Origin of the sequence: Corticimicrobacter populi (assembly GCF_003123725.1) — a bacterium.
Lineage (GTDB): Bacteria > Pseudomonadota > Gammaproteobacteria > Burkholderiales > Burkholderiaceae_B > Corticimicrobacter > Corticimicrobacter populi.
Genome location: NZ_QETA01000008.1, coordinates 1 through 57236, shown reverse-complemented (window position 1 = coordinate 57236; position 57236 = coordinate 1). Strand labels below are relative to the sequence as shown.

At 58.8% G+C, this 57236-nt stretch carries 55 protein-coding genes and 1 pseudogene (1 of these 56 running past the window's edge); 37 read left to right on the top strand and 19 right to left on the bottom strand.

What is annotated here, in order from left to right; genetic code table 11:
- The 3 genes from fliS to DD235_RS15460 all read right to left on the bottom strand — a co-directional run.
- Positions 1 to 375, bottom strand: partial view of a flagellar export chaperone FliS gene (gene fliS, locus DD235_RS15470; protein ID WP_109063023.1) — the 5' portion only. It extends 63 nt beyond the left edge of the window; 375 of the gene's 438 nt are visible here — the first part of the coding sequence; it begins with the start codon at positions 373 to 375; the stop codon falls past the left edge of the window.
- Between the two features lie 6 nt (positions 376 to 381).
- The gene (gene fliD / locus DD235_RS15465) at positions 382 to 1851 is read right to left on the bottom strand and encodes a flagellar filament capping protein FliD (RefSeq protein WP_109063022.1); all 1470 of its coding nucleotides are present in this window, start codon (positions 1849 to 1851) and stop codon (positions 382 to 384) included.
- 79 nt (positions 1852 to 1930) lie between these two features.
- A complete protein-coding gene (locus DD235_RS15460; RefSeq protein ID WP_109063021.1) occupies positions 1931 to 2344 on the bottom strand; it encodes a flagellar protein FlaG in 414 nt (137 codons plus the stop codon).
- A gap of 399 nt (positions 2345 to 2743) precedes the next feature.
- Here DD235_RS15460 and flhD point away from each other — a divergent pair, with 399 nt between their 5' ends.
- From flhD to flhF, 16 genes and pseudogenes are all read left to right on the top strand, one after another.
- The gene (gene flhD, locus DD235_RS15455) at positions 2744 to 3070 is read left to right on the top strand and encodes a flagellar transcriptional regulator FlhD (RefSeq protein WP_109063020.1); all 327 of its coding nucleotides are present in this window, start codon (positions 2744 to 2746) and stop codon (positions 3068 to 3070) included.
- Positions 3071 to 3118: 48 nt separating this feature from the next.
- Positions 3119 to 3754 (top strand): flagellar transcriptional regulator FlhC, encoded by a 636-nt coding sequence (gene flhC, locus DD235_RS15450; RefSeq protein ID WP_109063019.1) that lies wholly within the window; start codon positions 3119 to 3121, stop codon positions 3752 to 3754.
- Between the two features lie 76 nt (positions 3755 to 3830).
- A complete protein-coding gene (motA, locus tag DD235_RS15445) occupies positions 3831 to 4703 on the top strand; it encodes a flagellar motor stator protein MotA (RefSeq protein WP_109063018.1) in 873 nt (290 codons plus the stop codon).
- 16 nt (positions 4704 to 4719) lie between these two features.
- Positions 4720 to 5580, top strand: a pseudogene (gene motB / locus DD235_RS15440) (flagellar motor protein MotB); the annotation flags it as partial.
- Positions 5581 to 5818: 238 nt separating this feature from the next.
- Entirely contained in the window at positions 5819 to 6220 is a 402-nt protein-coding gene (locus DD235_RS15435) for a response regulator (RefSeq protein WP_109063107.1), read from the top strand.
- 2 nt (positions 6221 to 6222) lie between these two features.
- Positions 6223 to 8244: a chemotaxis protein CheA gene (gene cheA / locus DD235_RS15430; RefSeq protein ID WP_109063016.1), complete on the top strand. Its 2022-nt coding sequence runs from the start codon at positions 6223 to 6225 to the stop codon at positions 8242 to 8244.
- Between the two features lie 53 nt (positions 8245 to 8297).
- Entirely contained in the window at positions 8298 to 8792 is a 495-nt protein-coding gene (cheW, locus tag DD235_RS15425; RefSeq protein WP_420810478.1) for a chemotaxis protein CheW, read from the top strand.
- 30 nt (positions 8793 to 8822) lie between these two features.
- Positions 8823 to 10562, top strand: a complete 1740-nt coding sequence (locus DD235_RS17195) for a methyl-accepting chemotaxis protein (RefSeq protein ID WP_275667554.1) — start codon at positions 8823 to 8825, stop codon at positions 10560 to 10562.
- Positions 10563 to 10565: 3 nt separating this feature from the next.
- A complete protein-coding gene (locus DD235_RS15415; RefSeq protein ID WP_109063014.1) occupies positions 10566 to 11420 on the top strand; it encodes a CheR family methyltransferase in 855 nt (284 codons plus the stop codon).
- Positions 11417 to 12166, top strand: coding sequence for a chemoreceptor glutamine deamidase CheD (cheD, locus tag DD235_RS15410; RefSeq protein ID WP_109063013.1), 750 nt, complete (start codon positions 11417 to 11419; stop codon positions 12164 to 12166). The genes DD235_RS15415 and cheD overlap by 4 nt, the downstream gene beginning before the upstream one ends.
- Positions 12167 to 12219: 53 nt before the next feature.
- Entirely contained in the window at positions 12220 to 13230 is a 1011-nt protein-coding gene (locus DD235_RS15405; protein ID WP_239990189.1) for a protein-glutamate methylesterase/protein-glutamine glutaminase, read from the top strand.
- A gap of 36 nt (positions 13231 to 13266) precedes the next feature.
- Positions 13267 to 13653 carry a chemotaxis response regulator CheY gene (gene cheY, locus DD235_RS15400; RefSeq protein WP_109063011.1) on the top strand — a complete coding sequence of 129 codons (387 nt, stop codon included), beginning with the start codon at positions 13267 to 13269 and terminating at the stop codon, positions 13651 to 13653.
- 21 nt (positions 13654 to 13674) lie between these two features.
- Positions 13675 to 14319 carry a protein phosphatase CheZ gene (cheZ, locus tag DD235_RS15395; RefSeq protein ID WP_109063010.1) on the top strand — a complete coding sequence of 215 codons (645 nt, stop codon included), beginning with the start codon at positions 13675 to 13677 and terminating at the stop codon, positions 14317 to 14319.
- 11 nt (positions 14320 to 14330) lie between these two features.
- Positions 14331 to 15488, top strand: coding sequence for a flagellar biosynthesis protein FlhB (gene flhB, locus DD235_RS15390; RefSeq protein ID WP_109063009.1), 1158 nt, complete (start codon positions 14331 to 14333; stop codon positions 15486 to 15488).
- Positions 15485 to 17587, top strand: a complete 2103-nt coding sequence (gene flhA / locus DD235_RS15385; RefSeq protein ID WP_109063008.1) for a flagellar biosynthesis protein FlhA — start codon at positions 15485 to 15487, stop codon at positions 17585 to 17587. The genes flhB and flhA overlap by 4 nt, the downstream gene beginning before the upstream one ends.
- A gap of 5 nt (positions 17588 to 17592) precedes the next feature.
- Entirely contained in the window at positions 17593 to 20220 is a 2628-nt protein-coding gene (gene flhF / locus DD235_RS15380; RefSeq protein WP_109063007.1) for a flagellar biosynthesis GTPase FlhF, read from the top strand.
- Positions 20221 to 20274: 54 nt separating this feature from the next.
- Here flhF and DD235_RS15375 read toward each other — a convergent pair whose 3' ends face one another.
- The 3 genes from DD235_RS15375 to flgA form a co-directional block, all read right to left on the bottom strand.
- Positions 20275 to 20754: a flagella synthesis protein FlgN gene (locus DD235_RS15375; protein WP_109063006.1), complete on the bottom strand. Its 480-nt coding sequence runs from the start codon at positions 20752 to 20754 to the stop codon at positions 20275 to 20277.
- Positions 20755 to 20759: 5 nt separating this feature from the next.
- A complete protein-coding gene (gene flgM, locus DD235_RS15370; RefSeq protein ID WP_162300516.1) occupies positions 20760 to 21083 on the bottom strand; it encodes a flagellar biosynthesis anti-sigma factor FlgM in 324 nt (107 codons plus the stop codon).
- Positions 21084 to 21221: 138 nt separating this feature from the next.
- Positions 21222 to 21929 (bottom strand): flagellar basal body P-ring formation chaperone FlgA, encoded by a 708-nt coding sequence (gene flgA, locus DD235_RS15365; protein WP_162300515.1) that lies wholly within the window; start codon positions 21927 to 21929, stop codon positions 21222 to 21224.
- A 167-nt stretch (positions 21930 to 22096) separates the two neighbouring features.
- Here flgA and flgB point away from each other — a divergent pair, with 167 nt between their 5' ends.
- The 16 genes from flgB (at position 22097) to DD235_RS15285 (ending at position 41784) form a co-directional block, all read left to right on the top strand.
- Positions 22097 to 22516 carry a flagellar basal body rod protein FlgB gene (gene flgB / locus DD235_RS15360; protein WP_109063003.1) on the top strand — a complete coding sequence of 140 codons (420 nt, stop codon included), beginning with the start codon at positions 22097 to 22099 and terminating at the stop codon, positions 22514 to 22516.
- 18 nt (positions 22517 to 22534) lie between these two features.
- Complete coding sequence (flgC, locus tag DD235_RS15355; protein ID WP_109063002.1) at positions 22535 to 22954, top strand: flagellar basal body rod protein FlgC; 420 nt, start codon at positions 22535 to 22537, stop codon at positions 22952 to 22954.
- Positions 22955 to 22983: 29 nt separating this feature from the next.
- The gene (locus tag DD235_RS15350) at positions 22984 to 23685 is read left to right on the top strand and encodes a flagellar hook capping FlgD N-terminal domain-containing protein (RefSeq protein ID WP_109063001.1); all 702 of its coding nucleotides are present in this window, start codon (positions 22984 to 22986) and stop codon (positions 23683 to 23685) included.
- A gap of 98 nt (positions 23686 to 23783) precedes the next feature.
- The gene (gene flgE / locus DD235_RS15345) at positions 23784 to 24992 is read left to right on the top strand and encodes a flagellar hook protein FlgE (protein ID WP_109063000.1); all 1209 of its coding nucleotides are present in this window, start codon (positions 23784 to 23786) and stop codon (positions 24990 to 24992) included.
- 2 nt (positions 24993 to 24994) lie between these two features.
- Positions 24995 to 25756 carry a flagellar basal body rod protein FlgF gene (locus tag DD235_RS15340; RefSeq protein WP_109062999.1) on the top strand — a complete coding sequence of 254 codons (762 nt, stop codon included), beginning with the start codon at positions 24995 to 24997 and terminating at the stop codon, positions 25754 to 25756.
- Positions 25757 to 25802: 46 nt separating this feature from the next.
- Positions 25803 to 26588 (top strand): flagellar basal-body rod protein FlgG, encoded by a 786-nt coding sequence (gene flgG, locus DD235_RS15335; protein ID WP_109062998.1) that lies wholly within the window; start codon positions 25803 to 25805, stop codon positions 26586 to 26588.
- 18 nt (positions 26589 to 26606) lie between these two features.
- Positions 26607 to 27329 (top strand): flagellar basal body L-ring protein FlgH, encoded by a 723-nt coding sequence (locus DD235_RS15330; RefSeq protein ID WP_109062997.1) that lies wholly within the window; start codon positions 26607 to 26609, stop codon positions 27327 to 27329.
- A gap of 6 nt (positions 27330 to 27335) precedes the next feature.
- Positions 27336 to 28457 carry a flagellar basal body P-ring protein FlgI gene (locus DD235_RS15325; protein WP_109063105.1) on the top strand — a complete coding sequence of 374 codons (1122 nt, stop codon included), beginning with the start codon at positions 27336 to 27338 and terminating at the stop codon, positions 28455 to 28457.
- Between the two features lie 18 nt (positions 28458 to 28475).
- A complete protein-coding gene (gene flgJ / locus DD235_RS15320) occupies positions 28476 to 29519 on the top strand; it encodes a flagellar assembly peptidoglycan hydrolase FlgJ (RefSeq protein ID WP_109062996.1) in 1044 nt (347 codons plus the stop codon).
- 58 nt (positions 29520 to 29577) lie between these two features.
- Complete coding sequence (flgK, locus tag DD235_RS15315; RefSeq protein WP_109062995.1) at positions 29578 to 31242, top strand: flagellar hook-associated protein FlgK; 1665 nt, start codon at positions 29578 to 29580, stop codon at positions 31240 to 31242.
- Positions 31243 to 31295: 53 nt separating this feature from the next.
- Positions 31296 to 32567, top strand: a complete 1272-nt coding sequence (gene flgL, locus DD235_RS15310; RefSeq protein ID WP_109062994.1) for a flagellar hook-associated protein FlgL — start codon at positions 31296 to 31298, stop codon at positions 32565 to 32567.
- Between the two features lie 109 nt (positions 32568 to 32676).
- The gene (locus tag DD235_RS17190) at positions 32677 to 34548 is read left to right on the top strand and encodes a methyl-accepting chemotaxis protein (RefSeq protein WP_146193522.1); all 1872 of its coding nucleotides are present in this window, start codon (positions 32677 to 32679) and stop codon (positions 34546 to 34548) included.
- A 71-nt stretch (positions 34549 to 34619) separates the two neighbouring features.
- Positions 34620 to 36311 (top strand): methyl-accepting chemotaxis protein, encoded by a 1692-nt coding sequence (locus DD235_RS17185; protein ID WP_109062992.1) that lies wholly within the window; start codon positions 34620 to 34622, stop codon positions 36309 to 36311.
- A 177-nt stretch (positions 36312 to 36488) separates the two neighbouring features.
- Positions 36489 to 38084, top strand: a complete 1596-nt coding sequence (locus DD235_RS17180) for a methyl-accepting chemotaxis protein (RefSeq protein WP_109062991.1) — start codon at positions 36489 to 36491, stop codon at positions 38082 to 38084.
- Positions 38085 to 38412: 328 nt separating this feature from the next.
- Positions 38413 to 40008: a methyl-accepting chemotaxis protein gene (locus DD235_RS17175; protein WP_109062990.1), complete on the top strand. Its 1596-nt coding sequence runs from the start codon at positions 38413 to 38415 to the stop codon at positions 40006 to 40008.
- Positions 40009 to 40188: 180 nt separating this feature from the next.
- Positions 40189 to 41784, top strand: a complete 1596-nt coding sequence (locus tag DD235_RS15285; protein WP_109062989.1) for a methyl-accepting chemotaxis protein — start codon at positions 40189 to 40191, stop codon at positions 41782 to 41784.
- Positions 41785 to 41841: 57 nt separating this feature from the next.
- Here the strand turns inward: DD235_RS15285 and fliR are convergent, their stop codons facing one another.
- The 13 genes from fliR to fliF form a co-directional block, all read right to left on the bottom strand.
- Entirely contained in the window at positions 41842 to 42636 is a 795-nt protein-coding gene (fliR, locus tag DD235_RS15280; RefSeq protein WP_109062988.1) for a flagellar biosynthetic protein FliR, read from the bottom strand.
- 22 nt (positions 42637 to 42658) lie between these two features.
- The gene (fliQ, locus tag DD235_RS15275) at positions 42659 to 42928 is read right to left on the bottom strand and encodes a flagellar biosynthesis protein FliQ (RefSeq protein ID WP_109062987.1); all 270 of its coding nucleotides are present in this window, start codon (positions 42926 to 42928) and stop codon (positions 42659 to 42661) included.
- A gap of 15 nt (positions 42929 to 42943) precedes the next feature.
- Entirely contained in the window at positions 42944 to 43675 is a 732-nt protein-coding gene (gene fliP, locus DD235_RS15270) for a flagellar type III secretion system pore protein FliP (protein ID WP_193519615.1), read from the bottom strand.
- Between the two features lie 29 nt (positions 43676 to 43704).
- On the bottom strand, positions 43705 to 44052 hold the full coding sequence (fliO, locus tag DD235_RS15265; RefSeq protein WP_109062985.1) for a flagellar biosynthetic protein FliO: 348 nt from the start codon (positions 44050 to 44052) through the stop codon (positions 43705 to 43707).
- Between the two features lie 15 nt (positions 44053 to 44067).
- A complete protein-coding gene (gene fliN / locus DD235_RS15260; protein WP_109062984.1) occupies positions 44068 to 44661 on the bottom strand; it encodes a flagellar motor switch protein FliN in 594 nt (197 codons plus the stop codon).
- Complete coding sequence (gene fliM / locus DD235_RS15255) at positions 44658 to 45665, bottom strand: flagellar motor switch protein FliM (RefSeq protein WP_109062983.1); 1008 nt, start codon at positions 45663 to 45665, stop codon at positions 44658 to 44660. The genes fliN and fliM overlap by 4 nt, the downstream gene beginning before the upstream one ends.
- Before the next feature lie 5 nt (positions 45666 to 45670).
- Positions 45671 to 46231, bottom strand: coding sequence for a flagellar basal body-associated FliL family protein (locus DD235_RS15250; RefSeq protein WP_239990180.1), 561 nt, complete (start codon positions 46229 to 46231; stop codon positions 45671 to 45673).
- Positions 46232 to 46395: 164 nt separating this feature from the next.
- Complete coding sequence (locus DD235_RS15245; protein ID WP_162300514.1) at positions 46396 to 47661, bottom strand: flagellar hook-length control protein FliK; 1266 nt, start codon at positions 47659 to 47661, stop codon at positions 46396 to 46398.
- Positions 47662 to 47675: 14 nt separating this feature from the next.
- Positions 47676 to 48131, bottom strand: coding sequence for a flagellar export protein FliJ (gene fliJ / locus DD235_RS15240; protein ID WP_109062981.1), 456 nt, complete (start codon positions 48129 to 48131; stop codon positions 47676 to 47678).
- Complete coding sequence (gene fliI, locus DD235_RS15235) at positions 48106 to 49572, bottom strand: flagellar protein export ATPase FliI (protein ID WP_109062980.1); 1467 nt, start codon at positions 49570 to 49572, stop codon at positions 48106 to 48108. The genes fliJ and fliI overlap by 26 nt, the downstream gene beginning before the upstream one ends.
- Positions 49569 to 50291 carry a flagellar assembly protein FliH gene (gene fliH, locus DD235_RS15230; RefSeq protein WP_239990179.1) on the bottom strand — a complete coding sequence of 241 codons (723 nt, stop codon included), beginning with the start codon at positions 50289 to 50291 and terminating at the stop codon, positions 49569 to 49571. The genes fliI and fliH overlap by 4 nt, the downstream gene beginning before the upstream one ends.
- Positions 50292 to 50313: 22 nt before the next feature.
- Positions 50314 to 51336 carry a flagellar motor switch protein FliG gene (gene fliG, locus DD235_RS15225; RefSeq protein ID WP_109062978.1) on the bottom strand — a complete coding sequence of 341 codons (1023 nt, stop codon included), beginning with the start codon at positions 51334 to 51336 and terminating at the stop codon, positions 50314 to 50316.
- On the bottom strand, positions 51314 to 52987 hold the full coding sequence (fliF, locus tag DD235_RS15220) for a flagellar basal-body MS-ring/collar protein FliF (protein WP_109062977.1): 1674 nt from the start codon (positions 52985 to 52987) through the stop codon (positions 51314 to 51316). Before fliF ends, fliG begins: the two co-directional genes overlap by 23 nt.
- A gap of 279 nt (positions 52988 to 53266) precedes the next feature.
- On the opposite strand from fliF, the gene fliE reads away from it, so the two are divergent.
- The 5 genes from fliE to DD235_RS15195 form a co-directional block, all read left to right on the top strand.
- Positions 53267 to 53620 (top strand): flagellar hook-basal body complex protein FliE, encoded by a 354-nt coding sequence (gene fliE, locus DD235_RS15215; protein WP_109062976.1) that lies wholly within the window; start codon positions 53267 to 53269, stop codon positions 53618 to 53620.
- A gap of 222 nt (positions 53621 to 53842) precedes the next feature.
- On the top strand, positions 53843 to 54220 hold the full coding sequence (gene rpsL, locus DD235_RS15210; RefSeq protein ID WP_109062975.1) for a 30S ribosomal protein S12: 378 nt from the start codon (positions 53843 to 53845) through the stop codon (positions 54218 to 54220).
- 142 nt (positions 54221 to 54362) lie between these two features.
- Positions 54363 to 54833: a 30S ribosomal protein S7 gene (rpsG, locus tag DD235_RS15205; RefSeq protein WP_109062974.1), complete on the top strand. Its 471-nt coding sequence runs from the start codon at positions 54363 to 54365 to the stop codon at positions 54831 to 54833.
- A 77-nt stretch (positions 54834 to 54910) separates the two neighbouring features.
- Positions 54911 to 57016, top strand: coding sequence for an elongation factor G (gene fusA / locus DD235_RS15200; RefSeq protein ID WP_109062973.1), 2106 nt, complete (start codon positions 54911 to 54913; stop codon positions 57014 to 57016).
- Positions 57017 to 57082: 66 nt separating this feature from the next.
- Positions 57083 to 57236, top strand: a 154-nt coding sequence (locus DD235_RS15195; RefSeq protein WP_239990187.1) for a GTP-binding protein, incomplete at its 3' end; no start/stop codon positions are given.

Genomic DNA, 57236 nt, shown 5'->3' with positions numbered 1-57236 from the left:
GCTCAACAGGGACAGCGCCAGATCCAGTTTGGTGCCATCAGCGTGCAGGTTGGCCTCCAGCAACTGGCGGACGATGTAGTCGTAGAGGTCAGCCAGGTTGATGGCCAGTTCGCCGCCTGCCTCCATGTTCAGGCCTGTGCGCAGGCCATTCTGGACAATGTTGATTGCTTTGGAAATAGCCTGACCGCGTGCCGCGATGTTGCCGCTGGCGAGGTGTTCCTGGGCCTGCCGGATGGCATTGGTTGCGCCATCGAGCAGCAGTGTGATCAGTCGTTCGGGCGTGGCGTTGAGCACCCCGGTTTCTACACCGACCTGGGCGTAGCTGCCCAGGGAGCGCCGGGCGTGGGATCGTGCGGAATAGGTTGGGGAGCTCATGGTTTATCAGCTGTTTCGCGTACCGTTGAGGACGGTGATCTGTTGTGTCAGATAGGAGCTGGTGCTCTGCATCTGGGCCACGAGAGTGTCCAGAGCGACAAAGCGGGCTTCATAGGTGGCCATGGTTTGCTCGATGCGCTGCTGGGCAGCCTCGAACTGCTTTTCCAGGTTTTTCTGACTTTCCTTGATGCCTTCGGTCCGGTTGAAGAACAGGCCGTTTTCATCATTGCGCAGCATGTCTTCGGTGATCTTGTTGGTTTTCGCGACCACACCGTTTTCCCCCTGGAACAGGGCGGACACATCACCCGCATGATCCTTCAGGCCCTCGTTGAGCTTGGTCTCGTCGATCTCAAGCTTACCGGTCTTGTAGTTGGTGGTGATGCCCAGTTTGGACAGTGTGCGGATTTCCCCTTCGCTGAGCGTAGGGGAAAGTGTTTCGCGAAGCTTGCCCTGGATGCTGCGCACCGTGTAATCGCCGCTGAGGACACCATCCGTGGTGCGATCCTCACTGTCTGCATTGTATCTGGTGTAGGTGTCGATCTGGGTGAGCACGGCATTGTATGCGTTGACGAACGCCTTGATGGCGTCGCTTGCCGGCGTGAGGTCGTCTTCCACCTGAAGCTGGAGCTGGCGGTGTGCCGAATTGGGATCATTGGGGTCGAGTGCCGTGGTCGCGGTCAGGTCGAGCGTGATGCCCTGGATGGCATCCTTGACCGAATTCGAACCACTGGTAATGGCAATGCCATTGACGGTAAAAAGCGCATCTTTCGCTTTTTGCGCATCACTTTGCTGCAGATTGCCGAAGAGAGTTGCCACTTCGGTATTGCCTGCCACGGCGACATTGACGATCTCGGCTTCGGTGCCAGTGTCGGCGGAGGACAGTTGCAGATGGTTGGTCGTGCCGTCGTTGATGATCGTGGCACGGACACCCAGGGTCTTGTCGTCGTTGATGCCCTTGACGATTTCCTCAAGGGAGGTGCCCTTGAGTTTGGATAGGTCGAGCGTGCGCGGTTTGGCATCTGCTGCATCGCCTTTGAGCTGGAATGTGATGGTGCCACCCGTGCCCATCTGCTCGTAACGGTCGACTCCATCAAGCTGCGCGGAATGTACGCCGCGCGTGGCCAGTTGCTGGATCGTGATCTGGTATTGGCCGGCAATGGCACCATTGCCCGTGGTGGCCGTCATGTAGCCCTCGCCGCCGATGACGGTCGATGATGTGGTACCGAACACGTTGACATGCTTGTCGCGATCGAGGATGGAGTCCGGATCGCGCTGGAGTGTCTTGCCGGCAGTTTGCAGAGCAGTGACGGATTTTTTCAGTGACTCATAGGCGTTGAGCTGGCTGGTATAGCGGGAATTCTGGTTGCGCATCAGGATCAGCGGTTGCTCTTCCACCGTGCGCAGTTTGGCGATCATTTCCTGCAGTGGCAGGCCCGAGCCGGCGCCGAGGTTGGATCCGATGGAGCTAGTTGCCATGATGCTATTCCTTGTGTTTATGCGAGCACGCCATATATCGGGTCGGCCTGCCTTGCGGTTTTTTCTACTGCCAGACCGTTCAGGCCTGGGTGTCAATCGTGCGGTTTTGTGCGCTGGCAATCATCTTGGCTGCGCGGATGACCGCATCGGAGGGAATGGTCTTGAGTACTTCCCCTGTTTCCGCATCGACGATGGTGACGACCAGGCGGTTGGCATCCTTGTTCTGTTCGAAGCGAAGCTGGGTCGCCCAAGCTTGCATGCTGCGGTTGAGTTGCTCCAGCGCCTTGTCGAGGGTGTCCTGATCGTTGGCTTGGCGTCCCGGTCGGTTGTAGGGCAGGTCGAAAGGATCTGCCGTGGCCGAGCCTGTCTGTCCCTTGTCCGGGGCGTTGGTCGGTTGCACACGCACGACTGCCTCGGCCTGTTGCGGCGAGGGTGGTTGCACGGCGACGGGATTTGCTGCCTGTACAAATGTGGGAATCGGGGCAATGGCCATGGGTAACTCCGGTCGAGTTATCAGCTCCAGAGGAGCGATCCAGATCCCTATAACGGCATCACGCAGCGGAAATTTAGGGGTGGGACAAGGGTATCAAAATGTGGTTTATGGCGCAAAATGAAAGCAAAGTGTTGGGGCGTGTACCAAATTCATCTTTGCATTGTCATGATTCTGATACTATTGCATCGATAGACTTAGAAAATGGTTCTTGATACAACAATTTGTATCTTGCATCGACTGGCCATGTGGTCCCGGCCTTCCTCTGTGGAAGGTGGGGTCATGCATGAGCTGGAGGAGACGAAAAGTACCGAGGAATGGCATGTATGTTGTCATACAGGCAGTGGGAATCTAGCTTCCCAGCATGCGTGATATTGACAGATGGTGATAGAGTCGAAAAGGATGAATAAAGTGCAGTCAGGTACGTTATTAGACAATATCAAGGAAATCAATCTGTCCTATCTGATGCTGGCCCAGCGCATGTTGCGGGATGATTATCCTGCTGCACTGTTCCGGCTTGGAATGGGGCGCGAGGCGGCGGATGCATTGCTGTCATTGTCGCCGGCGCAGCTTGTGAAGCTGGGCAGCAGCAGCATGCTGCTGTGTCGTCTGCGGCTTGATAATCCCAATTTGTTGGCAACGCTCAACGATTCTGCGCCTCGTGCGGAGTTACAGCAGGTGCATGCAGCCATTTTGCTGTCGTCGCAATCTGTCGAGCAATTCGCGTAATGCGGTGTATGCCGTGATGTACCGCCGGGGCATATGGATAGGATGCTTATGACTGTTAAAAGCGTCAGGCACGAGGCCCATGAGATCGAGCTGGCTGCATCGATGATCGAGTTGGGCGCGCGCCTGCAGATGTTGCAGGCGGAAACCAGCCTGAGCCGCGATCGCCTGGCGCGGTTGTATCGGGAGATTCGACGGATGTCTCCGCCAAAGGGCATGTTGCCTTTCTCGGTGGATTGGCACATGACGTGGCTGCCCAATATTCATTCTTCGCTGTTCTACGGCATCTATCGATTCATTGTCGAGAATACGCCCAGCAAGGGCGCGCAGGCATTGGTCGATGCCTATCGGCTGTATCTCGAGCAGGCGGGCGAGGACAGTGATGTCGAAGAACCGGTGTTGAGTTTTACGCGGGCCTGGATGCTGGTGCGCTTTTTCGATAATGGCATGGTACAGATGTCGCGATGTACCAAATGCAATGGTCACTTTGTGGCGCATGCCTACGAGCCTGCACATGAGTATGTATGTGGCATTTGCCGGCCTCCGCCGCGTGCTGGCAAGACGCAGGCCCGTACTGTGGCGGCACGTGGGCAATGTGTGAAAGTGCAGGCCGAAAATGAGGAAGCCTCTGCCGACATCGAAAAGGGTCGGGCAACACGCCAAATAGCAAGGAAAAAAATGCGCTAACCATGCTTTTTGTTTGGCTGGTGGCGGGTGATCATATGCTGCTATCGATGCGCATACTCAGAGTAGGGATTCTATCGTGCTGATTATTGCTGGTTATTTTGTCGTGTTCCTGGCGGTGGGTGGGAGCTATGTCGCCATGGGCGGACATCTGGGGGCGCTGTACCAGCCGTTTGAATTTACGCTGATCGGTGGTTCGGCAATCGGTGCCTTCATCGCCGCCAACAGCCCCAAAACACTCAAGCTGACTGCTCAGAGTCTTGGTTATGCGTTGCGCAATTCTCCTTACGACAAAAAAATCTACATGGAGCTGATGGCCTTGCAGTACGTGCTGCTTAACAAGGCACGGCGCGAAGGCCTGATGTCCATCGAGTCGCACATCGAGGATCCCGAGTCCAGCAGTATTTTTTCAGAGTATCCCCTGGTCAAGAAAGACAGGCGCATCATGGAGTTTCTGATCGACTACCTGCGCATCATGACCAGCGGCAATATGAGTGCTTTCGAGATCGAGGCGCTCATGGATGAGGAAATCGAGACCTACAAGCACGAGCGTGAACTGCCATCACATGCATTGAGCGCCGTGGCTGATGGCTTGCCTGCCTTCGGGATCGTGGCTGCCGTGCTGGGTGTGATCAAGGCGCTGGCGGCCATTGATCAGCCGCCAGCCATTCTGGGCGATCTGATTTCCAAGGCCATGGTGGGTACATTTCTGGGTATTTTGTTGTCCTATGGCTTTGTGGCACCGCTGGCCAGTATCGTCGGACGGCGGGCGGATGATGCCGTCAAGGTGCTGGAGTGCATCAAGGTCACCCTGTTGGCCAACATGAACGGCTATCCGCCCCAGTTGGCCATCGAGTTTGGTCGAAAAGTGTTGTTTTCCGGTATCCGCCCCTCGTTCAACGAGCTCGAGGAGCATGTGCGGCAGACCAAGCAGCCTGCTGCTGGCCGCTAGTTGACAGGGGATACGCATGGCTCGGGATGAATCCCAGCGGATAGTCATCCGGCGCAAGAAGTCGGGGCACGGGGGCGGCCACCATGGTGGCAGCTGGAAGATCGCGTACGCCGACTTCATTACCGCCATGATGGCATTTTTTCTGGTGATGTGGCTCCTGAGCCTGATTCCCAAGGAAGATCTGAAGGGGTTGGCTGATTATTTCCGCACGCCGTTGAGTGTGGCCATCAAAGGTGGTCCGGCCGCAGCAACCCAGTCTCAGCCGATTCCCGGTGGGGGCAAGGATATTACTGAACGCGATGGCGAGCAGACGCGCTCTGATGGTGGTCAGTTCCATGGCACCAAGGAGCGGGAAATGCGTCGTCTGCAGACCTTCCGGCTGCGGCTCGAAAATGTCATTGATCACAGCCCCATGCTGCGGGCCTATCGGCCGCAGTTGTTGATCGACATGACGACCGAAGGGTTGCGTGTGCAGATCGTCGATACCAACAATCGTCCGATGTTTGCGACCGGCAGTGCACAGGTCGCACCCTACATGCGTGCCATTCTGCGCGAACTGGGACCGCTGCTCAACGAGTTGCCCAACAAGATCAGCCTGTCCGGGCATACTGATGCACTCAACTATGCACAGGGTGAGCGTTCGTACAGTAATTGGGAACTGTCTGCTGATCGCGCCAACTCTTCACGTCGCGAGCTGGTTGCGGGGGGGTTGAGTGATGACAAGGTCATGCGCATAGTGGGGCTGGGTGCCAATATGCCGTTGGTCAAGAATGATCCTTATGCGCCCGTCAATCGGCGGATCAGCCTGGTCATCCTGAACGAGAGTACCCAGAAACGCATTGAGCAGGAAAATCAGGCAGCGGCTGACGTGACCTCCACGAACCCGGGTGAGTTGCAAGAGCAACTGGACAGCATGCCTTTGCCCGAGACGCGTGAATTCGAATATCAGATGCCGGTGTCCTTGCAGCGTGAGCCCGCATCTCAAGAGTCAGAAACGCTGCCGGCATGGGCCCGGGTGCCTTCCCTTGAGGAAGCGCGGGTCGAGACAAGAACGGACGTGGCGCACCATGAAGACGACGGTGCAGGCAACGCCGAGCAACTATAGGCTGAAGTTCATGGGTATTCGAGTTCTGGTAGTGGATGATTCCGTCACCATGCGCATGGTGGTGCAAGCTGCTTTTCTCGACGTGGGATGGCAGGTCACGACGGCCAGCAATGGCAAGGAAGCGCTGGATCTTGCACAGCAGCAGCATTTTGACCTGGTGGTCAGTGATCTGAACATGCCGGTTATGCATGGACTGGAGTTCATTGGCAATATGCGACAGCACTCTGCCAACCAGGATGTCCCTGTACTGGTGCTGACGACCGAAGATGACGACGCCAGCAAGGAAACTGCCGCGGAACTGGGCGTCTATGCCTGGGTCCACAAGCCCGTGGATCCGGATACGCTGGTTGCGTTGTCCCAGGACTTGCTGGATGGACTGGCGGCTGAGAATTCAAATGGAGCATCGGAATAATCATGAGCATAGGCGTTGATCTTGGCCAGTTCTACCAGACCTTCTTCGATGAAGCCGACGAACTGCTGGCCGACATGGAGCGGCTGCTGCTTGAGCTTGATGTCGAGCAGCCCGATATGGAGCATCTGAATGCCATTTTCCGGGCTGCGCATTCGATCAAGGGTGGCGCTGCCACCTTTGGCTGTTTTGGGGTCCTGGCGGAAACCACCCACCTGCTGGAAAGCCTGCTTGATCCGATTCGCCAGGGTGAAATGAAATTGCGCCCTGAGATGATCGATATTTTCCTGGAGACCAAGGACGTGCTCAAGAGCCAGTTGGATGCCTACCGCGCCGAGACCGAGCCTGATCCCGATACCTACGAACATATTTGTGGCGTATTGCGCCAGCTGGCACAGGAGAAGAACGGCGCGCAGGCTCCTGCTGCGGCACCGGCACCCGTTGCTGCGCCTGCGGCGGCACCTGCACCTGCCACGGCAGGCAACGATGCCATGCGCATCCTGTTCAGCCGCATTTCCGAGAAGGATGCTCAATCCCTGCTGGATGAAATGGGCAATCTGGGCAAGGTGCTCAAGCATGAGAAAGGTGCCGATAGCCTGACCGTCTGGATGGAGACGACCTGCTCCAAGGACGACGTTGAGGCAGTCTGCTGCTTCATCATCAACGAAGATCAGATTGCTGTCGATCACGAGGTCATCGCCGCGCAGGCAGTCCCTGCGGTGGAAGCCATCATCCCCGAGGTTGTTCCGGCACCGGTTGTTGCACCTGTCGTAGAGGCAGCCACTGAAGCGGCCGTCGAGGCGGCACCTGCCCGTGCGGCTGCAAAGGCGGCAGCCAAGCCGGTTGCTGCTGCAGACAAGGAATCGGGTTCGATCCGCGTCGGTGTCGAGAAAGTCGACCAGATGATCAACCTGGTAGGCGAACTGGTCATCACCCAGGCCATGCTGACGCAGATCGCGTCTTCGCTTGACCCGGTACTGCATGACCGCCTGCTCAATGGCCTCGAACAACTCGAGCGCAATGCCCGTGACCTGCAGGAGTCGGTCATGTCCATGCGCATGATGCAGATGGATTATGTCTTCAGTCGGTTCCCTCGCGTGGTGCGCGATCTGTGTACCAAGACCGGCAAGAAAATTCGCCTGGAAACCCAGGGCAAGGCAACCGAACTCGACAAGAGCCTGATCGAGCGCATCATCGATCCTCTGACTCATCTGGTGCGCAACAGCATGGACCACGGCATCGAGGATCCCGAGGCGCGAGCACAGAAAGGCAAGAATCCGGAGGGTGTGATCACGATGTCCGCCCAACACGTGGGCGGCAATATCGTGATTGAGGTCAGCGATGATGGCAATGGCCTGAACAAGGAAAAGATTCTCGCCAAGGCTGCCAAGTCGGGCATGGTGTTGCCCGACAACATTACGGATGAGGAAATCTGGCAGCTCATCTTCGCGCCGGGTTTTTCGACGGCCGAACAGGTTACGTCGATTTCCGGGCGTGGTGTCGGCATGGATGTCGTGCGTCGCAATATCCAGGACATGGGTGGCCACGTCAAGCTTTACTCGGAAGCAGGCAAGGGAACGCGTACCCAGATTATCCTGCCTCTGACCCTGGCCATTCTGGATGGCATGTCGGTGCGTGTCGGTTCCGAAGTGTTCATCCTGCCGTTGAACCACGTCACCGAATCGATCCAGCCTCAACTCGACCAGATTCACTCCGTGGCCGGCAATGAGCGGGTGATACAGGTCCGGGGTGAGTACCTGCCTCTGGTCGAACTGCACCGTACCTTTTCGGTCGATGGTGCGCAGGAAGACCCCTCGCAGGCCATCGCCGTCATCATGCATGCTCAGGAGCGTCGTTTTGCGCTGCTGGTTGATCACCTCATTGGCCAGCACCAGGTGGTTGTCAAGAATCTGGAAGCCAACTACCGCAAGGTGCCTGGCATCTCGGCTGCGACGATCCTGGGCGATGGCAGTGTGGCACTGATTATCGATGTGTTCGCCATGGCCCGCAGCAGCGGTCGCGATTGATGTGCGCTGTGCGCAAATTTGAGAATTGATGGAGAAGTGTCATGACACAGCAAATGAATGCACTGGTTCGCAGCAGCGACGACGTGACTTCCGGTAATGAGTTTTTGGTGTTTACCCTGGGCCACGAAGAATACGGGATCGATATTCTCAAGGTGCAGGAAATCCGCGAATATGATGTCGACGGTGTGACCCGCATCGCCAATGTGCCCTCGTTCATCAAGGGCGTGACCAATCTGCGCGGCATTATCGTGCCGATCGTCGACCTGCGTATCAAGTTCAATCTGGGCGATGCCCAGTACAACGAGCAGACGGTGGTCATCATCCTGAACCTTGAGCGTCGCGTGGTCGGGATCGTTGTCGATGGTGTGTCTGACGTGCTGATGCTCAATGCGAGCCAGATTCGTCCCGCTCCGGAATTCGGTGCCACATTGTCGACCGAGTATCTCACCGGACTGGGTACGGTCGATGAGCGCATGCTTATCCTGGTGGATATCGAGAAACTGATGACCAGTGACGAAATGGCACTGGTGGAAAAGGTCGGTACCTGACGCATCCAAGCATGGGAAGAAGGTAGACGCGTGCGAAAACTGTTAGTCAATCTGAGCCTGCGCAGCAGCATCATTTCGGTGCTGCTGCTGTTTTGCCTGATGCTGGTGGCAGGGGCCGGGCTGGGCCTGGTGCCCCTGAGCTGGAACAATACAGAGTTCCAGCGCAATGCCGAGCAATCCGAACAGGTGTTGCGCCTGCAAGGAGCGGTGTCGCGCCTGGATGAAACCGTTGCCCTGTATCTTGACTTGAGAGCCGCACAGTCCAGTGTCGTCGAGCGGTACTACATCGCAGAGCAGGCAGCTCCCGTAACGCCGCGCATTGAATACGATGCACTGGGAAATCCCGTGGCTGTACTGCCAGCGGCAGCGGCCCGGGGGCTTGGACCTGCCAGCCGGATTCGCCTTGCCGCTGCGCAGCAGCGGCTGGCAGAGGTCAGCGAGGCGCTTGAGCAGTTCAAGACGGCAGCAGTGAGTTCCGGTGCAGATCAGGCCCAGTTGCAGGCATTGTTGTCTGCATGGAACAGTGTCGTTGGCCAGATATTTCCGCGACTCTTGTCTGCCCTTGATAAGGCTGACATGCAGGCTTATCACACCATACTTGCGGATGACCTGGAGGAGCGTGAGGTCCAATTGGGCGAGGCGTGGGCCAACTGGCGGCATACCCTTGAAAGCCTGATCGAACAATCAGCCAATGCCACCCACCAGCAGTCCGAACAGGCGGAATATCGTTTCAAATGGATTGTTGGCGGTGTTGTGGTCGGCATGATCAGTTCCGTCCTGCTGGTGCTGCTGACCTATATTTACCTGCAATGGTTGGTCTTGCGACCTCTTGAAGAGGTGGTCGGGCATATCGAAGCCGTTTCGCAGGGTGATCTGACTACGCGGGTACGTGGTGAATCGCGTAATGAAATCGGACGTCTCAATGCCGTATTGCGTCGCATGCAGACCAACCTGACTCGCATGGTGTCGCAGGTCCGCCGCGGCGTGGACGAAATCAATCTTGGCGCGCGTGAAATTTCCCACGGCAACTCGGATCTCAGCAGCCGTACCGAGCAGCAGGCAGCTTCTCTTGAAGAGACCGCAGCCAGCATGGAGCAATTGGCTGCCACCGTCAGCCAGAACGCAGATCATGCCCGCCAGGCTGATCAACTGGCCAGCAGCAGCATGGAAGTGGCACGTCGTGGTGGCAGTGCAGTCGCCGATGTTGTGAATACGATGCAGGATATTTCTGGTAGTTCGCGAAAGATCGCTGAAATTGTCAACGTGATTGATAGCATTGCCTTTCAGACCAACATTCTGGCGCTCAATGCCGCAGTGGAGGCCGCCCGTGCAGGAGAGCAGGGCAAGGGCTTTGCCGTGGTGGCAGGAGAAGTACGCTCGCTGGCACAACGCAGTGCCCAGGCTGCCAGAGAGATCAAGATCCTGATTTCAGAGTCCGTCAACAAGGTCGATGTCGGCTCCAGTCAGGTTGAACATGCCGGCATGACCATGGACGAGATCGTGGCGGCAGTTCAACGCGTAACGGACATCATGGCCGAGATATCTTCTGCCTCGCAGGAGCAGGCAACGGGTATCGATCAGGTCAATCAGGCTGTGACACAGATGGACTCGGTCACTCAGCAAAATGCAGCGTTGGTGGAACAGGCTGCTGCTGCGGCAGCCTCCCTGGAAGAGCAGGCGCGCAATGTCGCCGAGGCGGTAGCCGCATTCAAGGTGGCCTCCAACGAGGTGATCGATGTGCCCATGGATCGTCTGGTAAAGCAGGGATAGGAAATGTCAGTAGAAATGACGTCTCCACAAGCATCCGAGCGGGAGTATGTGCTCAGCGATCGTGATTTCGAGCGCGTGCGCGCCTTGATCTACGCGCGCGCGGGCATTGCGCTGGGCGCGCAGAAACGCGAGATGGCTTACAGCCGCCTGGTCAGGCGGCTGCGGAATTTTCCGGGCGTGGATTTCAAGACTTATCTGGATCTGCTCGAGAATGACGCCAACTCTCCGGAGTGGGAAGACTTCACCAATGCGCTGACAACCAACCTGACTGCGTTTTTCCGGGAGCCGCACCACTTTCCGTTGCTGGCAAAATTTGTCACGCAGCGGCAGGATCCGGTCGAAGTCTGGTCCTGTGCCGCTTCTACCGGAGAGGAACCTTATTCGATCGCCATGACACTGACCGAGGCCCTGGGGAGTCGTGCTTCGCAGGCCAGGGTGCTGGGGACCGATATCGATACCAAGGTCATTCAGCAGGCTCAGCGTGGTGTGTATGCCATGCAGCGTGTCGAGGGTATGTCACAGGAACGGCTCAAGCGGTTTTTCCTCAAAGGCAAGGGCGAGCAGGCCGGCTACGTCAAGGTCAAGCCGGAATTGGCACGCATGCTCGAATACCGGCCGCTGAATCTGCTGGACCGTGACTGGGGGATGCAGGGACGAAAATTCGATGTGATTTTCTGTCGGAATATCATGATCTATTTCGACAAGAAAACCCAGGCTGAAATTCTCAAGCGGTTCGTGCCGCTGATGAAGCCGGGGGGCTTGCTGTTTGCCGGACATTCGGAGAACTTCACCTACATCACGAACGATTTCGTGCTGCGTGGGCAGACCATGTATGAATTGACCGGAGGGCGCCCATGAAAGCACTGGGCCCCGACGCTCGTGCCACTCGCGAATACTACGACAACGATCATCAGACGGCAGCCGTCAAGATCCTGCCCAACGAATACTACGTGGCCAAGGCAGGCCAGGGCATGATGCTGACGACAGTGCTGGGGTCGTGCGTGGCAGCCTGCATCCGTGATCCACATACCGGTGTCGGTGGCATGAACCATTTCATGCTGCCTGGGGGCGCACAGACGGGTGGCGACAGTACCATGCGCTACGGTGCCTATGCGATGGAAGTGTTGATCAACGAAATCCTCAAGGCCGGAGCGGTACGCGAGCGGCTGGAGGCCAAGGTGTTCGGTGGCGGAGCCGTGCTGCACCAGATGACCTATCTGGATATCGGCAATCGCAATTCGGATTTCGTGCTTGAATATCTCAAGGTCGAGCATATTCGTATTGCGGCGCAGGATCTGCGTGGCACGCATGCCCGGCGGGTCAACTATTTTCCTGCGACGGGGCAGGTACTGGTGCGCAAACTGGCCGGTAGCCGTGACGATGCGGATGTCATTCGTCAGGAAGACGAGCTGCAGCGCTTCATGGGGGCATCGCCACGAGCGGGCCGCGTCGAACTGCTGGGTGGCGGGCGCAAGCCTGCCGTCGGCGGTGCGGGGACCGCGGCTGCCGGTGCCGGCTCGTCAGCCATGGAGCGGTTGAGGGCGTATAACCAAAGCGGGCGGGTCGAGTTGTTGCAGCGTCCTCCCAAGAAGGAGAAATTGTGAAACCCAAGATTCGCGTATTGTGCGTGGATGATTCCGCACTGGTGCGCGGGTTGATGACCGAGATCATCAACAGCCAGCCGGATATGGAGGTCGTGGCCGTGGCCCCAGACCCCCTGGTGGCGCGTGAACTGATCAAGCAGCACAACCCTGACGTACTGACGCTGGATGTCGAAATGCCGCGCATGGACGGCCTGGACTTCCTTGAAAAACTCATGCGGCTGCGTCCCATGCCGGTCATCATGGTGTCATCCTTGACGGAACGTGGGGGCGAGATTACGATGCGGGCGCTCGAGCTGGGGGCCGTCGATTTCGTGACCAAGCCCAAGCTGGGTATTCGTGAAGGGCTGCGCGACTATACAGACCTGATTGCGGAGAAAATCCGCATTGCGGCCAGCGTGCGGCTTGCCGCCCGTCCCAAGCTGGCGGCTCCGGTCGTACCGCAACGCCTGATCAGCCCGCTCTCCAGTACCGAGAAACTGATCATCATCGGGGCCTCGACGGGTGGAACCGAAGCCATCCGGCATGTGCTGGAGCCCCTGCCGCCCGATTGCCCGGCCATCCTGATCACGCAGCACATGCCGGCAGGCTTTACGCGTTCATTCGCGCAGCGGCTTGATGGTTGCTGCGCCATGACGGTGCGCGAGGCCACGCATGGTGAGCGCGTATTGCCAGGACATGCCTATCTGGCTCCCGGTGGTGAGAGTCATATGCGGCTGGCGCGCAGCGGGGCCAACTATATTGTCGAACTGGATGCCAGCGAGCCGGTGAATCGGCATCGGCCTTCAGTGGATGTGCTTTTCAATTCGGCAGCCAAGATGGCGGGCAAGAACTCCATAGGTGTGATTCTCACCGGTATGGGCAAGGATGGTGCTGCAGGTCTGCTGGCGATGCGCCAGGCGGGTGCTCGTACGCTGGCACAGGACGAGGCCAGTTGCGTGGTGTTCGGGATGCCGCGTGAGGCTATTGCCATGGGGGCGGCTGAAGAAGTCGTGTCTTTGAATGAAATGAGTAGCCGTGTACTGGCCAGACTGGCAGGTATGGGTGATCGTGGAAATCGTGTCTAGCCGGCGTTCCGGCTAGGGTTTTGGAGCATTTGGAATATGGACAAGAATATCAGGATCCTGGTTGTGGATGATTTCCCCACGATGCGTCGCATCGTGCGCAACCTGCTCAAAGAGCTGGGGTTCGAAAACGTCGACGAAGCCGAGGATGGTGCCCAAGGGCTGGACAAGCTCAAGAATGGCAACTTCCAGTTCGTCGTGTCGGACTGGAACATGCCAAACCTGGATGGCCTCGAAATGCTCAAGACGATCCGGGCAACGCCTGAACTGTCGCATCTGCCCGTGCTGATGGTGACGGCAGAGGCCAAGAAGGAAAACATCGTGGCGGCCGCCCAGGCCGGTGCCAGCGGTTATGTCGTCAAGCCGTTTACCGCTGCCACGCTGGAAGAAAAGCTCAACAAGATTTTCGAAAAGCTGGCTGGATAAGATATGTGAAGGAGTGTCTCCATGGCACAGATTGAAAATCCGGCGGCCTCCCAGAACCTGCCCGATCAGGAACTGATCCAGCGTATCGCCGGTCTCACGCGCATGCTGCGAGACAGCATGCGCGAGCTTGGTCTCGACCGCGCCATCAAGGATGCTGCCGAGGCCATTCCCGATGCACGTGATCGCTTGCGCTATGTGGCGCACATGACCGAGCAGGCTGCGACACGGGTACTGTCGGCAACCGAGGCAGCACAGCCCGTGCAGGACGAGATTGCCAAGGGTGCCACCGAACTGGAAAAGCGTTGGGCAGCCTGGTTCGACCAGCCCCGAAATCTCGAATTGCCAGAAGCCCGTGAACTGGTCGATGATACCCGCAGCTTCCTGCGTGCGGCACCGGACAAGGTGCAGCAGACGCATTCACTGCTGCTGGAGATCATGATGGCGCAGGACTTCCAGGATCTGACGGGCCAGGTCATCATGAAGATGATGGATGTCGTCGGGGCGATCGAGAAAGAACTTCTGCAGGTTTTGCTCGACAATGTTCCTAAGGAAAAAATCGACAATTCCGACAGCCTGCTGAATGGCCCCCAGGTCAATACCAACAAGGCTGATATCGTGACCGACCAGGAGCAGGTTGATGACCTGCTGGCAAGCCTGGGCTTCTGACCTGAGCGGGTATGGCAGAAGACAGCGACCTGGAAAAGACAGAACCAGCCTCACCCAGGCGCCTGGAAAAGGCGCGTGAGGAAGGCCAGGTTGCTCGTTCGCGGGAACTGACGACGTTTCTGATGTTGCTGGGAGGCGTGTCCACGCTGTGGCTCGGTGCTGGCTGGATGTACCAGCAACTGGGCAGCATCTACCATCGCGGCTTGGCCTTTGACCAGATCGTGATCGCAGATCCGGGCCAGATGATTGTCAATGCAGTCTACATGTTCGGCCTTGGTTTGCTGGCCGTGGCACCGGTCATGGGGGTCTTGGCGGTTCTGGCCGTGCTGGGATCGGTGGCGATGGGTGGGCTGGTGATTTCCACCAAGGCGCTGGAACCCAAGTTCAGTCGGATGAATCCACTCAGTGGTCTGCAGCGACTGGTGTCGATGCAGTCACTGGTCGAACTGTTCAAGGCAGTGGGCAAGTCGCTGCTTATCGGTGGTGTCGCTGCCTGGGTCATCTGGGGCAATCGCGATGCCATGCTGGACCTGATTGGGGCACCGGTGCAGGCTGCAATTGCCAAGGCCCTGGACATGGTTGCCATCAGCTGCATCATCGTGGTGGCTACGCTGCTGCTGATCGTTGCGATCGATGCGCCCTGGCAGCTTTTCAGCCACCTGAAAAAATTGCGCATGTCCAAGCAGGATCTGAAGCAGGAGCACAAGGAAAGCGAAGGTGATCCCCAGATCAAGGCCCGGATCAAGCAGCAGCAGCGGGCGATGTCCCGCAGACGCATGATGTCCCAGGTGCCAATGGCCGATGTTGTGGTGACCAATCCGCTGCGATTTGCTGTGGCCTTGCGCTACCAGGAAGGCGTGAATGGCGCGCCGACCGTGATTGCCAAGGGCAGCGGGTTGATCGCTGCCCGCATCCGCGAGATCGCGACCGAACACAAAGTGCCTATTCTTGAGGCTCCACCGCTGGCCCGTGCGTTGCACAAACACGTGGAACTGGACCAGGAAATCCCTGCCGCACTGTACACTGCGGTGGCGGAGGTGCTGGCCTGGGTATTTCAGTTGCGTACATGGCGGCAGCACGGCAAGGGTGCCGAGCCGACAGCGCCCAGAAAACTACCCGTACCGACCAATCTCGACCCCCTGGCATCCCAACCGACTGAATCTGCATGAACTCTATATTGACATTGCTGCGAGGACAGGGGGCGGCCTATTCGAAGTTGCTGGCCGGTCCGATACTGATCGTCCTTATTCTGGGCATGATGATCCTGCCCTTGCCGCCTTTCGTGCTGGACTTGATGTTTACCTTCAACATCTCGCTGTCCATCATGATCCTGCTGGTGGCGATGTTTACTCGCAAGCCGCTGGATTTTGCTGCATTTCCTTCAGTCCTGCTGTTCGCCACTTTGTTGCGCTTGTCACTCAATGTGGCTTCGACGCGTGTTGTTCTGATGAACGGGCACGAAGGGCCTGATGCAGCGGGCAAGGTCATCGAGGCGTTCGGGCATTTCCTGGTCGGCGGCAACTTCGCCGTTGGCCTGATCGTGTTCATTATTCTGGTGATCATCAACTTTATCGTGATTACCAAGGGGGCGGGCCGGATCGCCGAGGTGGGTGCTCGCTTTACCCTGGACGCCATGCCTGGGAAGCAGATGGCGATCGATGCCGACCTCAACGCAGGTTTGATCGGCGAGGCCGAAGCACGCAAGCGACGGGAAGAGGTGGCACAGGAGGCCGAATTCTATGGTTCGATGGACGGTGCCAGCAAGTTCGTGCGCGGTGACGCTGTTGCCGGTCTGTTGATCATGGTGATCAATGTCATCGGGGGGCTGATCGTTGGCGTCGGGCAGCATGGCATGGGGTTTGGTGAGGCCGCCCATGTTTATACGCTGCTGACCATCGGCGATGGCCTGGTGGCTCAGGTTCCTGCTCTGGTGATCTCTACTGCGGCAGGTGTCGTGGTGTCGCGCGTGGCGACAGACCAGGACATTGGCCAACAGGTAATGGGGCAATTGTTCTCCAATCCCCACGTGCTGTTCCTGACGGCGGGCGTGCTTGGCCTGATGGGGTTGATTCCCAACATGCCACATGTGGCATTCCTGTCTCTGGCGGCTATTCTGGGCGCAACGGGCTGGGCTATCTACAAGCGTCAGCAGCGCGAGATGGAGGAACAGGCGCGGATGCCACTGGAGCAGGAGACAGCGGCAGCCACAACTGCGGTTGAAGCCAGTTGGGACGATGTTTCCCTGGTGGATCTGCTGAGCCTTGAAGTAGGCTACCGGTTGATTCCTCTGGTGGACCATACCCAGGGTGGCGAGCTGTTGCAGCGGATTCGCAGCCTGCGCAAGAAATATGCCCAGGATGTAGGTTTCCTGCCTCCGGTCGTACACATTCGCGACAACCTGGAATTGCGGCCAGGAGACTACCGTATCCTGCTGTCCGGTGTCGAGATCGGCAAGGGCAGTGCCGAACCGGATTTCTGGCTGGCGATCGATCCTGGTGGCATCGACCAGGCCGTGCAGGGTGTACCCACTCAGGATCCAGCTTTTGGCTTGCCTGCGCTCTGGATCGAGAACGGAGTGCGTGAAAAAGCGCAGGCGGCAGGTTATACCGTGGTGGATGCAGGCACCGTGATTGCCACCCACATCAATCATCTGATGCATCAGCACGCCGCAGAGTTGCTCGGGCGCCAGGAAGTGCAGCAGCTGCTTGACCGGATCGGTCGCGAGGCACCCAAGTTGGTCGAGGATTTCGTGCCCAAGACCGTTTCCCTGTCGACTCTGCAAAAGGTATTGCAGGGACTGTTGGCCGAAGAGGTGCCGATTCGCGACATGCGCAGCATTATCGAGACGATTGCCGAGTATGTCCCGCGCATTGTTGCCCAGGGGGGCACGCCGGATGCGACTGACCTGTTGCCCCAGGTGCGCCGCAGCTTGGGCCGAGCGTTGGTTCAGCAGTGGTTCGAGGGCAAGAATGAGTTGCGGGTGATCGGTCTGGAGCCCAGGCTCGAGCGTGTGCTCGGCCAGGCTATTTCCACCAGTGGTGCCCTTGAGCCAGGGCTGGCCGAAACCGTGTTGCGTGAGACACAGGCAGCTGTCGAACAGCAGGAGGCCAATGGCGATCCTCCCGTGTTGCTCGTGCCGACGCCGCTGCGCACTGCGCTGGCCCAGTTTCTGCGCATGCACATTCCCCATATGGCCGTCTTGGCCAATAGTGAAATACCCAGTGATCACATTATCCGTGTGACTGCTGTGATCGGAGGTCAGGCGTGAAGGCAATGCGGTTTACCGGTGCCACGGCACGGGAGGTGATGGGGCAGGTCAAGGCTGCGTTGGGTGAGCATGCCCTGATCATTTCCAGCAAGCGGGTCGGTGACCAGATTGAAGTGGTGGCAACCGGAGCCGACGAGATCGAAGTGACGCAGGTCACGCCGGCACCCTCTGCGCCAGCGCGTCCTGCGCCGACAGCACATGCAGCGCCTGCTGCGCCGTGGCAAGGGCGTCCTGCCCCTGTGGCTCCTCCTGCGCAGGAAGTTCCTGCAGCGCCGATTGTCCAGCCACAGCGCTTCGCACCCGCCATGGCTGCCTATGCTCAGGCTGCTGAACAGCCAACCCAGAATCTTGCACCAGCACAGGCCTCTGCGGAATCAGTTCGGCCTGCGTCCGTACCTGCAGAGGCCGGGCGCTCGGGGACGGCAGCGTCAGGGCAGGCCGAAGCACAGATGGCAGAGGCGCTGGCCAATTTCCAGAACCTCATGTCCAGTCGCCTGGATGGTCTGGTATGGGGTGATACCCTCAAGCGTGCGCCCACTCGGGTAGCGTTGATGCGCGATATGCTGGCGGCCGGTTTCAGCACCGTACTGACACGCGAGTTGCTGTCGGCCATGCCGGAGCACCTGACAGAAAACGTCGCCATGTTCCGGTGGCTGCGGCAGGAGCTTGCCGCCCGCCTGCAGGTTGTGGCTGACGATACCGCCGTGCTGCGACAGGGCGGCGTCTATGCGCTGGTGGGCCCCACGGGAGTCGGCAAGACCACCACAATAGCCAAGCTGGCTGCGCGCTGGGTACAAAAGGAAGGTCGCGATGCCTTGGCATTGATCACGACGGATGGCTACCGGATCGGGGCACACGAACAGCTCCAGACCTATGGCAGGATCATGGGCGTGCCGGTTTTCCCGATGCGCCACGACGGCGATCTGAAGCCATTGATGCAGCGGCTTGAGGACAAGCGGGTCGTGCTGATCGACAATGTCGGGCTGAGTCAGCGTGACCAGGGGGTTGAACGCCAGTTGGCCATGCTGGATGCAGCGGGTCGCAGCGTACAGCGGCTGGTCGTGCTCAATGCCGCCAGTCAGGGCGATACCCTCGAGGAAGTGCTGAATGCTTTTTCCGTCCGCGCTGAGAGCGGGGAAACACAAAGCACCCTGCGGGGCTGCATCATTACCAAGGTTGACGAGTCCACGCATATCGGTTCCGTACTGGACGCAGTGATCCGTCATGGGGTGCCCATCCATTACGTGTCGGGTGGCCAGCGTGTGCCCGAAGACCTGACCCTGCCTGATGCCATGGATCTCGTGGAGCGCGCGCTTGCCAAGGTGGGTCAGGAAAAATCCGGCCTCTATGCACCTGCCGAAGCAGATCTGGCGGCCCTGATGGGCAATGTCCAGGCTGCTGCGGAAAGTGGGCCGGGCGGTCCGGGTACGGAAGAACGACAGCGTGTGTTGCACTGGCTGATGGCACAGGGGCAACCTGAGCAACAGGGGCAGGAAGGGGCCGAGGCGGCCTATCAGGCGGCGCTCAACTGGATCGCCTATGACCGTGCCAGCAGGCTGGCGCGGGAAAGCTGGCGCGACCAGGTCTATCTGCCTGGTGATGGCCGGGTCAGCGTGGCGTCGCTGGCGCAGTTGTGGCTCAAGACGGCGCGCGACGCTTACACGTCGGTATGCGAAAACTATATGCTGGCGCTGCATGGTCGCGTATCCCTGGCAGCCAACGTGCCCGTGACGACACTGGCCGGCGCGCTGATGATGAGCGATACCGGGCAGGTCATGACAACACCCGCGCAGCAATTGCTGATGCCCTACGGATCCTTCAGTGCCTGCGAACCGCACGACATGCCGGTGGCCCTGGATGTCAACGATGCTTTCCGGCAGCGAGTGGCCTGGCTGCAGCAGGGCGTGGCGCACATGCCGACTGTACATGTGTTCGACCGGGTGCCGCAGACGCAGATGGAAGCTCTGGATATGCCCCATCTCAAGTGGCTCATGCTGGTAGCAGGTAGTCTCAAGTTGCAGACGGCTCAGGGTGCGGTCTCAAGTGTGCGCGAATTGGCCGATCATCTTGCATATGTGCCACTGCGTCGTCGCCCGGACGGTATGGCCGAGTTGCGGGCGGCCCCGGCCGGCCGGCTGGGCAGCGGTGATATTCTGTTGATTGGGCAGGCTCGCGTCAATTGGTTGCAAGCGGCTCTTGTCGAGGGCGAGGCGGGGCATGTGAGCGATGTCACACCTGCAGAGCTGAGGCTGGTCGTGATCCGTTCCCTGAATCCTGAGACTGGGCAGGTGATGAACCAGTGGTTCGGGTTGAGCAACATGCCGGAGATCAAAGTGTCAGCCGATATGCTGGCCGTCTGGATGATGCAGTATGAACATGCTCGCGTGTGTTTCAAGTACATGGCCCAGGCCTGGCCCTTGCTGGATGGTGTCGGTAACGAGGATGCCTGGTTGCAGCGTGCGATGCTGGCCGGTCAGCTGGGCGCGGCGACCTGGCAACTGACGCATACGACGCATGCAGCACCATTTCGCGAACTGGTGACACGCTTGACGGGATGGACGCCGGCGCAATCGGGCAAGAATACGCTGGCTGCCTTGCTCAAGACCTTTGCATTTCTGGAAATGGCGGTCTAGGTACGCCTGTCTCCAAAGGCAGCAGCAAGCCCATGCCGACTTGGCATGGGAAGTTCAGCCAGCGATCTGACCCGGCCGTCGCTGGCGTATCGCCTTGGTCTTGCCCTGTGCGTCGTACAGTTGGTTGCTGCGTTGCGTTTTGCGCATGGCGGCCAGAGAATCATCAATGTACTGTCGATGTACATTGATGATGATGCCGTTATGACGGTTCTGTTCGGCTGCCTTGCCGGCGGCTGTCATCAGTCGATCCCAGCCAGCCTTGATTTCTTCGTGCTCAAGTGCGGCAGTAGAGGGCGATTCGGGATTGTCGGCGGCAAGGCCGAGAGACTGGAGGATCTCGATGCGCTGCCTTGTGCTGTCTTCGAGGCGATCGGCGAAGATCTGTTTCTTTTCTGCGATCTGATTGAGTTCAAGCAGGGTGTCGACACCGTTCAGGAGGTCGGACTCCTGGAGCAGCACATCCACGAACTGTTCGACCAATTCGGCTTCCTGAGAAAGCGCGGTTGAGAGATCCTGGATCGTGTTTGCGGTCATGGTAGTCAGCGATGGAGTTCGCGGATGTTGTCGATCAGGTTGTCGGCAATCCGCGATGAGTCGATCTTGAACTCGCCGGCCTTGATGGCAGCGAGGACTCGGGCGACTTTGGCCTGGTCGATATCCTGGGCAGGAGACTGCTGGGCCAGGATGGCACGCGAGGCAGAGCTCAGCGTAACCGGCGCGCTGTTGCCTTGCGCTGTTGTCTGGCCGGCTTGGTGTTGCGTGGCGGAATTGGAGCGGGCGTATTCAGCCGCCGACGACTGCGCACGGTTCAGCGCCCGGTCGGCAGCCGGTGTCACTGAGGCGAGTGTAGGCAGAACTTTCACGGTTATCTCCAAGCGCTTGCGCGTCGATTGTATGGCAGATCATGGGTCTTGCCATACATAACGGAGAGATTGCGGGATTCTTTAGAGTAACAAAGGTGAAAAAATATTCTTGGATACTGACGGACCCGGTGGATCCCTTCAGAGCGGAATCTCGACAGTCCTGGCATCCAGCACCACGCCGGTCACGATTTGTCCTGACGCTGCTCGCACCTGGACACGGCTGCCAGGAGAGGCATCGGCCATCGCCTGTCCTTCGCCGGTGACGACAAATCCTGAGCCCCGGACGATGAGACGCACGGACTGGCCTCGTAATACGGAGTCAGCATGTCGCAACGAGCCCAGCCGGAGCGGCTGTCCAGCGGGAATACGCTGGCGTGCCGATGTTTCGACGGCCTGAGCCGGGTCCATGACGGCGTCATCGGGCAAGCCAAGCAATTCGCCTTCCTGTGGCGAAAGCGCATCGGCAGTTACAGCGTCACCAGGCTGCAGTGTCCGGGTGGTGACGTAGTAGGTGCCGATCAGGCTGATCTGGGTGGGCACGTACAGTGTCCAGTTCGTTGGTGCCAGGCAGCGTACCCCGATCGACATCCTGCTGCGCAGGCGCGAGCCGCCAGAGCGTGTGATGCTCAGTTCATCGCAGTCTGAGTAACGGGTCAGGTCGGGAATCTCGGGTACGACTTCGATGTGTCCGGGCAGGTTCTGGGTTTCCTGCTGGAGATGGGATGCGATGGCCTCATGGATACGTGTGGCTAATTCAGACTCAGCGGCGGCAGGGGCGGCCCGGACGGTCAAGGGTAGGCATGCGGCCAGGAAAAGGAGGGCTCCAAGCAGGCGTTGTATCAGCATGAAACGAGTGTAGAAGTGGTGGCAATGAGGCATTTTTCAAACAAACGGGGAAATTCAGGCTTGTTTGCGGGATTGCATTGCATAATGGCTACGTAAGATTCATAAGTCGTAAAAGTAGACATGCCTTGCAAAGGGTGTTGTTACAAAAGGGATTGAGCGGAGTATCCATGCCTGTACTGGATCGCATCAACGAGCATTTCGGCTTTCATCAGAAAGCCATCGGCCTGCGCGCAGAACGCCAGGAAGTATTGTCGTCCAATATTGCCAATGCCGATACGCCCGGCTACAAGGCGCGCGACTTTTCGTTCAGCGATGCGATGCAGCAGGCCATGGAAGGCAGCCGCCGTCTGCCGGATGTCAGTCTGGCGCTGACGTCCTCGCGGCATATTCCGGCCAAGGCACATAGCACGGGCGGGCCCGAAACGCTCCTGTATCGCCAGCCGCTGCAGCCCAGCCTGGATGGTAATACGGTCGACATGGATGTTGAACGTGTGCAGTTCGCAGACAACACGCTGCGCTACCAGACGGGTCTGACCGTCATGTCGGGCCGGATCAAGTCGTTGCAGTCTGCGCTGCAGTCGCAATGATGACAAAGGATTGAAAGTATGCCCCTGATGAGTATTTTCGATATCGCGGGTTCGGCCATGGCGGCCCAGTCGCAGCGCATGAATGTGTCGGCCAGCAATATGGCCAATGCCGACAGTGTTGCAGGTCCCGATGGGCAACCCTATCGGGCTCGCCAGGTCGTTTTCCAGGTTGCCCCTGCAGCAGGCCAACCTTATGGTCAGGAAGTCGGTGGCGTGGCCGTTGCCGGTGTGATTCAGGACAACACATCTCCCCTGCGGATGGAATACAACCCTGGGCACCCCATGGCCGATGCCCAGGGCTATGTGGCCATGCCCAACGTGGATGTCGTAGCGGAAACGGTCAATATGATTGCCGCATCGCGTTCCTATCAGGCCAATGTTGAAGTGCTCAATACAGCCAAGTCGCTGATGCAGCGTACCTTGACGATCGGACAGTAAGACGGCGCAAGCCGAGTAAGGATTCCCTCATGGCGACAACAGATACCAGCAATACCGTAGTCAACAACAGTGGTGCCGCGATGCGGCTGGCTGCTGCGCAGAACGAGGCTATTCTCAAGGAAACCCAGGACCGTTTTCTGACGCTGTTGGTGACTCAACTGCAGAATCAGGATCCGCTCAACCCGATGGACAATGACCAGATCACGTCGCAGATGGCACAACTGTCGACGGTCAATGGCATCAATCAGCTCAATAATACCTTGCTGTCGCTGAGCGGGCAGATCGATATCGGGCAGTCGATGCAGGCTACCAGCCTGATCGGCAAGAGTGTGCTGATTCCCGGCACGGCGGTCAAGGTTGGCAGCAATCCGAACGACCCATCTCTGCGCGAGGCGACGCAATTTGGCATCGATTTCATGGCCCCGGCGGCAAAAACCACGGTGCAGATTACGGATTCCAGTGGACAGGTGCTGCGTACCATCGAGCTTGAGAACCAGCAGATCGGTGTGGTATCGGTGGACTGGGATGGCAAGAACGATCTGGGCGAGGCTGTCCCTGATGGACAGTATGAAGTCAAGATCACGGCTGTGGATGCAGAAGGCAAGGAAGTCCTTGCCGAGGCGCTCACCGCTGGTGGCGTGCGCAGCGTGGTGTACACCGCTGATGGTTTGAAACTGGATCTTGGCATGGGCAAGCAGGTCAGCCTGTTCGATATCCGCAAGATCATGTAATGAGTCCGGTCGGGCAGTCCATCATGTCGTCGGCAGCGACATGATGGTCATGCCAGGCTGGAAGGGTCCAACAATCAAGGTAATCAAGAGGTTCAATCATGGGTTTCGGACAAGGTTTGAGCGGCCTGAACGCCGCGTCGCAGAATCTGGACGTCATTGGCAACAACATCGCCAACTCCGGCACGGTCGGTTTCAAGGCCGGCTCGGCTACCTTCGCAGACGTATATGCCAGCTCTCGTGTGGGCCTGGGTGTGCAGTTCACGGGTGTGAGCCAGCGCTTCACGACCGGCAATATCACCAGTAGCGGTGGTGAGCTCGATATGGCCATCGATGGCCCCAAGGGCTTTTTCCGTGTGGTAGATACCAGTGGTGCCGTGATGTATACCCGCAACGGTCAGTTCTTCAAGGACAAGGACCACAATATCGTCAATATCCAGGGGCATCAGCTCACGGGGTACCAGGGCGGGGCAGTCGGTACGGATCCCGTGCCGCTGGTCGTACCTGTTGAGAATATCGCTCCCCGCGCAACGACCACGCTGACGGCATCCAAGCTGACGCTGGATGCGAATGCCAGTGTTGTGCCTGCCACACCGGTATTCGATGCCGATGATGCCAGCACCTACACCAAGGCGGAACAGCGCACGGTATACGATTCGCTGGGCAACGCCCACAACATGAAGTTGTATTTTGCCAAGCGCGATGCCGCTGGTGGCAACAGCGTATGGGATGTCTATCCTTACCTGGGATCTGACCCGATGACGCCGGCATCTTTTCAGATGACCTTCAACAATGAAGGGACGCTGCTCTCGGGCGGCAATCAGACGCTGACTTTCGCGACGCCTGGCGGCACGACCTCGCCTGCAGCACCGCTGAGCATCGCCACGAACTTCAACAACGCTACCCAGTTCGGTGGCGAAGCCAGCGCCAACCTGCTGCAAGATGGTTATGCCACTGGTGAATACGCCAGCGTGTCGGTCGATCGCGATGGCACGATCGTGGCCAAGTACACCAATGACCAGAACCGCGTCATCGGTATCCTGGCGCTGGCTGACTTCAACAACCTGCAGGGGCTGCAACCGCGTGGCGGCAATGCCTGGGTCGAGACCTCGGCATCCGGTCCTGCAAACTTGGGGCAGCCGGGTACCAATGGCCTGGCCGTCATCAAGGGTAGCTCCATCGAAGAGTCGAATGTCGACATGAGCCAGGAGTTGGTCAACATGATCATCGCGCAGCGTACCTATCAGGCCAATGCGCAGACGATCAAGACGCAAGACCAGATCATGCAGACGCTGGTCACGATGCGCTGAGCATGGACCGCATTCTGTTCACGGCGGCTGGTGGTGCGGCGCGGTCCCTGGAGAGCCAGGCCGCCCTCAGCAACAACATGGCCAATATCAATACGCCAGGGTTTCGCGCCGAAATCGCGGCGTACCGTGCTGTGCCTATCGTCGGTGATGGGTTGCCGACTCGTGTGGCAACCGTCATGACCACCCCTGGTGCGGATTTTTCGCAGGGAGTGCTGCAGACCACGGGCCGGGAGCTGGATGTGGCCGTAGCCGGGCAGGGGTGGTTTGCCGTACAGACGCCCAATGGTGAAGCCTATACACGGGCAGGCAGTTTCCAGGTCGGTGTCGACGGCGTACTGCGTACGACCCAGGGTTATCCGGTGGTGTCTGCCGACGGTGGGCCGATCGATGTCCCGGAACGCGCGCGTCTGACCTTTTCCACCGATGGGACGCTGGTGGCGCTGGGTGCGGGTGACCCCCCAAACGATGTTGTGGCGCTTGGGCAGATCAAGCGTGTCAACGCTGGTCCGGGTGAGCTGGTGCGGGGTGATGATGGCTTGTTCCGTCCTCCGCCAGGGCCCAATGGACAAGCTGCCGGACCGCTACCCAATGATCCTGCCATTGGCATTGTCTCGGGTGCTCTGGAGGGCAGCAATGTCAATCCGGCCGCAGCCATGGTGGGCATGATCAACAATGCCCGCCGTTTTGAAATGCAGATGAAGGTAATCCAGCACGCCGATGGCAACGCTCAGCGCGCCAATGGCATTCTGTCCCCTTCCAATTGATGAATACTGATGCCCGTACTGCGGGCTCCAATGGAGTAAAGCAATCATGATCCGTTCGCTCTGGATTGCCAAGACCGGGCTGGAAACCCAGCAAATGGGGATGGACGTCATCTCCAACAACCTGGCCAACGTCAGTACCAATGGCTTCAAGCGCTCACGTGCCGTGTTCGAAGACCTGATGTACCAGACCCTGCGCCAGCCGGGGGCCCAGGTTGGGGATGCCAACCAGTTGCCATCCGGCCTGCAGCTGGGTACGGGCGCGCGCGTGGTAGCCGTAGCTCGGGTTCAGACTGATGGCAATCTGAATCAGACGGGTAACGAAATGCATGTGGCGATCGAGGGCCGTGGCTTCTTCGAAGTCGAGATGCCGGATGGTACGCTGGCCTATACCCGCGATGGCGCACTTCAGAAAGACCAGAATGGACAGCTTGTCACGGCCGGTGGTTACGTGATTCAGCCGCCGATCAATATTCCCGACAATGCACTGACGATGACGATCGGCAAGGACGGCACGGTATCCGTGACCCAGCCTGGTGCCGCAGGTGCCAGTGTGCAGGTAGGCCAGTTGCAAGTGGCGACCTTCATCAACCCGACTGGCTTGCAAAGCATCGGCCAGAACCTGTATCTCGAAACAGATTCGTCCGGTCCGGCCAATGTCCTGCAGCCCGGTCTCGATGGTGCCGGTACGCTGGCACAGGAATACCTTGAAACGTCCAACGTCAACGTGGCCGAGGAACTGGTCAACATGATCACGACCCAGCGGGCCTACGAAATCAACAGCAAGGCCGTCTCGACGTCAGACCAGATGCTGGCGCGCTTGACGCAACTGTAAGACAGGCGGGTGTCGGGCATGATCGCAGTGTGGAATGCAGTGGTGTGGCGTGATGCAGTACGCCGTCTGGCCTTGCTGGGCGGGATCGCCCTTCTGGGTCTGGGTGGGTGTGCCCTGGTGCCGCCCGAGCCCGTCGTGGTGGGACCGCTGACGGCACCGCCACCACCGCCGTTGGCAGAGGTGCGAGTGCCCAATGGGTCGATCTACAGCAATTCTGCCTATGGCAACTATCCGTTGTTCGAGGATCGCCGGCCGCGCAACACGGGCGATATCGTGACGATCGTGCTCAACGAGCGCACCAACGCAGCAAAGGGTGTTTCCACGAGCACCAATCGTACTGGAGGGGTGGGTGTCACCTTCGGCGCGACCCCGGCCATTTTGCCAGGTGCGTTTGGGGATCGGCAGAATACCGACCTCGAAGGCAACAATCAGGCACAGGGTACAGGCAACAGCAGTGCCAACAACACTGTGTCCGGCACGATCACGACCACCGTGATCGGCGTATTGCCCAATGGCAATCTGCAGGTCGCCGGGGAAAAGCAGATCGCCATCAACCGGGGCAGTGAGTACGTCCGCTTCTCGGGGGTGGTGGATCCGCGCACGATCAATGGCAATACAAACTCCGTATCTTCGACCCAGGTCGCCGATGCACGCATCGAGTACCGCAGCAAGGGCACCATGGACGAAGTACAGACCATGGGCTGGCTGCAGCGCTTTTTCCTGATAGCTTCGCCTTTCTGATCCATGATGTCCTGGAACCGAATTCTCGCCTGCCTCTCGTCCATCCTGCTCTCCGCAATGCTGGCGGGGCCTGCTGCAGCTGCGCCTGAACGTATCAAGGATCTGGCCAACGTCCAGGGGGCGCGCGGCAATCCGCTGATTGGCTATGGACTGGTGGTCGGGCTTGACGGCAGTGGCGACCAAGTCCGTCAGACGCCCTTTACGCAGCAGAGCCTGACCAACATGTTGTCGCAGCTTGGCATTACCGTGCCGCCTGGTACAAATATGCAGCTCAAGAACGTTGCAGCCGTTATGGTGACCACGACCCTGCCAGCCTTTGCCCGTCCAGGCCAGACGCTGGACGTCGTGGTGTCGTCGATGGGGAATGCCAAGAGCCTGCGTGGCGGTACACTCCTGATGACGCCGCTCAAGGGGGTGGATGGGCAAGTCTATGCGATTGCCCAGGGAAATATGCTGGTTGGTGGTGCCGGTGCCTCTGCGGGGGGCAGCAGCGTGCAGGTCAACCAGCTCAACGGTGGACGTATTTCCAACGGCGCGATCGTCGAACGCCCCGTGCCGACCATGCTGGCCCAGGACGGCCTGATCCATCTCGAAATGATGGATTCAGATTTCGGTACCACTCAGAATGTAGTCAACGCGATCAATCAGCGCTTCGGCTCTGGTGCAGCACAGGCGCTTGATGGTCGACTGGTGCAGATCCGGGGCCCGCTTGATCCATCGGCTGTGCCGGCATTTCTGTCCCAGCTCGAGAATATCGAGGTGCGGCGCGCTCCGGCGGTGGCCAAGGTCATCATTAACGCCCGTACCGGCTCGGTGGTCATGAATCGCAATGTCACGATCGATGAAGCGGCCGTGGCGCATGGCAACATTTCAGTAGTCATCAATCGTAGCGCGGCCGTCAGCCAGCCTGATACCCCCTTTACCGATGGGCAGACGGTGGTGGTGCCGCAGACCGAGATCAGCATGCGTCAGGAAGGTGGTGGCCTGCAACTGGTCAAGACCAGCACCCGGTTGTCGGATGTGGTCAATGCACTCAATGCCCTGGGTGCCACGCCTCAGGATCTGCTGTCCATTCTGCAGGCAATGCAGACGGCGGGTGCCTTGCGCGCCGAACTTGAAATCATCTAAGGCGGGCAGCACGCGATCATGGCGATTGATTCATCGGATTCCCTGCAATACCGCGCCAATATGGTGTTTGATGTACGCGAGCTCGACAGCTTGCGTGGGGCGGTGCAACGTACGCCTGAGTCGCGGGCTGCGCAGCAGCAGGTTGCTCAGCAGTTCGAGTCGCTGTTCCTCAACATCCTGCTCAAGCGCATGCGCGAGGCGACACCTCGCGAAGGGCTGTTCGACAGTGACCAGACCCGGTTGCTGGAGTCCATGCGTGATGAGCAACTGGCCATGGATCTTTCCAACCCCGGGATCGGGCTGGCTCAGGCCATCCTGCAGCAAATGCAACAGGGTATGGGATCAGGGTTGCCTGCAGGTGCGCTGGCGGATGCTTCCCGACAGGCAGGCGAGGATGATGACTTCCTGAATGCGCTGCCGGTCCATGATGGCAATGATCGTCACCTGCGTACCTGGGAAGCCGAAGTGCAGTCGCCAGGAGTGGCCAATCTGATGGATGTCATGACGCAGCAGGATCCACAGCTGGCTGCGCAGACCCGGGTACCGCGTGCCGCCGGCATTCAGCGTCAGCAGGCCGTCAGCGAAGCCCTGGCCGCTGGGGCACCACAGCATGTCGTCGATTTCGTGGCACGCATGGCACCGCAGGCCCGTAATATTGCAGAGGATAGTGGGGTCCCGGCTCGCTTGATGCTGGCGCAGGCGGCTCTCGAATCCGGTTGGGGCCAGCGGGAGATCCGCCATGCAGATGGTCGCAGCAGCCATAATTTGTTCGGTATCAAGGCGACGGGCAATTGGAAAGGCAAGGTCGTGCATGTCATGACGACTGAATACCAGGACGGTGTGGCGCAGAAAGTCATGCAGCCGTTCCGTGCCTATGATTCCTATGAGGAGTCGTTTGCTGATTACGCGCGCTTGATCAGTCGCAGCCCACGCTACCAGGCAGTCATGGAAGCAACCTCTGAGCATCAGGCTGCTCGCGCCGTCCAGGCTGCAGGCTATGCAACCGACCCGCGCTACGCGGACAAGCTGATCCGTGTCATGGCCCAGATGGGCCCACACTAAATAATGCGCCTTGCGTGCCGTTATAGTGTTGGATCATAGACATTAAGAGTGCAAGACGATGAATCTATACAACCTTGGCGTGGCAGGTATCAATGCGGCCCGCATCAAGCTGGACACCACGGGCCACAACCTGAACAACGTGGACACGGTTGGGTTCAATCGTCAGAAGGCCCTGACCTCCACGGCGGGTGCCACCTTGTCAGGCAATGGTTTTATCGGTCGCGGCGTGCAGATCGATGGCGTCGTGCGCCAGTACGATGACTTCCGCTTTCGCCAACTGGTATCGGCCCGTTCGACGGAGTCGTTCTACGGTGCCTATGCCGGCCAGATCGGCCAGCTCAACGACTTGCTTGCCGACAAGACGGCGGGCGTCAATCCTGCCCTGACCAAGTTTTTCGATAGTGTGGATGCCTTGGCCAGCCAGCCCGGCATGCCCGCTACCCGCCAGGAAATGCTGGGGCAGGCACAAAGCCTGGTCACGCAGCTCAATGAAGCCAATCGCTTCCTGAGCAACCAGCGTGATGATCTCAATACCCAGATTCAGACCACAGTCGAGCAGATCAACAGCTATGTCGAGCGCATCAACGACCTGAACAAACAGATCGTTTCTGCCAAGGCGACGGCACGCGATGGGCAGCATCCCAATGACCTTTATGACCAGCGCGATCAACTGGTCAGTGAACTCAACCAACTGGTCGATGTCCAGTTCACCGAAGAGGGTTCCTATTTCAGCCTGAGCATTGGCAACGGCCAGACCCTGCTCTCTGGCGAACAGGTGTTTCCGCTGAGCGCAGTGCGTTCGTCGGGAGATCCGTCGCGTCTGGTCATTGCCTATTCCTCACCCAATACTGGCGGTGGATTCAGCCAGGTCGAGATCAAGGAAAACCTGATCAAGGGTGGACAACTCGGTGGGCTGCTGGCTTTCCGCCGCGATACCCTCGATACCGTCCAGAATGATCTTGGCAGGCTGGCAACGGGACTGGCACTTGCTTTCAATGAGCAACACGAGCAGGGATTGGATGCCTTTGGGCAGCCTGGTGGCGCATTCTTCAACGTGGCAAATCCCACTGCGCTGGCCAACAGCCGTAATGCCACCACCACGGGGTCCCTGGGGGTCCAATTTGCTGCCAGCGGTACGACGCCAGCCTACCAGGCTCTGACTGGTCACGACTACGAGCTCAAGTACGATGGTACCGACTATACGTTGACCAATCTCACTACAGGGCAGACCTATACCCCGGTGACGGACAATATGGTCGTCGATGGTGTCCAGTACACACTGCCGGCAACGGCCAGTGCAGGAGACTCCTGGCAGATTCAGCCGGTGCGCCAGGGAGCACGTGATCTCGGACTGGCCATTACAGAGCCCGACAAGATCGCGGCAGCCGACAGTTCCGGCGGGGCCACCAATGGCGAAAACGGCCTGTTGCTGGCCAAGCTGCGTACCGAGCGTATCCTGGGCAATGGATCCCTGAATCCCAATGACGCCTTTTCCCGACTGATCAACAAGGTTGGCGTCAAGACCCAGGAGGTCACCACGGCCAGCAAGTCCCAGCAGAACCTGGTGACGCAGCGGCTGCAGGCTCAGCAGGATGTTTCGGGAGTCAACCAGGATGAGGAATTGATGAGCCTGATGCAGTTCTCTGACCAGTACCGCGCAGCAGCTCGCCTTATCGATGTCGGTTCACAACTGTTCGATACATTGCTGGGACTGCGCAACTGATTGCGGTTGGCCCAATAGATATACAAGATTGACGGAATAACCAGGATATAACCATGCGCCTCAGTACTTCGCTCATGTACAGCATCAGTGCTGCCACGATGACCAACAAGCAGAAGGACATGTCGCAACTCTACCAGCAGATTGCTCAGGGCAAGCGTGTGCTGCGTCCTGGTGACGATCCTCTGGCGGCGTCCCTGGCAATCAACGTGAGCCAGAGCCAGGCGGTCAATACACAGTATGGCAAAAACCGCGACGTGGCCGAGCGCAACCTGCAGACCTCCCTTGAAGCGCTGGACAGCGTCTACAGCTCGCTTACGACAGTCAGCACCAAGTTGGTGAATGCTGGCAATGGCAGCCTGTCGCCGTCCGATCTGCGCTCCCTGTCCGCCGAGTTGAAAGAGGTCTATGCCAGCCTGTATACCCAGGCCAATGCCACCGATGGCAACGGGCACTACATTTTCTCCGGGAATCAGGGCCAGACGCCTGCCTACGAAGTGCAGAATGGCTGGGTGGTGGGTGATTACCAGGGGGGGAACCAGCCGCGTACGATCCAGGTGGACCAGACTCGCCAGATGCCATCGTCTAACCTGGGTTCCGAGATTTTCGAGCGGGCCAATCCCGGTTCGCGCGGCGTTGTGGCGACGGTTGCCACCGGTGCCGGCACGGCCAACTCCACTCTGGTCGCGGGACATCCGGTGCTGCCTTCTGGTGGTGCCACCAACAACAATACCTACACGGTCGTGCTCGACAGCGTCGCGGGGACCTATGATGTTCGCCAGGCGGATGGCACGACTTCCGTCGTACCTCCCATCAGTGGTGCCTATGACGCATCGACGGGTGTCACGGTGACCCTGCCCAACAATGTCAAGATCCAGCTTGAGGGTGAACCCGGTTCAGGCGGGACAGGCAACGATGTCGTGACCGTGGCACCGATCGTGTCGTCGGATGTCGACATGAATATGTTCACGACCCTGAAAAAGGCAATCGATGCACTGGATCAGGTCGATACGGATGATGCTGCCAGTGTCGCAGTATTTCGCAATGCCATGAATGAGGCAGGTGCCAAGCTGTCCAACAATTTCGACAATGTCCTGACAATACGTGCGTCCATCGGTGCACGTATGAATGAACTGACGGCGCTTGATACCAACAGCAACCTGCGTGCTCTGAGCTACAGTGCCCAGATGACCAGTCTGGAAGGCAGCAGCGAAATGGACATGGTTGAGATGTACAGCATGCTGCTCTTCCAGAGCAATGCGTTCGAGGCTTCCATGTTGGCATTCCAGCGCATACAGGGATTGTCCCTGCTGAACTCTCAGCGATAACCGGAAGTAAAACCCAAGCGGCCTGTTTCACGACAGGCCGCTTGGTTTTCCCGTATTGATTTTGCGTTGCAGCACGATAAGATTGTCGTAAGTAGATAGGGAGTAGCGAGTGCTGAAGAATCTCACCGTCCGCACAGGTATGTTACTGGTGCTGTCCTTGTTTGTGTCGGGGCTGTTGTTGGCAATCGGCTTTACATGGAATAACGCGCAGCGTTCAGAGCAGGGTTTCCAGAATCTTTACGATGTGGCGACCAACAGGGTGGAGGTGCTGACTTCGTTGCGCGCTGCCCTGAATGAAAACCGGCTTTATCTGGCTTTGTCGCATCGTGATTATTTGCTGAACAATCCCAATGGCGTGAAGGCCAACGTGGCCAAGGCCCAGGAAGCTGAACAGAAAGTCGCAAGCATTTTCCAACGTTTCCATGATGCGCCGAAGGATCCTGAGGGACAGAAGATTTCCGACAATATCGATCTGGCACTCAAGGGCTATCTTGGCATGTCTGCCAGCGCCGTGCAGGGTTTCAGCGATGGCGACGATACTGAATATGCGTCGCCCTCGAAGGCGGCGGAACGTGACAAATACGTTACGGAATTGAACCGGCAATTCGATGCCTATTTCGCCTGGGCACGTGAACTGTACGCCAGCCTGACGGGTGATGCCTCCCGGCAGACCGATATTGCCACCATTGGAGCGGCTGCCTTGTTGGCTATGGCGTTGATTCTGGCACTGGGATGCTGGCTCTATATTTCACGCTCCGTGTTGCGTCCCCTGGCTCAGGCGGGAGATGCGTTGGGACTGGTAGCTGCCGGTGATCTGACGCACCGTGTGGATGTGACATCACGCAACGAGATTGGCCAGCTGTTTGTATCGCTGCGCAAGATGCAGGAGAGCCTGACGCGGGTGATTGCGCAGGTGCGCCAGGGTGTTGACGAGATCAACACGGGAGCGACGGAGATCGCGCAGGGCAATACGGACCTGAGCAGCCGCACGGAGCAGCAGGCTGCGTCGTTGGAAGAGACTGCGGCGAGCATGGAAGAGCTGTCGGGCACGGTCAAGCAGAATGCGGACAATGCGCGGCAGGCGGATCAGCTTGCGGGCAACAGCATGGGTGTTGCGCGTCGAGGTGGTGAGGTGGTGTCGGAAGTCGTGACGACGATGGATGCGATCTCGGCGAGTTCGCGCAAGATTGCGGAGATCGTGAATGTGATCGACGGGATCGCGTTCCAGACGAACATTCTGGCGCTGAATGCGGCGGTGGAAGCGGCGCGAGCTGGCGAGCAGGGCAAGGGCTTTGCGGTGGTGGCCGGAGAGGTTCGTACGCTGGCGCAACGTAGTGCGCAGGCGGCGCGCGAGATCAAGACGCTGATCGAGGATTCGGTGAGCAAGGTTGAGGCAGGTTCGAATCAGGTTGAGCGCGCGGGCAGCACGATGAAGGAGATCGTGGATGCAGTGCAGCGAGTGACAGACATCATGGGCGAGATTTCTGCGGCGACGCAGGAGCAGTCGAGCGGTATCGAGCAGGTGAACCGAGCGGTGGCGCAGATGGATGAGGTGACGCAGCAGAATGCGGCGCTGGTGGAAGAGGCGGCGGCAGCGGCGGGATCGCTGGAGTCACAGGCGCAGCAGTTGCGCCAGGCGGTGTCGGTATTCCGGATCAGTTCGCAGGAAGTCATCGAAATGCCGGCGCATGCCGTCGCCGCAGCCCGTTCTTCGGCTCCTGTTCGCAAGCCGGTACAGGCTGCTCCGGCAGCGGTATCCAAACCAGCCGTCGGGAAAAAGGCCCCTGGTGCAGCGCTGCCCAAACCCGCTGCTCCGCAGGCGGGCACCACATCTGCTGCGCCCCGTGCCGCTGCGCCAGATCATAATGAGCCGCTGCTGCGGCCCAACCTGGGAAAAACCAGCTCGACCGGAAAGAGCCGTCCAGGTGCAACGAGTCATACACAGAAAGCCGACAGGGATGATGACTGGGAGACATTCTGACATGCCGTAGGCGATAAAAATGGTTCCAGCCTGCCGTACGAGTGGGCGGAGCCGTCAGCAAGGGGAAACAAATGGACTATGCTCTGGAAGGGCGGCGGTCGCGTTCGACCCACGCCGTGTTGGATGTAGTGCCGGCTGAAAACAAAAAAAGCCGTTTTGGGGCAAGGCGCAGGCAGCAGCCTCCCTGGCGTCTGCGTGACCTGAAAATCGGTACGCTGATGCTTTTTCTGTTCGGGGCATTCATGCTGCTGTTGATCGGGATCGGTGCCATCAGCGTACTATTCCTGGCTCAGAACAACCAGGTTTTTCAGGAAATGAGTGGCGCACGTCGGCAGGTCAATCTGATCCATAGCCTTGGTGCAGATACCGCGGCCGCTCGCCTGGGCCTGATGACGACCGCCAGGTCTCTGCAGGAAGCTGAAGAGTTCCGACTGAAATCGATGCGGGAGCGGGCGCAGACAGAACTCCAGGCTGTCGAGGCGTTGTTGACCAAGATCGATCGCGATTTTCAGGATTTTCGTGCCCTGATCGGGGATGACGGTGCCGAACAGCCCATCATGCTCAGCCTGATCCGAACTTATCGTGCCTACATCGATGATGCCGTGCAACCCATGCTGGATGCCTTGCGCGATGGCAATCACTATATTTTCTACATGGTGAATACGGAATACGGTACGCCACGTGCTGCAGCATTCTCCCAGGCGTTGCAGCAACTGGTCGACCAGCAGGAGCAGGCACAGCACCAGGCCGAACAGGATGCGGCGGGCCTTTTCCAGATCGGCAGCATGGCTGTGGGCGCAGCCATCTTGCTGGGCGTGTTGTTCATGTTGTTGGTGAGGATTGTATTTGGTCGTCTGATCCTACAGCCGTTACGACAGGCTGGCGAGCAGTTCCAGCGTATGGCGATGGGGGATCTGACTGCGCGTGCGGCTTTCGATTCGCGCAATGAAATCGGTCAGCTATACGCTGCTGTGCGGCAGATGCAGGATGGCCTGATCCGTACCGTGGCTCAAGTCAGGCAAGGTGTGGAAGAGATCAGCGTGGGGGCCCGCCAGATCGCGCAAGGCAACAATGATCTCAGTAACCGCACTGAACATCAGGCCAGTGCCCTGGGCAAGACGGCTGTCAGCATGGCGGAGTTGGCAGGGACGGTACAACAGAACGCCGACAATGCCCGTCAGGCAGATCAACTGGCTGCCCGCAGCATGGACGTGGCTCAGCGCGGTGGTCAGGCCGTGGCTGCCGTAGTGGGGACCATGCAGGCCATTTCCGGTAGCTCGCGCAAGATCACCGAGATCGTCAATGTGATCGACAGCATCGCCTTTCAGACCAATATCCTGGCGCTCAATGCGGCCGTGGAAGCTGCTCGTGCCGGCGAGCAGGGCAAGGGTTTTGCCGTGGTGGCTGGCGAGGTGCGCACGTTGGCCCAGCGCAGTGCGCAGGCGGCGCGCGAGATCAAGGTTTTGATAGAAGACTCTGTTGGCAAGGTCGATACCGGCTCGGCGCAGGTAGGACATGCAGGCGATACCATGCGGGAGATCGTCGATGCTGTGCAGCGTGTAACCGATATCGTGGGCGAGATCTCTGCTGCGACGCAGGAACAGTCGTCAGGCATCGACTCGGTCAATGGCGCGGTGTCACGCATGGACGAAATGACACAGCAGAATGCTGCATTGGTGGAAGAAGCAGCTGCAGCAGCGTCATCGGTGGAGCAACAGGCGCAGGATCTGAATCGGGCAGTGTCGGTGTTCAGGCTGGCTTGACGTGATGCGATATGGAACTGGGCAGAATTCAGAAAAAATAAGCGATTATTACGCTAAATGCCATTTTTTATGACTTGTTTGCATGAGTCGGCGTAAAAAGAACGGCGTTATTGGAAGACTGCCACACCCGACGCAGGGATATAGTGTCCATATATCGATTGCACAGTTGGAGTCAACATGTTGAGCAAACTGAAAGTACGCACGATTTTCCTGTGTATTCTGGCCGTATTTACGCTGGCGCTGGTCGTATCCAGTGGAATCGGCTGGAAGAATGCCTATTCCGGCTATCGTTCCGTGGATCGTATCCATGACATGACGACCGAGCAGGTTCGCAATGTCTATGGTGCCTGGGTGGCCTTGCTGCGCGCTCGCGTGGGACTGGCCACGGCCTATACCGAACTGCAGGAAGGCGAAACCGGCAAGATTGGCGAACGCGTGGACGGTGCGCGCAAGCGTCTGGAGCAGGCTACTTCGGCCATCCAGACCTACCAGGCGACTGTCGCGTCCGATGCCGAGCGTACACAGGCTCAGGGGCTGGCTACGGCACTGGGGCACTATACAGCGGCCATTGAAAAAGTCGGTCAGGCGTTGCTGCAACAGGATGCCCAGGCCTATCTCCAGGCCAATGCCGCGTCGCGCGAGGCGAATCAGACGTTTGATCGGCTCCTGAATGAAAATCTGGATAACATTGGCGTGCAGATGCAGGCACTGGAGGACGATTCAGCCGAAGGCTATGACACGGCACGGGCCGTCACAATCGGTCTTTTCGTGCTGGCGGTGATCATGTTCCTGGCCGCATGGAGGTTCATCGAGCGGACTGTTCTGGGGCCGCTGCGGCAGGCAGGCCAGTTGTTCGAATACATGGGGCAGGGCGATCTGACACACCGTGTGGATGTGACATCACGCAATGAGATTGGCCAGTTGTTTGTATCGCTGCGCAAGATGCAGGAGAGCCTGACGCGGGTGATTGCGCAGGTGCGCCAGGGTGTTGACGAGATCAACACGGGAGCGACGGAGATCGCGCAGGGCAATACGGACCTGAGCAGCCGCACGGAGCAGCAGGCTGCGTCGTTGGAAGAGACTGCGGCGAGCATGGAAGAGCTGTCGGGCACGGTCAAGCAGAATGCGGACAATGCGCGGCAGGCGGATCAGCTTGCGGGCAACAGCATGGGTGTTGCGCGTCGAGGTGGTGAGGTGGTGTCGGAAGTCGTGACGACGATGGATGCGATCTCGGCGAGTTCGCGCAAGATTGCGGAGATCGTGAATGTGATCGACGGGATCGCGTTCCAGACGAACATTCTGGCGCTGAATGCGGCGGTGGAAGCGGCGCGAGCTGGCGAGCAGGGCAAGGGCTTTGCGGTGGTGGCCGGAGAGGTTCGTACGCTGGCGCAACGTAGTGCGCAGGCGGCGCGCGAGATCAAGACGCTGATCGAGGATTCGGTGAGCAAGGTTGAGGCAGGTTCGAATCAGGTTGAGCGCGCGGGCAGCACGATGAAGGAGATCGTGGATGCAGTGCAGCGAGTGACAGACATCATGGGCGAGATTTCTGCGGCGACGCAGGAGCAGTCGAGCGGTATCGAGCAGGTGAACCGAGCGGTGGCGCAGATGGATGAGGTGACGCAGCAGAATGCGGCGCTGGTGGAAGAGGCGGCGGCAGCGGCGGGATCGCTGGAGTCACAGGCGCAGCAGTTGCGCCAGGCGGTGTCGGTATTCCGGATCAGTTCACAGGAAGTCATCGAAATGCCGGCGCATGAGCGCTTGCACCAGGCCTGACTCTGTCTGAATAATGGGCCACCTTGTAAAAGGCTGGCCCATTCTCATTGATAATGACTGGTTTGATATTCATTTGGTCTTGAACGTATTGATGTGCAACATTGTGAATTAAAAATTTGTATTTAAGTTTTTATATGTCGGGTATTCCACATGTGTTGCCCGATAATATAAACAATGTGGGCAATATGGTTTTTATTGAATAATTGAACGCATTATCAGGATATTAATATTGTTCAGCCGTGCTGCGTAGATGCAGGGCGAGGCCGGTTTCTCGCACATATATGCGAATTTGGCCTTGGTTTCATCTTGGTGTGTCAAGGAATGAACGATGTTAAAAAATATGATGGTGCGTACTGGCATGATGCTGGTACTGGGCTTGTTCTTTGCCGCTATTCTGTTGGCAATCGGGTTTGCCTGGCGGGGTGCAGGGCAGGCCAATACAGGTTTCGAGTCTCTCTACAGTATGGCTGTCAAACGGGCGGATCCCCTGCATGCGGTTCGCGAAGGATTGCTCGAGAATCGCCTCCGCATGGCGTTGGCACATCGTGACTATCTGCGTGGAGAGGCCGAAAAATCGCGTGCCAATGCCAAACTGGCTGATGCTGTGTTGGATCAGGTCGAAAACACTTTCCGCCAATTCCATGCCGAACCCAAGCTGGGTGATGGGCAGCGCCTTTCCAATGATATAAGCCAGGCATTGGGTGCATATATTCCCATGTTGCGGCAGGCTGCCCAGGGATTCATGAGTGGCAGCGACAGTGAATATGGTTCACCGGCCATGCTGGCCGAGCGCAATATTCTGGTCGATAAAATGGAAAAGCTCTTCACGGATTATTATGAGCTGACGCATCGGATTTATGGTTCGATGATGACGGAAGCTGCACAGCAGAAAACGTTTGCCGATGTCGGCGCCATTGTGTTGCTGCTGCTGGCTGGGGCCCTGGTGCTGGCCGGATGGCTTTATATCGCACGGATCGTGCTGAGGCCGCTGGAGCAGGCGGGGCAGGAATTGGGGCTGGTGGCTGCCGGTGACTTGACCCATCGGGTCGAGGTGGGCTCACACAATGAAATCGGCAAGTTGTTTACTGCAATCAGGCGCATGCAGGAAAGCTTGTCGCAGGTTGTCATGCAAGTACGCCAGGGGGTGGATGAGATCAATACGGGCTCTACCGAGATCGCCCAGGGCAATACCGATCTGAGTAGTCGTACCGAGGAGCAGGCTGCCTCGCTTGAGGAAACTGCAGCCAGTATGGAGCAGCTTGCCAGTACGGTAAAACAGAACGCCGACAATGCCCGCCAGGCCGATCAACTGGCAGGTACCAGTATGGGCGTGGCACAGCGTGGCGGAGTGGTGGTGTCTGAAGTGGTCACGACCATGCATGCCATCTCTGGGAGTTCACACAAGATCGCAGAGATCGTGAATGTCATTGATGGCATTGCATTCCAGACGAATATTCTGGCATTGAATGCTGCGGTGGAGGCGGCGCGAGCAGGTGAGCAGGGCAAGGGCTTTGCGGTGGTGGCCGGGGAGGTGCGTACGCTGGCGCAGCGCAGTGCGCAGGCGGCTCGCGAGATCAAGACGCTGATTGAGGACTCGGTGAACAAGGTGCAGGCCGGTTCGCGGCAGGTCGAACTGGCTGGCGAAACGATGAAGGAAATAGTTGATTCCGTGCAGCGGGTGACGGACATTATGGGCGAGATCTCGGCTGCATCACAGGAGCAGTCGAGCGGTATCGAGCAGGTGAACCGCGCAGTAGCACAGATGGATGAGGTCACACAGCAGAACGCCGCACTGGTGGAAGAAGCGGCAGCAGCGGCCAGTTCGCTGGAGTCACAGGCGCAGCAGTTGAGACAGGCCGTATCCGTCTTCAAGGTCAGCTCACGCGAGGTGATCGAGATGCCGGCGGTAAGGGCGCTTACTTGAATCAAGCATTGATCTGGGGATCTGATCGGATGAAATAGTCAGAAACAATCGCCTTGTTCGGAAATTTAAAAGAGGCGATCGCGTTACACCATAGACAAGCAGTCTTGACAAAGGTCAAGACTGCTTTTGTTTGTGTGCAAAGCGGCGAGCGCTTTCCGAACATGCAGTGGATTGGAATAAATGAGAATAAACCTGCCCGTCACTGACCATGAGTTCAGGCTGGAGGAGACGGATTACCTGATTTCGCGTACGGACTTGGCCGGACGAATTGTGTATGCCAACCATGCATTCGTAAGAGCAAGTGGCTATGCGCTGGAGGAGCTGCTGGGGGCACCGCACAATCTGGTCCGGCATCCGGACATGCCTCCTGGTGCCTTCGCTGACCTCTGGAAGACGCTCAAGGCCGGCCAGACTTGGTTGGGCGTCGTCAAGAATCGTCGCAGAAACGGAGATTTCTATTGGGTGCTGGCCAATGCCTCACCGATATTTCGGGGTCATGAAGTCGTGGGCTACTCGTCGGTGCGTACTCGACCGACCCAAGAACAGATCGATGCTGCTGCCTGGTATTACGCGCAATGGAGCCAGGGCCGGCAGGCAGGAGCGACTGTGGCACAGGGGCGCGTCGTGCCGGTTGGATGGCGCCGGATATTGAGGGCACTGGTGCGTAGCCTGGCACCTCGTACGGCTTTGCAGCGCATGTTGCAGGCATGTGTGCTCGGGATTGCGGCTGTGGGGAGCGCGGGCTGGACATTGCATGCTGCACGCATGAACCCGAATTGGCTGGCTGGGCTTGAACCTGACTGGATTGCCGGGCTGACCATCTCGGGCGTGCTTGCGTTGGCGGGGTATGCCGGTATGGCATTCTGGAGGCTGCGCCGGTCTCTGCAGCAGTCCATGCAAAGTGCCTATCAGCTTGCTGCGGGCAATCTTACAAGTCGATTGGATTTCGATGATGATGATGAGTTGGGACGTCTGCGTTTTGCCCTTGAGGTCACGCGTTGCAGCATGATCAGTGTTGCACGTGACATGGGCCGGACACTGGGCGGTACACAAAAGGCGGGGGAGGTCATCGGGGCGGGTGGGTACGAGCTGTTGCAGCGGACACAATTGCATGATGTCATGCTGGAACAGACCGAAGCGCGTATCAAAGCTCTGGATGGTGCGGTCCAGGACAATGCGGTGCATGTCGAGACAGTAGGGCGTCGTACCAGTGAGAGCAGGGCTCTTGCGCAGCAGGCAGGCCGTACCGTGACGGATGTCGAGGAAACGATCAGTGGGATAGCTGCCGAGTCGGATCGTATGGCGGCTATCGTCGGGATGATCGACGGGATTGCCTTTCAGACCAATATCCTGGCGCTCAATGCGGCCGTGGAGGCGGCCAGGGCGGGAGAAAGCGGTCGAGGTTTCAGTATCGTGGCAGCAGAGGTCCGAACCTTGGCGCAGAAAAGCGCGCATGCGGCGGCGGATATCAAAACGCTGATAGAACACTCGGTGGGCAGGATGGATGCAGGTGTTCAGCAGGTACGACAGGCGCAGGGCATGATGCAGCAAGTCCTGGAATCAGTTGCGCGTGTCGATGCGGCTGTGGCCTCGATTTCGGATGCTTCCACGGCTCAGCATGCGGGCATTTCAGCCGTGAATACTGCGATGCAGGAAATCGAGCAGGGGACGCAGCAAAACAGAGAACTGGTAGGTGAACTGAGGCGGGCCAGTGAACTGCTGGACCAGCATATCCAGCGGCTCAGCATTGCACAGGCCGTGTTCCAGACACCTTGAGAAAGTGTTGCAGGCCCATTCGCAACGGGTGTTTCCTGTGTTTGGGCGCGATACGCCCTAGGGGCCCTGCACGGCAAAGCCGGCAGCGACCCCTTCCATGGTTTCGAGCCCTGCGGCGATCAGGCGTTCCAGGAAGCCGCTGGTCTGCGGAATCATGACAGTCAGCATGATCATGCCGGCAATCAGGGAGATCGGGAAGCCGACTGCGAAAACAGACATTTGTGGCGCGGTGCGGTTCAGGATAGCCATGCACAGATTGATAGTCATGAGTGCCGTCATCAAAGGCAATGCCATCAGCAGGCCTGAAATGATCACCTGACCGCCCCATTGGTTGAGCAGGCCCCAGCCAGCGACATGGAGGGGGGCATCGCTGATGGGTAATGTTTCGAAAGAGTGCAGCAGGCCTTGCAGCATCAGCAGGTGTCCGTCCAGGGCAAGGAACAGCAGCATGGCGATCAGATTGAGCATGCGCGAGAGAACGGCAGTGTTGCCACCCGTGGACGGATCGAAGAACGAGGCAAAGGACAAGCCCATCTGCAGGCCGATATACTCACCGGCCGTCTGTACCGCAGCGAAGACCACGCGCATGGTCAGCCCCAGCATGATGCCGATCAGCGTTTGTTGTACGGCGATACCCAGGCCGGCATAGGATGCTGGGGGGATATCGGGCATGGGACCTAGGGCGGGCGCAACGGCAACAGTCAGCGCGGCAGCCAAGGCGATCTTGACCCGCTTCGGGATCGTTGATTCACCAAATAGTGGTGCGCTTGCGAACAGTCCCAGGAGACGAAAAAAAGGCCAGAGGAAGGCCGCCATCCAACCATAGAGTTGATCGATCGTGAACGAGAACACGGTGTCCGTCTCCCGTATGCGCCTACATCGCCAGCGTTGGAATGTTGCTGATCAACTGGCGCATGAAATCGACCAGGGTATTCAGGATCCATGGTCCCAGCAGGACCAGGGCCGCACACATGGCCAATAGCTTGGGAATGAACGAAAGTGTCATTTCATTGATCTGGGTAGCTGCCTGGAAAATGCTGATCAGCAGGCCGACGATCAGGGTCACGAGCAGGAGCGGTCCGGCGATGCTGAGGGTCAGTTTGAGCGTCGCGTAGATCAACGTCATTACGGATTCAGGCGTCATGCGAGTCCTCCGTGTCTATATATAGAAACTACGCGCCAATGAACCCAGTAACAGGTTCCAGCCATCGGCGAGGACGAACAGCATCAGCTTGAACGGCAGCGAAATGGTGACAGGCGGTACCATCATCATCCCGAGCGACATCATGACACTGGCAACGACCAGATCAATGACGAGGAATGGAATGAAAATGGTAAAGCCAATCTGGAACGCAGTTTTGAGTTCACTGGTGATGAATGCGGGCACCAGCACGCGAAACGGTACCTGTTCCGGTGTTTCGACTTCAGGCAGGTTGGCCATGTTGGCGAACATCATGAGGTCGTTTTCGCGGGTCTGGTGCAGCATGAATGTGCGCAACGGCTTGCCGGCCTCCTCGACGGCCGCTTCGAACGAAATACTGCCCTCGGTGAGCGGCTTGTAGGCCGTGTCGTAGATCTGGTCAAAGATCGGCGACATGGTGAAAAAAGTCAGGAACAGTGCCAGGCCGATCAGGATGTGATTGGGTGGAGAAGTAGCTGTACCGATAGCGTTGCGCAGCAGACTCAGCACGATGATGATGCGGGTGAAGCAGGTCATCATCAGCAGCATGGCCGGTATGAAACCGAGCATGGTCAGCAGCAGCATGGTCTGAATGCTGAGCGAATAGATCTGCCCGCCATCGGCACCAGGCTGGCTGGTGATGGCAGGCAATGCCTGTGCCTGAACGGCCCAGGGTGCACACCACAGGATCAGCCCCAGTACAAGGGCCATGATGCCATGGCGCTGGAATGAAATCGGAGTCATTGCGGAGTCGACGGGGGCTGTGCGCGCTCAAGCGCGTCCTTGAATGTGCCATCGGTGCTGCTGGCGGGCGCTTCTTCGGACGTGATGGATTCGGATGGCGGGAAGGTATGCAGCAGGTTGATGCCGTTGGGGTGCAGGCCGACCACCAGGCGGGTGCCATCCGCTTCGATGATGGCGATTCGGTGACGGGGACCTAGTCCGAGACTACCCAGCAGGCGCAGACTGCTGGCCTGACGCGATGTGCCGGCCAGACCGAGACGGCGCACGAGCCAAGCCGCAGCCAGGATCATGCAGATGATCAGTATCAGTACTGCGATGACACGGATCAGCGCGGCCTCGGTCATGATGACAGGGTGCGATCAGCGCCGGTTGTTGAGGCGGCTGAGACGTTCGGAGGGCGTAATGATGTCGGTCAGGCGGATGCCATAGCGGTCTTCCACCACCACGACTTCACCCTGGGCAATCAGGAAGCCGTTGACGAATACGTCCATGGGCTCACCAGCCAGGCCATTGAGCTCGACCACGGAGCCCTGACCCAGTTGCAGCAGATTCTTGATGGTCATCCGGGTACGGCCGAGCTCAACAGTCAGTTGTACCGGCACATCCTTGATGAAGTCGATGTCGTGACCGATGGTCTGGCCACTGGGCGTCAGCGGCTGGAAGGCAACGGGCGACGCCGTAGCGGCAGTGGTCGCTGCAGCAGTGGCAGATGCCGGAGCGGCTGCTGTGCTGCTGGCAGGGGCCGGCTCGCTGCTGGTATCCTGTTCTGCGAATGCTGCGGCCCAGTCATCCATGCTGACGCCAGCTGGGTCTTCGGTCGCGGCGGCAGTCGTGTCGACGGCGGCTGACTCGCTGCCCTGCACCAGGCCATCAGCCTGGGTGCCGGCGAAATCGGAGGATGCCGGCTGGTCGGACGCAGGTTGTTGGTCGGGGGAGAGATCGGTGTCAGTCATGATAGGTGATCGTTGATGAATTCGTCATTGCGTGTATCCAGAATGTTCTGGACGCGCAAGGCATAGCGGTTGTCATGTACGCCGTACTGGCACTCGAGCACAGGTACACCATCGACGTGGGCCGTGATGGTTTCGGGCATTTCGATCGGCAGCACATCACCAGCCTTGAGGGCCATCAATTGGCCGATGCTGGACTGGATGCGCGTGAATTCTGCAGATACTTCAATATCTGCACTGCGCACCTGTTGCGAAAGTTGCTGCATCCAGCGCTGGTCTACTGATTCCAGGGAGGTTTCCTGCAACGGCCGAGTCAGCAGGTCACGTACCGGCTCGATCATCGAGTAGGGCAGGCAGATATTGAGATTGCCACCTACGGCACCGAATTCGATGCGAAACGACGAGACGACGACAATTTCGTTATTTCCGGTGATGCTGGCAAACTTCGTGTGCATCTCGGAGCGGACGTACTCGAATGCAATCGGGTACACCTTTTCCCAGGACTTGCCGTAGCTTTCAAGGGTGAGCCCCAGCAGCCGCTGGATGACGCGTTGTTCGGTCTGGGTGAATTCGCGACCTTCGACCCGTGTATGGTAGCGGCCATCGCCACCGAACAGGCTGTCAATGATCAGAAACACCAGGTTCGGGTCATAGGTGAAGAGCGCCGTACCCCGCAGCGGCTTCATGGTGACCATGTTGAGATTGCTGGGCACCGGCAGGTTGCGCTCGAACTCGGCGTATTTCATGATACGGATATTGCCGACGGAAATATCCGGGCTACGCCGCATGAAATTGAGCAGCACCGTGCGCATGTTGCGCGCAAAGCGTTCGTTGATCAGCTCAAGCGTCTGCATGCGCCGTCGCACGACGCGATCTGGTGAACCCAGATCATAAGCGCGTACTCCGGACGTGTCCTGCTGGGTGCTTTGACTGGCCTGCGACTCTCCCAGCTCACCGGCAAGGAGGGCGTCGACTTCATCCTGGGAAAGGAATGCCTCGTAAGACATGATCTTTACTGCACAACGAAGTCGGTGAACAGCACGTCTGTGATGTGCTGCGATTCGGTCATCGGCGAGAAGGGCATGCTGATGGCCTTGGAAATGGCCATTGCCAGCGCGACGCGGGTATTGGCCTGCTGTACGGTATCCGGGGGCTGTTGCGACAGAATGAACAGGATACGACTGCGCACTTCAGGCATATAGCTCTTGATGCGGTCTTCGGAGGCCAGATCGGCAACGCGCAGCGTGATCGCCGTGTGCAGGATGCGTTCCATCTGGTCGTTGGCCAGCGTGACGGTGAACGGTTCCAGAGGCACGAATATGGGGGCCGCGATGACAGGTGCGGGTGCGGGTGCGGCAACGGGTGCGGGTGCCGCAGCCGGTGTGGCTGCAGTGGCGGTGGGTGCGGACGACTCGGTGCCTGCGGCTGCCTGTTTCGGCAGATAGAATTGGGTCATCACATACCATGTGGCACCGACGCTCAGGCCGACGACAATAAGCAAGGCCAGCAGCGCCTGGATGAAGCTGCCGAGACGACCACTGGAACGTGAGGGAAGAGTACTACGGGCGGGCATAATCGTTTGCTTGAGAGTCGCCATGGTTTAGGACTTGCGAAAAAGCGGCCATTGCGCAGATTCCTCGAAGTCTCGATTCTGCCTGATACCGGCATGGCGAGGGGGATGAAAAAGGCAGTAAATACCAGCCATCTCAACCGTTTGGGTCTCCATGATGAATGGCATCAGACGAATACGTCGATCAATGCGTCCGGGCGACGGGATTGTTCAGTTGCAGAAACCAGGCCGGAACCGTTTGTATCGCTGCCTGTCAGGTTGTCGGAAGCATCATGCCTCTGGCCTTGTCCTGCTGCGAATTGTTCGTCCTGGCGCTGTTGTGCTGCGTGGTCCCCTACATTTGCCTCGCCCAGGGCGATACCAGCCTGATTCAAGGCCTGCTGCAATTGTGGCAGAGCCGATTCGACGGCCTGGCGCACGGCGATGTGAGGGGATACGAACGAAGCCTGGGCAATGCCGTCCTGGAGACTCAGTGTGATACGCAACGGGCCGAGATCCGGTGGGTCAAGGCGCAATTCGGCGTGCTGGACGCCCAGACGGATGGCCTGGTTGCCGAGCCGCGCGACGTGCTGGCCGAGTTCCGGAGCCCAGCCTCGGGAGCCTACGGTTGCCTGGATCTGATCGTGAGTGCCTGTCGTGGTGCCGACATGCGACAGCCCGACGGGTTGCATGGAGCCGGTGGCGGGAGTGTTGTGCTGCTGCAGTTGTGTGTCGACGGCGGCCAGGGGTTCCTGCATGCGTGTCGAGGTGTTGTTCTGGGCAACCTGCTGCATGCCTGCCTGGGTCGGTTCGATTGCCTGGAATGCGCCTGTCTGCGACTGCAGGCGTTCGTTGCGCTGTTGCGCCTGCGAACTGCTCGAGGAGGTTCTGGCTGGCACAGCGGCGAGGTCAGGTCTGGATGCTGCCGACGTGAAAACCGTGCTGTCCGTGCCGCGCGTTGTGGCGTCGGCAACGGATGCCCGATTGATCGCAGCGTCTTGATCCTGTGGTTCTGCCTCGCCTGCCTTCGGGACTGTCCGCTCGATGTGATCCCGCTGTGCAGCCAGTTCAAGCATATCCCTGGGCGTGGCTTTTGCCTGCGAGACCAAGTCTTTGCTGTTGCCCTCGGTTCTGTCACCGATGCGCAACAGTGTGTCGGCATCCATGACATCTTCTTCGGTCTCGCCAGCAGGGGCGGTGCCTTGTGTGCTGTCCTGCTGAATGAACGCCTGCAGCAAGCCCAGCGCTGTGTGGTCTGCAGCAAGCGGATCCGAGTGGTCCGTATCGGTTGTGTCGTCGATCGCACGCTTGCGTTGCGTAAGCAGATCCTTGAAAGGTGCCGAGCCCGCCTCGAGTTCCTGGCTGGTCTGGCTCGCAGCAGCCACGTTGCCACGGGTGGCTACATCGGTATCTGCCTGGACCGGGACATGAAGCACGGAAGATGTTACGGACATAGCGATCCCTAGATTCAGAAGGTACCAGCACCAGCGCGCAGATACGCACGGATACTCTGTTCGTCAGTCTGACGTTGCTCTCGCCGTTGTTGTTGCAGGGCGATCGTCTTTTGTTGGCGTTGTACCAGCGTATCGAAAGAGTCCAGCTTGCGTTTGGCCTGGCGCCATTGCTCACGACCCTGTTCAAGCTGCTGGTCGGCGGTGAGGACGACCTTGTGCTGCTGGTCAATCACGTTGTCGAGAACGGTCAGGAACTGTTCGTAATTCTGGTAGTGCGCAGCAGGTACGCCGTTACGCATGGCATTTTGCAGGCGTTGTCGGTAGTCCTGCTTGTAGTCGTACAAGGCTTCAAGCTGATGACCGGCCTGGTTGCGCTGCGTCTGCAACTCCCCCAGCGAGCGCACGGCAGACTCCGTGCGCTTCTGCGCGAGATTGATCAGCGTATCAAGAGGTGAATGCTTGGCGCTCATGGGAGTTCATTTCCGATTCGAAAACCTGATCCAACTGGCGGACGGCCATTTCGTAAGGAATATTAACATCCAGATCCTGCTGGAGGTATGACGAGAGGACGGGATATTTGGTTACGGCTTCGTCCAGCTCGCTGTCATGGCCCGGTGCGTAGGCCCCCACGGCAATCAGGTCGCGATTGCGCTGGTAGCGTGACAGCAATTGTTTGAAGCGGCGTACGCGCGTGAATTGCGAGCGATCGATCAGCGCTGTCATAACCCGTGAGATCGAAGCCTCTATATCGATGGCGGGATAATGGCCTGCTTCTGCCAACTGTCGCGACAGGACAACGTGGCCGTCCAGAATGGCCCGTGCCGCGTCTGCAATCGGGTCCTGCTGGTCATCGCCTTCGGTCAGCACGGTATAGAAAGCGGTGATTGAACCTGCAGCACCGCCTTCTGCCGTGGGTGTGCCATTGCCGGCACGTTCAACCAGGGCTGGTAGCTTGGCGAATACCGAGGGAGGATAACCCTTGGTGGCCGGCGGTTCACCGATGGCCAGAGCGATTTCGCGCTGGGCCATGGCATAGCGGGTCAGGGAATCCATGATCAGCAGCACATGCTTGCCCTGGTCACGGAAATATTCGGCCAGGCGTGTGGCGTAGGCAGCGCCCTGCATGCGCAGCAAGGGGGATACATCGGCTGGCGCGGCGACCACGACGGAGCGGGCAAGCCCTTCGGGCCCCAGGTTTTTCTCGATGAACTCCTGGACTTCGCGGCCGCGCTCGCCGATCAGGCCGACGATGATGATATCGGCACGGGTATAGCGTGCCATCATGCCCAGCAGCACACTCTTGCCGACCCCCGAACCTGCGAACAGGCCCATGCGCTGGCCACGCCCCACGGTCAGCAGGCCATTGATGGTGCGCACGCCAACATCCAGCACCGTATCGATTGGCGCACGTGCCAGCGGATTGATGAGGGTGGTGCTCAGTGATGCCGGTGTGGCATCGTGCTCATCAATCGGGCCGAGATCGTCGAGCGGCCTGCCTGTGGCATCCAGTACTCGCCCGAGCAGGCCTGCGCCGACGGGCAGGTGGCGCGCCATATTGGGACGGGCCAAGCCATTGATGCGTGCGTGCTTGGGCAGGGGAATCGGTGACTGTACGACTGCATCTTCAGGCAGTACGCGTGCGCCGGGCATCAGCCCATCGATATTCTGCAATGGCATCAGGTAAAGGGTGCCTCCATCGAAGCCGACGACTTCGGCCTCGACGCCATGCTCTGCGCCTGGTGCGATTTCAATCAGGCAGGAGGCTCCGACCGGAAGGCGCAGGCCGGTGGCCTGCAATACCAGTCCTGCTGCCCGCGTGACCCGCCCAGATACCTGCCAGGCAGCGGCGGACGTGCCGCGCAGCGAGGCAATCTGGAGTTGGGTCTGCCAGCGGGCAACCGTATTGCTCATGGCTGGGGCTCCTCCCAGCGGAGTGTCTGGCCCAGTGCGCCGGCAATGTGTTGCCAGCGGGTCTGCAGCGTGGCATCGATGTCACCATATGCTGTTTGTGCACGACAGCCGCCGCGTGCCAGCTCGGGATCAGGCAGCAGGCGCCAGTTGGCATCCTGCAAATCTTCCTGCAGATGCTGCTGTACCAGTTTCAGATCTTCGGGATGCAGCCAGATACGCACGCGGCCGGGACCGGCTTCGGTGTGCAGGATTTCCTGCACCAGAGGCAGGATCAGTTCCGGATGCACGTCGAGCTGGGTGCGGACCATCTGGCGCGCCAGATCCAGGGCCAGCTTGATCACGCTCTGGCCGATCTGTTCCTCAATGCTGCTGATGGACTGGGCACATTGCTGGGCTGCCTCATGCAACCGGGCAGCCTCAATGGCCCCCTGGGCGCGTGCCGCTTCTGCCCCTTCGGCCTGACCGGCCGCATAACCCTGTGCGTGCCCTGCAGCCTTGCCTTCGGCGAACCCCTCGGCCATACCGGCGGCATAGCCTGCCTCGCGGCCGGCCTGTTCTGCTTCTGCACGCCACTGTGCCAGCAGTTCCGTCGGTGGCTCGGGGGGGAGGGGCTCCGGCTCAGGTTCTGGCTCGACTTCGGCGGGCAGTTCCGGTTCGGGTTCCGGCGTCAGGATGGACGCCATCTGCCACCGCCGCCAGGCGGCACGGTGACGATCCATTGACCGAGGGTCTTTGCCCGGGTCAGACATAGGCGTCGTCGCCCTGGTTGCCCAGCACGATCTGGCCTTCTTCTGCCAGGCGGCGGGCGATTTGCAGGATGGTCTTCTGTTCGGTCTCGACACGCGACATGCGGACCGGACCTTGCATCTCGAGGTCTTCGCGCAGGATTTCGGCAGCACGCGACGACATGTTCTTGAGGAACTTCTCCCGCAGGTCTTCGGTGGCACCCTTGAGTGCGATGACCAGCACTTCGCTTTCGACTTCCTTGAGCAGCAACTGGATGCCACGGTCATCGATATCGATGAGGTTGTCGAAGACGAACATTTCGTCGACGATCTTCTGTGCCAGGTCTGCATCGCGTTCGCGCAGACTGGCCACGACAGATTCTTCCTCTGTCGAGTTCATCATGTTGAGAATCTCGGCGGCCGTGCGTACGCCGCCCATCTTGCTGCGCTTGGCGCTCTGGCCGCTGAGCAGGTTATTGAGGGTTTCGGTGAGCTCCGCCAGCGCGGTCGGCTGGACGCCGCCGAATGTCGCAATGCGCAGCATGACATCGTTGCGCAGGCGGGCAGACAGGAGATTCAGCACACTGGCTGCACGGTCACGTTCCAGGTGGACCAGGATCGTGGCGATGATCTGCGGGTGCTCGTCACTGATAAGTTCAGCCACGGTGCTTGCGTCGAGCCAGTTGAGCGCATCGATGCCGCTGCCGCTGTCGCCTGCCTCGAGGATATCCTCAATCAGGCTGGCAGCACGATCACTGCCCAGCGCCTTGGTCAGCACGGCGCGTACGTAATCATCAGAGCCCAGCGAAACGGCCATGACCTGATCGGCTTCTTCACGGAAGCTGAGCAGTACGGCCTCGACATCCTCACGCGAAACCTGTTTCAAGCCGGCCATGGTGGCACCGAGCTGTTGTACTTCGCGAGCTGTCAGGTGGCGAAATACTTCCGCAGCGGCATCCTCGCCGAGCGACATCATCAGGATGGCGCTGCGTTCAAGGCCTGTGAACTCTTTTTTCTCAGGGTTGTTTGCTTGAGCCATTGGGGTCGGTCCAGGTGCGAATGATCATGGCAACGGCACGCGGGTCCTTCATGGCCAGTTCGCGTGCGGATGTCAGGTTGTTTTCGTACAGATGTTTCTTGCGCTCGCGAGCCTCTTCCTTGGCTTGGCGCATGCGTTCCTGTTCTTCCAGCGCGACTTCCTGCTGGGCCTCTTCTTCTTCGGCCGTTGCCTGTTGCTGGCGCATCGGACGGATGACGGCACGCCAGAACCAGATCAGCAGCAGCAGGATCAGCAGGTAGGTGCCGAAAGTACGGCCCATGTCGAGGAAGTACGGATCACGCCAGACCGGCAGGCTCGGCTCGAGATCGTTGAACTGGCTATTGGCAATGCTGACGGTATCGCCGCGTTGCTCGGAATAGCCGACCGCCTCGCGAACCAGTTTTTCAAGTTTCTGGATTTCGTCTTCAGGCAGCGCTTCCCACTCACCGTCGGCGTTGACTCGGTAGTTGACGACCACGGCCACGGACATGCGGGTCAGTACACCCACGGGTTGCTTGGTATGGCTGATGGTGCGATCGACCTCATAGTTGGTCGTATCGTCGTGGCGCGACTGGGTGGGAACCGGCGGTGTGGCCGGTTGTTGAGCGCCCTGCTGGTTTCCTTGCTGGTTGCCCTGCTGGGCTACGGCAGGCGGTTGCTCTATCGGTGCGACAGGATTGACCGGTGGCTGATTGGTGAGCGCACCCGGCACGCCGATTGCGCCTTGCGGGCCGGTCTGGTTGCTGCTGCTGGTCTGGCGGCTGCGGACTGCGGCCTGACCTGGCGTCTGGTTGGGGCGGTAGATTTCAGAGGTTTCTTCGCGCTGGGCAAAATCCATTTGCGCGCTGACCTGGGCATGAACATTGCCCGGACCCACCAGTGGGTTGAGCAGCGTCAGGATGCGTTCGACGGCTCGCTGCTCGATCTGCTGCACGTATCGCAGCTGGTCTGCATCGGCTCCCATCGGGCCGGTATCGGGGTGCGAGAGCAAACGGCCATTCTGGTCGACGATGGATACATTGTCGGCGCTCAGGTTGGGCACGCTGGAAGCAACCAGCCAGGTGATCGACGACACCTGCGACTCACCCAGTTGACGACCCGGGTAGAGCGTCAGTAGCACGGATGCAGTCGGGGGCTGGCGGTCGCGTACGAACAGCGACTGGCGTGGCAGGGCCAGATGCACGCGCGCCCGTTCGACTGAATGCAGGGCTTCAATGGAGCGGGCCAGCTCGCCTTCCAGGCTGCGCTGGTAATTGATCTGTTCCGAAAACTGGCTGGCACCGAAGCGGGACTGGTCCAGCAGCTCGAACCCTACTGAGCCGCCACGCGGCAGTCCCTGGCTGGCGAGTTGCAGGCGTGTGTCGTACACCTTGTCTGCCGGCACCAGCAAGGCATTGCCATTGTCGGAAAACTTGTAGGGCACGTTCATCTGGCCGAGTGCGGTCACGATGGCTCCGCCATCACGTTCTTCGAGATTCGAGAACAGGACACGGTATTCAGGGCCGCGGGACCACATGAACACGACGGCCAGCAGTGCGACCAGCAATGCGCCAGCACCCAGCAAGGCTGGTTTTGGCAGTTTTGCCAGGGCATCCAGTTTGGGCAACTTGGCTTTCAGCGCCGCAAAGGCGTTGTTGGCAGGGTTGTTCATCGGTTGTTTACCCGGTGGGAATCATTCTGCCCAAAGCCAGTGGACACGCAAGTGCGGTGGAGGTGGTGAAGCGGCATGAAGCAGGGCTTTCTAATCGGAACGATGGATTATCGGGCGGGAGAGGCTGAGTCGAATCAATGAAAAGCCGTATTTTTCAGGGTTATTCAATGGATAGGCGCTGGCCTGCCCTTTCTAGAATACGATTGCCGACTCGTGTGCTGTGTGCAATCTGATGCGCTGCAGCAACCCGGCGCGGCCCTAATTATATAGGTGTGTGTAATGTCGATACAAAAATTGTCAGGCTTGGCTGGAATCGAGCAGATGTTGTCGCAAATGCGCGCTGTCGTACGTGCTGCCGGCATGCTGGATGGGCAGGCCGAGGGTACTGTGCGCCAGGCCGATGCAGCACAGGGCAGCTTTGCCAGCGAACTCAAACGTTCCCTGCAACAGGTGGCGGCGCTTCAGGAAAGCTCTTATGCGCAGGCCAAGGCGTTTGAGATGGGCGACCCCGGTGTGGCGCTCAATGACGTGATGATCGATCTGCAGAAGTCCGGTATCGCGTTCCAGACGAGTTTGCAGGTTCGCAACAAACTGGTCACTGCGTATCAGGAAATTGCCAGCATGTCCATTTGATCAGGTTGTGTTATTGACCTGATGTGTTCAGTGAGCTAGAATCAGAAGCTCGCTGGAATATGCCTATGGTGTAAGCCAACGCAAGAATTTCGCAAGACCTGCTCTTTTTTACGGTGTCGAACCGTGCCTGGGGCAGGCTTGTGGCAAGCCCCAAAAGGAAGAATCCGGGTGGTCCTTCCTGGCGGAACAAGAAACCGGCATCCGTAAAGGAAATCTAAGGTCATGCCTACTATCAGTCAGCTCGTGCGTAAGCCGCGCGAGGCCAGTACGACGTCGAGCAAGAGTCCTGCTCTCGAAAACTGCCCTCAGCGTCGCGGTGTCTGCACTCGTGTCTACACCACTACTCCCAAGAAGCCGAACTCGGCATTGCGTAAGGTCGCCAAGGTGCGCCTGACCAACGGCTTCGAAGTCATCTCGTACATCGGCGGCGAAGGCCACAACCTGCAAGAGCACTCGGTCGTGCTCGTGCGCGGTGGTCGTGTCAAGGATTTGCCGGGTGTGCGTTATCACATCGTGCGCGGTTCGCTTGACCTGCAAGGCGTCAAGGATCGTAAGCAGGCTCGTTCGAAGTACGGTGCCAAGCGTCCCAAGAAGGCCTGATAGCATGGGCCCGCGCCGGTTACGGTGCAGGCATGGTGCAGCTGGCATTGGCCAGCAGTAAGTGGTCATCGGCATGGCCGTATTGACCGAGACTGCATGCAAGGGCATGTGGTTCAACTGAATCGACACACAAGGAATAGAAATGCCACGTCGTCGCGAAGTACCCAAGCGTGAAGTGTTGCCAGATCCCAAGTTCGGCAGCGTAGAACTCGCAAAATTCATGAACGTTGTGATGTTGTCCGGCAAGAAAGCCGTGGCTGAGCGCATCGTCTATGGTGCCCTGGACCAGATCCAGCAGAAGACGGGCAAGGACCCGATCGAAGTCTTCAATACCGCCATCAACAACATCAAGCCGATCGTCGAAGTCAAGAGCCGCCGCGTGGGCGGTGCGAACTATCAGGTGCCTGTCGAAGTACGCCCGGTGCGTCGTCTGGCCCTGTCGATGCGCTGGCTGCGTGAAGCTGCCAAGAAGCGCGGCGAAAAGTCGATGGACCTGCGTCTGGCCGGCGAACTGCTCGACGCCCTCGAAGGTCGCGGCGGTGCCATGAAGAAGCGTGAAGATACGCACAAGATGGCCGAAGCCAACAAGGCATTCAGCCACTTCCGCTGGTAAAGCGATGGCCCGCACGGGCCGTGCTGTAAGCAATCAAGCCCCGGCCATGGTGCCGGGGTTCCAATCAAGGAACCAATATGGCTCGCAAAACTCCGATTGAACGCTATCGGAATATCGGGATCTCGGCACACATCGACGCCGGCAAGACCACGACCTCCGAACGTATCCTGTTCTATACCGGTGTGAACCACAAGCTGGGCGAAGTGCATGATGGCGCAGCCACCATGGACTGGATGGAGCAGGAACAGGAGCGTGGCATTACGATCACCTCCGCCGCTACCACGGCATTCTGGCAAGGCATGGCCGGCCAGTATCCCCAGCATCGCATCAATGTGATCGACACCCCGGGACACGTGGACTTCACGATTGAAGTCGAACGTTCCATGCGCGTGCTCGATGGTGCCTGCATGGTTTATTGCGCTGTGGGCGGTGTGCAGCCCCAGTCCGAAACCGTGTGGCGTCAGGCCAACAAGTATGGCGTGCCGCGTCTGTCCTTCGTCAACAAGATGGACCGTACCGGTGCCAACTTCTTCAAGGTCTATGATCAGTTGAAGACGCGCCTGAAGGCCAATCCTGTGCCTATCGTGATCCCCATCGGTGCCGAAGACAACTTCGCCGGCGTGGTCGATCTGATCAAGATGAAATCCATCATCTGGGACGAGGCCAGCCAGGGTACCAAGTTCGAATACGGTGATATCCCTGCAGAGCTCCAGGCCCAGGCCGAAGAGTGGCGCGAAAAGATGGTCGAGTCGGCTGCTGAAGCCAATGAAGATCTGATGAACAAGTACCTCGAGACGGGCGAACTGACCGAGGAAGAGATCTTCAAGGGTCTGCGTGCACGTACCATCGCCTGCGAAATTCAGCCGATGCTGTGCGGTACTGCCTTCAAGAACAAGGGCGTGCAGCGCATGCTCGACGCCGTGATCGAATTCCTGCCCTCGCCCGTGGACATTCCCCCGGTTGAAGGCCAGGACGACGAAGGCAATCCGATCTTCCGCAAGGCTGATGACAGCGAGAAGTTCGCTGCACTGGCTTTCAAGCTGATGACCGATCCGTTCGTGGGTCAGCTGACCTTCGTGCGTGTGTACTCGGGTGTGCTCAATTCGGGCGATACCGTCTACAACACGGTCAAGGGCAAGAAAGAGCGTATCGGCCGCATTCTGCAGATGCACTCCAACAGCCGCGAAGAAATCAAGGAAATCCGCGCTGGCGATATCGCTGCCGTGGTGGGTCTGAAGGATGTCACGACGGGTGAAACCCTGAGCGACATCGATGCGCACGTTGTGCTGGAGCGCATGGAGTTCCCCGAGCCCGTGATTTCGCAGGCTGTCGAGCCCAAGACCAAGTCCGACCAGGAAAAGATGGGTCTCGCCCTGTCGCGCCTGGCGCAGGAAGATCCTTCGTTCCGTGTCTACACCGACGAAGAATCCGGCCAGACCATCATTTCGGGTATGGGCGAGCTGCACCTGGACATCATCGTTGATCGCATGAAGCGTGAATTCGGTGTCGAAGCCAACGTCGGCAAGCCGCAAGTGGCTTACCGCGAGACGATTCGCAAGACCTGCGAAGAAATCGAAGGCAAGTTCGTCAAGCAGTCCGGCGGTCGCGGTCAGTACGGCCACGTCGTGCTCAAGATCGAGCCGCTGGAACCGGGTGGCGAAGGCTTCGAGTTCGTCGATGCGATCAAGGGCGGTGTGGTGCCGCGCGAGTTCATCCCCGCAGTCGAGAAGGGCCTGCGCGAAACGCTGCCTTCGGGCGTGCTGGCCGGTTATCCGGTGGTCGACGTCAAGGTCACGCTGTTCTTCGGTTCGTACCACGATGTGGACTCGAACGAAAACGCGTTCAAGATGGCTGCTTCGATGGCATTCAAGGACGGTATGCGCAAGGCTTCGCCCGCGCTGCTCGAGCCGATGATGGCCGTTGAAGTCGAGACGCCGGAAGACTACGCTGGTACCGTGATGGGCGATCTGTCGTCCCGCCGCGGTATCGTGCAGGGCATGGATGACATGGTCGGCGGCGGCAAGATCATCAAGGCAGAGGTGCCCCTGGCTGAGATGTTCGGCTACGCCACCAACCTGCGTTCGATGACGCAAGGTCGTGCAACGTACACGATGGAGTTCAAGCACTACGCTGAAGCTCCCAAGAACGTTGCCGAAGAAATCATCAGCGCTCGCGGCAAGTAATACCAACCTATCGACCGGGCGGCGGGCGCTGTCCGGTCAGTATTTTGAATCAAGCAAGGAACCAAAATGGCAAAAGGTAAGTTTGAACGGACCAAGCCGCACGTGAACGTGGGCACGATCGGTCACGTTGACCACGGCAAGACGACGCTGACGGCAGCGATTGCAACGGTGCTGGCCAAGAAGTTCGGCGGTGACGCCAAGGGCTACGACCAGATCGACA

What these genes read in the sequence shown, in the direction of transcription:
- fliM (WP_109062983.1), bottom strand. Translation starts at nt 45,665, where the DNA reads ATGTCTTACGAGGCATTCCTTTCCCAGGATGAAGTCGACGCCCTCCTT.
- flgK (WP_109062995.1), top strand. Translation starts at nt 29,578, where the DNA reads ATGAATCTATACAACCTTGGCGTGGCAGGTATCAATGCGGCCCGCATC.
- flhF (WP_109063007.1), top strand. Translation starts at nt 17,593, where the DNA reads ATGCGGTTTACCGGTGCCACGGCACGGGAGGTGATGGGGCAGGTCAAG.
- flhA (WP_109063008.1), top strand. Translation starts at nt 15,485, where the DNA reads ATGAACTCTATATTGACATTGCTGCGAGGACAGGGGGCGGCCTATTCG.
- DD235_RS15340 (WP_109062999.1), top strand. Translation starts at nt 24,995, where the DNA reads ATGGACCGCATTCTGTTCACGGCGGCTGGTGGTGCGGCGCGGTCCCTG.
- flgE (WP_109063000.1), top strand. Translation starts at nt 23,784, where the DNA reads ATGGGTTTCGGACAAGGTTTGAGCGGCCTGAACGCCGCGTCGCAGAAT.
- DD235_RS15325 (WP_109063105.1), top strand. Translation starts at nt 27,336, where the DNA reads ATGTCCTGGAACCGAATTCTCGCCTGCCTCTCGTCCATCCTGCTCTCC.
- DD235_RS15350 (WP_109063001.1), top strand. Translation starts at nt 22,984, where the DNA reads ATGGCGACAACAGATACCAGCAATACCGTAGTCAACAACAGTGGTGCC.
- flgG (WP_109062998.1), top strand. Translation starts at nt 25,803, where the DNA reads ATGATCCGTTCGCTCTGGATTGCCAAGACCGGGCTGGAAACCCAGCAA.
- fliH (WP_239990179.1), bottom strand. Translation starts at nt 50,291, where the DNA reads ATGGATCGTCACCGTGCCGCCTGGCGGCGGTGGCAGATGGCGTCCATC.
- flhB (WP_109063009.1), top strand. Translation starts at nt 14,331, where the DNA reads ATGGCAGAAGACAGCGACCTGGAAAAGACAGAACCAGCCTCACCCAGG.
- DD235_RS15435 (WP_109063107.1), top strand. Translation starts at nt 5,819, where the DNA reads ATGGGTATTCGAGTTCTGGTAGTGGATGATTCCGTCACCATGCGCATG.
- fliF (WP_109062977.1), bottom strand. Translation starts at nt 52,987, where the DNA reads ATGAACAACCCTGCCAACAACGCCTTTGCGGCGCTGAAAGCCAAGTTG.
- DD235_RS15460 (WP_109063021.1), bottom strand. Translation starts at nt 2,344, where the DNA reads ATGGCCATTGCCCCGATTCCCACATTTGTACAGGCAGCAAATCCCGTC.
- flhC (WP_109063019.1), top strand. Translation starts at nt 3,119, where the DNA reads ATGACTGTTAAAAGCGTCAGGCACGAGGCCCATGAGATCGAGCTGGCT.
- DD235_RS17185 (WP_109062992.1), top strand. Translation starts at nt 34,620, where the DNA reads ATGGACTATGCTCTGGAAGGGCGGCGGTCGCGTTCGACCCACGCCGTG.
- flgJ (WP_109062996.1), top strand. Translation starts at nt 28,476, where the DNA reads ATGGCGATTGATTCATCGGATTCCCTGCAATACCGCGCCAATATGGTG.
- flgB (WP_109063003.1), top strand. Translation starts at nt 22,097, where the DNA reads ATGCCTGTACTGGATCGCATCAACGAGCATTTCGGCTTTCATCAGAAA.
- flgA (WP_162300515.1), bottom strand. Translation starts at nt 21,929, where the DNA reads ATGCTGATACAACGCCTGCTTGGAGCCCTCCTTTTCCTGGCCGCATGC.
- cheA (WP_109063016.1), top strand. Translation starts at nt 6,223, where the DNA reads ATGAGCATAGGCGTTGATCTTGGCCAGTTCTACCAGACCTTCTTCGAT.
- DD235_RS17180 (WP_109062991.1), top strand. Translation starts at nt 36,489, where the DNA reads ATGTTGAGCAAACTGAAAGTACGCACGATTTTCCTGTGTATTCTGGCC.
- fliE (WP_109062976.1), top strand. Translation starts at nt 53,267, where the DNA reads ATGTCGATACAAAAATTGTCAGGCTTGGCTGGAATCGAGCAGATGTTG.
- fliP (WP_193519615.1), bottom strand. Translation starts at nt 43,675, where the DNA reads ATGGCCCTTGTACTGGGGCTGATCCTGTGGTGTGCACCCTGGGCCGTT.
- DD235_RS17175 (WP_109062990.1), top strand. Translation starts at nt 38,413, where the DNA reads ATGTTAAAAAATATGATGGTGCGTACTGGCATGATGCTGGTACTGGGC.
- flgL (WP_109062994.1), top strand. Translation starts at nt 31,296, where the DNA reads ATGCGCCTCAGTACTTCGCTCATGTACAGCATCAGTGCTGCCACGATG.
- DD235_RS15250 (WP_239990180.1), bottom strand. Translation starts at nt 46,231, where the DNA reads ATGCCCGCCCGTAGTACTCTTCCCTCACGTTCCAGTGGTCGTCTCGGC.
- fliN (WP_109062984.1), bottom strand. Translation starts at nt 44,661, where the DNA reads ATGACTGACACCGATCTCTCCCCCGACCAACAACCTGCGTCCGACCAG.
- rpsL (WP_109062975.1), top strand. Translation starts at nt 53,843, where the DNA reads ATGCCTACTATCAGTCAGCTCGTGCGTAAGCCGCGCGAGGCCAGTACG.
- flhD (WP_109063020.1), top strand. Translation starts at nt 2,744, where the DNA reads ATGAATAAAGTGCAGTCAGGTACGTTATTAGACAATATCAAGGAAATC.
- DD235_RS15415 (WP_109063014.1), top strand. Translation starts at nt 10,566, where the DNA reads ATGTCAGTAGAAATGACGTCTCCACAAGCATCCGAGCGGGAGTATGTG.
- cheD (WP_109063013.1), top strand. Translation starts at nt 11,417, where the DNA reads ATGAAAGCACTGGGCCCCGACGCTCGTGCCACTCGCGAATACTACGAC.
- DD235_RS15375 (WP_109063006.1), bottom strand. Translation starts at nt 20,754, where the DNA reads ATGACCGCAAACACGATCCAGGATCTCTCAACCGCGCTTTCTCAGGAA.
- fliQ (WP_109062987.1), bottom strand. Translation starts at nt 42,928, where the DNA reads ATGACGCCTGAATCCGTAATGACGTTGATCTACGCGACGCTCAAACTG.
- fliD (WP_109063022.1), bottom strand. Translation starts at nt 1,851, where the DNA reads ATGGCAACTAGCTCCATCGGATCCAACCTCGGCGCCGGCTCGGGCCTG.
- DD235_RS15330 (WP_109062997.1), top strand. Translation starts at nt 26,607, where the DNA reads ATGATCGCAGTGTGGAATGCAGTGGTGTGGCGTGATGCAGTACGCCGT.
- DD235_RS15405 (WP_239990189.1), top strand. Translation starts at nt 12,220, where the DNA reads ATGACCGAGATCATCAACAGCCAGCCGGATATGGAGGTCGTGGCCGTG.
- fliG (WP_109062978.1), bottom strand. Translation starts at nt 51,336, where the DNA reads ATGGCTCAAGCAAACAACCCTGAGAAAAAAGAGTTCACAGGCCTTGAA.
- DD235_RS15245 (WP_162300514.1), bottom strand. Translation starts at nt 47,661, where the DNA reads ATGTCCGTAACATCTTCCGTGCTTCATGTCCCGGTCCAGGCAGATACC.
- cheW (WP_420810478.1), top strand. Translation starts at nt 8,298, where the DNA reads ATGAATGCACTGGTTCGCAGCAGCGACGACGTGACTTCCGGTAATGAG.
- fliJ (WP_109062981.1), bottom strand. Translation starts at nt 48,131, where the DNA reads ATGAGCGCCAAGCATTCACCTCTTGATACGCTGATCAATCTCGCGCAG.
- fusA (WP_109062973.1), top strand. Translation starts at nt 54,911, where the DNA reads ATGGCTCGCAAAACTCCGATTGAACGCTATCGGAATATCGGGATCTCG.
- cheZ (WP_109063010.1), top strand. Translation starts at nt 13,675, where the DNA reads ATGGCACAGATTGAAAATCCGGCGGCCTCCCAGAACCTGCCCGATCAG.
- rpsG (WP_109062974.1), top strand. Translation starts at nt 54,363, where the DNA reads ATGCCACGTCGTCGCGAAGTACCCAAGCGTGAAGTGTTGCCAGATCCC.
- fliO (WP_109062985.1), bottom strand. Translation starts at nt 44,052, where the DNA reads ATGACCGAGGCCGCGCTGATCCGTGTCATCGCAGTACTGATACTGATC.
- flgC (WP_109063002.1), top strand. Translation starts at nt 22,535, where the DNA reads ATGCCCCTGATGAGTATTTTCGATATCGCGGGTTCGGCCATGGCGGCC.
- fliI (WP_109062980.1), bottom strand. Translation starts at nt 49,572, where the DNA reads ATGAGCAATACGGTTGCCCGCTGGCAGACCCAACTCCAGATTGCCTCG.
- cheY (WP_109063011.1), top strand. Translation starts at nt 13,267, where the DNA reads ATGGACAAGAATATCAGGATCCTGGTTGTGGATGATTTCCCCACGATG.
- DD235_RS15285 (WP_109062989.1), top strand. Translation starts at nt 40,189, where the DNA reads ATGAGAATAAACCTGCCCGTCACTGACCATGAGTTCAGGCTGGAGGAG.